Origin of the sequence: Paracidovorax anthurii (assembly GCF_003269065.1) — a bacterium.
Classification (GTDB): Bacteria; Pseudomonadota; Gammaproteobacteria; order Burkholderiales; family Burkholderiaceae_C; genus Paracidovorax; species Paracidovorax anthurii.
The window spans coordinates 55,449-109,109 of the sequence record NZ_QLTA01000008.1 but is presented as its reverse complement, the minus strand read 5'-3'; the positions used below and the strand labels follow the sequence as shown (position 1 = coordinate 109,109).

Below are 53,661 nucleotides of genomic sequence, written 5' to 3'. Positions count from 1 at the left end.
GACAAGATCTACCAAGGGCACTGCAAGCTCTGGATTCTCAGAAAACCACAGCATGAGCCGAAACGGGTCTCTCAACGACGCCTTCATAGCTTCCGAGGCTTCGTCTTGAGTCGCTTCACCCAAGGCGTAGCACCTGAATACGTCTGCGTGCGCTCGGTCCATTGGCCACTTAGCCAGAATCGCATCCACATAATTCTGCCCCGCGGCAGAGTAGATCGCATCACGAACCTCTGGCCGCAGACCACCCTTCTTAAATAGCTTGCGCTCTGCCTCACGGCGTTGGGGCCTGGTCATTGCCTGAAACATGGGATCCGAATGAAAGCACTGTCTTAACGATTCAGACAACGGAGTAGGCTCATCGAATTCGAACGAGGGAAACCAGTCCTGAGTTTCAGCCACAACCGCAGCAGACAGGAGCGAAAGACTAGCAAGCGCTCGCGCCTCAAGTTCCAAAAGTTGAAAGGGATACACCAACGCGTTACGTCGGCATAACTGAGTGAGCAAATCACCTCGCTCTATCGCGTACTGCACCGCATGCGGCCCCGTCGGGGCTACCTCACAGACAATGATGCTCGAAAAGACAAAACGGACGTGTCCAGACTCCGCAAAACCGAGGAGCGTGTTCTTAACCCGGGCCAATTCAGGCGTGAGAGCCTTTCCCGAAAGAACGGAATAGTCTTGACTGTCCAGATAGACCTTGAGCATGCTGCCTCCCTCTGCAGCAATGCTACGACAGCTCATCACGAATAGGCTCCCGCAGGGACACGGAGGCAAGCCTCATAGATCAGGAGTCACGACTGCACATGATCGCCGCCCTGCTGCTTCCGCACAGCCTGGGCTGCGCGCAACGCTCTTTCCAAGTCGCTGATGCGGTCCGATAGCTGGCGGTTCCGGACGTAAGCCTCCGTGACGACTGCCCCCACCTGATGCTGATTGCCCAGGGCAACATAGCGCATGGCGCCGCCCTGCAGGAGCCGGCCAAGCGTGTCCATCTCCTCCACCGTACCCCGCAACTCCTCATCCCCCATCTCGACGACGTGCGTTCCATTGGGCAACACAGTGACGGATATAGAGCGAGGCTCACCGACGGCCTCTGGTAATTCATAAACGCCATCAGAAATCCGCCGCAGGCGCCCGTTGTCGATCCAGCGAGATGTGTGGTCGTCCACGATTGTGTAGGGCAGTCCGGTGAGTTCCCCGAGCACCTTGCGTGTGATCGACTGGCGGTTTTCCCGCAGTTTCTCCATGGTGCGCCAGATGAGGTTACCGTTGGCGCCAGGGTTCTTTTTGGTCTCGTTTGACGTTTTCATTCAGTGGACTCCTTGGCTTCGTCGATGGTGGGGATGAGGTAGGCCGACTGGAAATGCTCGATCAGCTCGGCTCGCTGGTGCGGAGACACGGCCCGGCACTCCTGCTCCATGGCCTGGAGAGCAGCCGGTCTGTCTTTCCAGTGCTCGCACGCCAGCTTGGCAGCGTCGAAGAGGTCGCGCAGGGATGCGTCTTGTTGGTCGGGTAGTGCTGCCATGGCGTGCTCCTCTTACGGCAAGGCCGCGTATGGAAGCGCGTGCGGATTGCCACTGCTGGCCGCGTCGAAGCGTTGCGCCACGATCGGGCGGATGCTCTCCGCGGTGCGCTCCACCATGTCCTCGCTGCCGATCACCAGGGGGATGTACTGGCACGCAATGGCATTGCGGAAGCATTTGGCGTTCTTGGCCAGCATTTCCGCCAGGGTCTCGATGTGCAGCATGCCTTGCTGCTGGCTCCAGAGGAGCACCCACGTCTTCGAGGCGTCGAGGGGGCGCACGTCTGCAGACGGGTTGAACGTGGGGTCAGCCATGGGGAGTCTCCTCAATGGAAAACGGGACGAAGGAAAGGGGGAACCGGCGGTGCTGCGTCCGGTACTGCATGGATTCCTTGTGGAACCACAGGGCCTGCGTGTAGTCCTGGAAGTCACCATGGCGGTACTTCGACAGGATCAGCCGGCCATCGGGCTCGCCCTGCTGGGCGGTCCACTTCGCCATGGCGGCCTCGTCGGAAGCATCTGGCGGGGATTCGTCTTTGCGGTTGCGCCACACGGTGAACACGTTGTCGGCCGCGTTGATGATGTCGAGGCTGCCCGCCACGTCCATCTTGGTAGGGGGGAGGTTCTCATCCCGGCCCTTGCGCGGGTGCGCAACCAGATGAACATGCACCCCGTAGGCCCGGGCGAACGCGCAGATCTTCTGCACGGCGATCTTCTGCGCCGATAGAGCACCAGGACCATCGACAGGCACGTCGAGCATCATCAGGCTGTCCACCACGAAGTGCTTGGCTCCATACCGGCGGGCCGAGTAGCCGAACACCTCCAGCAACCTGTCCAACTTCGCATTGCCGACCACATCGAACATCCAGAGCTTGTCGCGCAGCCACGCGCCAATGGCGCGCAGGTAGGCCGGCGTCGGTCGGTCCAGGCCCGCGGCTTGCTTGTGGATGCGCTTAAGGTGTCGCACCGCCGTCAGCTCGCCAGAGAACACCACCACGCGCTGCCCCTGGTGCATCAGGCCCAGCAGCACCTGGTCCAGGAACAAGCTCTTGCCGTGCCCGTTCCAGCCGGTCCACGCCGTGTACTCGCCTTCGTGGAACTCGAACCAGTCGAGGTGCTTGTCCACGTAGAGCGACGGGTAGCGCCTTCCGTCGGCACTCGGGTAGAACTCCGCGATCACCGCCTCGGTCCGGTCGTCAGCGCTGACCAGTTCCTCGGGGTCCATCGACTTCGCTTCGTTGATGGCAGTCCGGAAGTCGTAGGCTTCCGCGCCGTACTGCAGCCAGGCGTTCGGGTCTTTCTCGGGCAGCATCACCCGCCTGCAGCGCTCGATGCCAAGGCGGCGCATCACCTCCGGCGCGCCCTTGTCGCCGGCCTCGTCGTGGTCGAAGCAGATGGTGATGTCGCTGAACCGCTCCAGCCGGTCCCAGTCGCTCTCGATCCACTGGTGGTTCCCCGCACCCTGGTTGATGGAAAGCGCAGGGATGCCCATCTGGTGGAGCGTCATTGCGTCGATCTCGCCCTCGCAGATCGTGACAGCCCGGGCCTTCGGGTCGATGAGGTGCCAGCCGAACAGGCAAGGCATGGCGCCCTTTTCCTGCCGCATATCGGCCTTCGCGTCCGGGTTGCGGTACTTCACGTTCAGCAGCCGCTCGCCCGTCTCGTCGAAGTACGGGAACACTGCAAAGGTCTTTCCGTTCTCCACCTGCTCGCCGATCTTGAACGCCTTGAGCGTTTCCGCCGTCAGGCAGCGGCCGTCCGGCGCCGGGCCGGTGAGCCAGTCGTGCACGCGGTCCTTCGGCGTCCTGCATCGCGGTTTCTCGGGCGTGCGGTAGGTGCGTTCCGGCGGCTTCGGGGCTACCTCGCGGATGCCCAGGTAGTCCTTGGCCTCCCGCATTGCCTCGGTAAGCGCCAGGCCTCGGCACGCCATCCACAGGTCCAGGAGGTCGCCCCCCTCGTCGGATGCGAAGTCCTTCCAGACCCCGGCCCTCGCGCCGCCGATGCACACGGACAGGCTGTTCCCGGCCTCACCGCTCACGTTACCGGCTTTCCACTCCTTGCCAGCACGCTTTCCGCCCGGCAACAGGTACTGCGCCACATCGCCCGCACGCTGCGCCAGGTGGTCCTTGATCTCTGCCACGTTCACGCCGGCACCCCCTTCTTCGGCACGATGCGTTCACGGTCACGGAACTCGGTGTAGTTCATCCAGTGGCACCCCGACCCGTTGGCGTCGTACTTCGTCTCGAAGCCGGCCAACTCGAACCAGTTGGCAGGCAAAGCGGCGAGCTGGGCTTTGATGGCGGCGGACTCCGGGTTTGCGTGGTTCAGAGACTTCCCTTCTTTCGCACCAGCCCTCGTGCTTCCGTTTGCACCGGCATACAGCCCCTGCCACCCTCGCTCGATCGCGTTCTCGATCACCAACACCGGGTCCTCCCCTGCGTCTCGCAGCTTGGTCAGCGAACGCAACTGCAATGCCACTCCTGCCGCGGTTACGGGTTTTCTCCGATCCGCACGGTCTCTGACCCACATGGTCCAGGCTTCAGCCGGCAGCCATTCCGGCAGCTCGACGGTCAGCGCATCGAAGCTCGACCTCTTGCGCGCTACCTTCATCACTGGTTCTATTACTGGTTCCGTACCCCAAATTTGGGGGTCTTTCACCGGAAATTTGGGGGTCTTTCACCGGAAATTCGGGGGTGTTATCCCGGAAATTTGGGGGTGTTTCGGGCTTGACCAACGACCCCAAATTTGGGGGTCTTTCACCGGAAATTTGGGGGTCTTTCAAACTGGCTACAGCTTCCGAAACAGCACCTATTTCGGGGGTATTTAGGCGGTACACAATCACTTGGCCGGTCTGCCCCCTGCGCTCTCCGGTGTCGGTGATGAACCCAGATTCCCGGAGCCGTTGGATGTTGGCTTGAACAGTTTTTTCATCCTGCGCGGTTCGCCGGGCCAGATGTGCAAGCGATGGGAAGCACACCATGTCGGCCACTCCTTCGCCGTTTACGCAGTCGGCCATCGCCACCAGCACGAACTTGGCAGATGACGGACGAACCGGCTGCTCTAGCGCCCAGGCAATTGCGTCAAAGCTCATGGATCACCAAGCTCTCTGCCCGGCCCAGTGCGGCGGCCTGGGCCCATGCCGCAAGCGCGGCGGTCTCGGCAGGCGTCATACCCACCATCGTTTCGATCGGTGCTTCTTCGTTCCCATCTATGGCCAGATGGCAATGCCATCCCCGACGGCCCCGGTAGTCCCGCAGAAGGGTCTTCAGGCGCACATCTCCATAGCTGGTCCGATGCGAACCATCCAGGCGCCAGAACACTACGCGCCGAGCCCCGGGATCTCCCGTCAGGTAGGCGAGGAACTGAGCGCCGCCGGAGCTGAACTGGTATCCCTCGCTGGTGCCGGCGCTGTGCTCCAACTCTCCGTAGTGCATGAAGAGCTCAGGGGCGCGGCCGGCCAGTTGCTCCAGCAAGGCTCGGTCGAATGCGTACACGGGGGTGATGCCAGGCGCGCCGCCATACAAGGGCGTGCACGTGCTTGCGCGCCTGCGCCGTGGAAAGGGACGCGAGCTCGGCGATGAGTGCCATCGAGGCAGTGATCTCTCCTGCAGAGGTGTCGTGCAGTTCGGCCAGCGCGACAGCCACTCTGCACCGCCCTCTCGGCGCGAGCCTGGAGGCAATGACTAGCGGCTTGATCAGATCCATCTCTGGCCTCCCCTCATGCGTTCGATCAGATCGTCGACCTCCAGCGCGCTCCGGAACTCCAGTTGCTGCGCCGCATGCTGCTCAAGCAGTTGATGGGCGTGCTGCATCTGACCGATGAAAAACGGCAGTTCATCCTTCGCGATAACGAGCTGCATCGGCGCCGGGTCTACGTCTCGCTGGAAGCTCAGAAGCAGCGTGGCAGCGTCGGTAGGCTGGAGAGCCAGCCGCAGCGTCTGGTCATCCACCACCATCCACTTTCTCTCCCTGAGGTTCTGCCATGGATCGCTCATGAGGGATTTGCCTCCTGTTCGTATTCCTGAATCCACTCGGCCTGTTCCAGCGCGGCGGCGAGCCGTTCCACCTCGGCCCGGGCGGCTGCCAGCAGTGCCCGCAGTTCTTCAACCGTGGGGCGTGTCATGCCGTCACCGTCCCGCGACCTTGAAGGATCGCTTCTGCATAGGCCAGGCGCTCGCGGAGCTTGGCTGTCTGTTCGCGCTCCAGGCGCAACGCGCGCTCGGTCTCGGTTTCCAGCTTCCGCAGCGCAGTGATGTCGTAGCCGCGGGAGTTCAGGAGCCACAGCATTGGCGCCTCGTTCCCGGCCATGTCCATGAACTTGTTCAGTTGGTCCTGCGGGAAGTTGTGCTGGCCGGAGCCCATGATTCGGGACCATTGCGCGGCGTCCTTCACCACGCCACCTGTGCCCACGAATGCCTTGTCGTCCAGGCCGCTTAGGGTCTGGCAGAGCTGCAGCGCCTTGGTCAGGGTCGGTTGCCGGGCGATCAGTGCGGGATCGACGGCGTGCATCGGTGGACGCGCACTCAACTCAAATTGGTTCATCGGTTCAAGCCTCCGCAAATCATTTGCGCCGTCATGTCTCGTTGATCGGGGCAAAAAAAAGGACAGTTCATTTCCATGAACACCTCACGCAACCCCTCCTCCGCCCTGGTCGTCGGCCAGCCCTTCCACACCAGCACTCGCACCGTGCTGTCGCAGAACACAGACTTGGACACAGGCCGGCGCACGCAGGTGCTGTCGACCAGCCGGCTGCTGATGGGGTGGGTGGGTGGGGAACTGTGCGTGCGCTGCCATAGCAGCCGCGTGGAGATGGCGGGCGATCGAGCGGCACGCCGCGGGCGAGGTGCGTTGTGATGGAGATGGGCGCCCGCCCTCTCCCGGGCTACGATGGAAGTTCCTACACAACCATCACCGGGAGGGGCCGGCAAAAATGCTTTCAGAGCTGTCACAACTCATTCCCATCGGCGGAACGATCAAGAACATCGCGGCCGCTCTTGTCCAAGAACGCGACCGCGAGAAACTTGCGGCCCTCAAGATCGAACTCACGGACAAAATCCTCGACCTCCAGACCAAGCTGCTGGAGGTACAGAGCGCCGTCGTCCTCGAACGTGAAGCCTTTCGGGCAGCGCAGGATCGCGTCCGCGAACTGGAAAGCGACGAGCGGGAGAAAGCCCGTTACGAGCTTGCAAAACTTGGCACTGCCGGGGATGTCTTCGCGTATCGCCTTCGTGCGCAAAGCGAATTGCTGGAGCGTCAGGGCGAGCCCCCGCATTTCCTCTGTCAGCCTTGCTTCGATGTCCGCAAGCAGAAGGCTGTCCTTCTCATCAACACAGGGGAGGCTTACTGCCCTGCTTGTCATCTGCGTGTCGCCCTGCAAGCCGGCAAAGGTCGCCAGCGCCTCAGCGCGGGTATCGACTGACCGGTCGTGCTGCTCAGCCATGGCTCACCTCGGAAGTTGGGGCAGGAGGTGCAAGCGCTGCGACACCGTTTGTTGGCTGAGTCAGAAGGTCGGAGGTCGAAGGCGTGCGATCCTGGACAAGAGACTCCACGGTGACTTCGCCCCCAGTGAAGTCACGGACCGAAAGCATGTACTTGGGAGGCACACCAGAGTCGGCCATTTGGCTAACTCGGCCTTTGCTGACGCCCAGATGCCGGGACAGCGCGACCGTACGGCCTCGCCCAGCCAAAAGCCAAGTCTTGAGTTTCATAGACAGCAGTTTAGACCAATCTAACCATATTGACTAGACTTTCGTAAACCACCGTCGCTATCCTTGTAAACCATGGACTCTCTTACGAAGCACCGCAAGGAGCGCCTTCGCGCACTCATCGATGGACCACCGTTCTCCGGCAACCAGGCTGAGTTCGCCCGACATGCTGGATTGTCCAAAGGGCGGATCAACCAACTGCTCGACGAGCAACATGCCTTCGGTGAGCGTTCGGCCACCAACCTAGCCCTGAAGCTGGATCTCTCGCCTTACTACTTTGAGTCAGGACACGAATTCACAGCGATGCACAATTCGTCGCGGGACATCCTCGCTGGCATGGCTGGCACTAGGCCAATTCCCCTCATCAGCGCGTCCCAAGCATCCCGGTGGTCTGAGTTAGTAGACGCCTTCGAGCCCCACGAGAACATGACTTTCCTTCTGACCGAGCAGGCACTGTCCTCTGTTGCGTTTGCCATGGAGGTCCGCGACAACTCGATGCTCAACGAGTTCAGGCCATCCGATCAGGTCATCATCGACCCCGCAGTGATTCCGGCGCCAGGGGACTACGTTGCGGCCGCCAACGGACCAGATCCAGCCATCCTCAGGAAATACAGGCCTCGCAGGCTTGATGCAGAAGGCCGGGTTGTCTACGAGTTGTCCGCTCTGAACGACGACTTTCCCATCTTGTCCTCAGACGTTCAGCCGCTCTTGTTGATCGGCACAATGGTTGAGCAGCGCCGATACAGGAAAGCGCCCTGACTCCCAGCAACGTTGAATCGCCGAAAGTTTATAAATAGATTGACGATTTTGTTTACGTAGTTATAAACTTCACTCCACCGCGCCCCAATCCATGGCGCCTAGATGGAGTGATGATGCAGACCACAGATCTTCCCGCCCTGCTTGGGGCGGAACCCGGCCAGCACACCCGCCGCTGTGCGCTGGCATTGAGCGCGATTGAATCCAGCCGCTGGCCAGCCGCCGCATGCGGGCTCCGCAGCGCAGCCGGACTCGTCGAAGAATGGGCCCGGCGCGCCCGCCAGCTCGCGAACTGGTGCGATACCCAGGCCGAGTGCGGCCGGGCCTACTCCGCTGTCCCCGTTCCGATGCCGGAAGGCTGTCAGGCGGCACTGCTGCCTGTCGGCGGGCCCACGCTCGAATCCCTCGAGGCCGGCCTGATGGCGTTGGCCCACAGCCTCGGCCGTGAACATGCCCTGCGGGTGCGCCGCGCCATGAATGGCGTGCTCTCCGCCCAGCAGCAGGACACTGCAGCATCTGCAGGAGCGGCAGCATGATCCCCAACCCGCTGTTTCCCTCCCCCTTCGCTGGAGGCAAAGACCTCTGGGCCGATGTCGATCTCGACAGCATGCCTCCAGGCACGCGAAAGATGGTCGAGCGCGCAAGGCTCGCGGACGCTGTTCATCAAGCCGATCAAGCTGCGACCATCGCCGCGCTGGCAGCGCAGTTCATCCGAGCCACGGCCATCGCCAGCGAGTTTCAGCTGAAGCTCGAGCAGAAGGGCGCTTCATGAAGCCCAGTCTGCTCGGCGCCCTCTTCCGCCTCACCGCCATGCGCCGCCGCACTGGCGCCAGCGTGCCCGCCGCCCTCGCCTGGGCTGCCGGCCTTCTCTGGCGCGACCACCAGATCACCCGCCGCCATCGCCACATTGAGCGACGCGCTGCAGTCGAGCATGCCACGCGGCAGCGGTTGTGATCATTCAACGAGGAAACACGCACATGAACTTCGAGCTCAACGGGACCGAAACAGGTGAGCAGCTCATCAAGCAGTTGGTGGCTCTGCGACACGCGGCGCGCCGCATCACCAGAGCACTTGCAGCAAGTCACCGGTCTCGTGCCCACTTAGAGCGCCGCCGAGACAATGCCGCCGACGGCGCCATGCAGGCAAGCGCGACGGCAGAGTTGGCAGATATCAACGAACGGGAGCTGTTGCTGGCGTCGGCGGAGATAGAAATCGGCCAATACCTACTTCCACTGTGCTCCGCCTTGGACCTGAAAGCGACACGCGCACAAATCTTTGACGCGATCAACACGAATTCAGCCGATCGAGACACCGACCTGGTGCGCAAGTACGGCGAGAAGAGCCACCGGCTGATCTGCGTGCTGGACCTGGAGAACTCAGCGAGCACGCGCAATGAGGATTCGACAGATCCAATGCTGCAGCCGCTGAAGTGGTGCCACACCATGGCGTTCATGCGCGAGATGACCACCAACGCCAAGTTCGACCGAGCCATCCACGATGAGGCGAACGAGTTTTTCGGTGGTGCTTTCGGCGAGTACCGCGAGCGGCCGCTGATGGAGCGCTTGGCCGGGCGAGCTGTGTGATCGACATGAGCACCGACGTGCATCAGCCAGCCGTCACGGGCGAATTCTCTGCCAGTCGGGACTGCCAACGTCTGGGATCAGTAACGATCCTGAATCCAGCTCTTCACCGTTTGCCATCTGTCGCCAGCGACTCGGAAGGACAGCACTTCTGGATGCTGTTTCTGAAGCTGGGAGTAGAACACCAGCATGTCCTGAGAGGGAGTGGTGCGCTCTCTGGCCGCCAGCCAATCCATCCACAGGCTGGTGATTTGTTGTCTCGCTTCGTCTTGGGTCATAGACGTTTCAATGGTTCAAAGCTTCGGCTTGTTCAGGACGCGTACTGCGTGATCGCTTGGATCTTCGACAGGGAGGAACTCCATGGTGTGCCCGAGCTCTCGCAACCGCTGCTCAATTTCCAACAGACGGCCATCGATACTCATGATCTCTTGCCTGAGATGTCCGGCTTTCAGCCTCGCCGTCTTTTCGGCCTTCTTCGCTTCTTCAATTTCACGAGGATCAGGATTGGCCTCGCGATAAGCGCGCTCTTTCTTCGCATCGTCGCTGGCAGAAAAGAAAACGCGACTGGCATCAGCCTGAACCTGCGAACGGCGCAGCAAGAGCTGTGTGCGTCGCATCTCCAGCATCAATGCCTCGGCAGAGGCTTGTTCAGCGGTCTCGAAGGAGCTCTGGATGCGCTCTACCAATTCAGCGTTGTAGCTGCGCCCATTCTTCTGTGCCGACTCGTGCACAGCTGCATGCAATTCGGGCGGCAGCCGGAGCGCCGTTTTGACGAAGTTCTTTTGGTCGATGCTGGTAGCCATGCCTCCATGATAGTCCCTATCACAAGTCGGCTATTGCCTCCATCATGGAAATATGCCTCTATCATCACTTCATGCCTCCATCAAGGAAGCACAAATGACAATAAAGAAACCCAGCCAGAAGGACTACGTGAAAACCGCTTTGCGTCTGCCGCCCGACCTTCACGCCGCCTTGCACGAAGCGGCCGCAGAGGGTGAGCGGACCTACAACGGGGAGATCCTGGCGCGCCTGCGCGCATCCTTCAAGGGGAGGCGCAGCCAGCAATCCCAGCAGAAAGGACCGTAGCAATGACTGCGCATTTCACACACATGGGTGAGGACCCCTTCGATCCTCACATGAGAGGCCCCGCCGACCGGGGCAAAGTGAACTCCAGAAAAGCAAAAGGCCAGCAGCGCCAACTGCCAGCCTTTGCCCGAAGAACGATCGGCGCCAACCGATCAAGCCTCTTAGCTCGAAACCCTTCTCACAAGGAAACGAACCATGACCGCGATTATCTCGCGCTCCCCGGAGAGCGCAACCCAAGCCACGCCCGCGGCACGGAAAAGCAAGGCCGAGAAGCCGGCAGTCGGTGTGCCGCCCACGACGCAGGCGCCCATCTCTCCTGCGGCGGGGGCAGCAGATTGGCAGCGCCCGGTCCGCACAGCATTGACCCAGATCGCCGGCCTCCTGGACCAACTCGAGGAACCGGCTCCCGGCTGGGGAGCCACCGACACGCCGACAGAGCTGATCAGCCATGCGGCGCGCCGGGTGAACAACATACTCCGGCAGGAGGACGGCGAGGATGCGTGGGCGAGCTCGATCACGATGTGGGACGCGATCCTCTGGCCGTTCGAGAGCCTGCGTGCCGCGGTAGAACTGGGCGCATTGCGGGGATGGGCGGCGAGCACGTCCGAGGCCTTCGGCCTGCTCACGGCGGCCAATGACCAGCTCACCGCGCTCCAGAAGTACGTGGCAGCTCAGCCGGCGGCGATCCCCAAGCCCTTCCAGGAAAAGCCCCGGCCACCGATCCGGCGCGAGCCGGAAGCGGCGCGGCACTCTGTGAATGACACCCAGAGGGTGTTCTCCGAACTCGCAAACCAAGCATCCACGCTCCGCGACTTCCTGCTGGGAGCCCGACACGATGTGGAGCGCACTGGCAACCACCTGAAAGCCTGCAATGACTTTTTGATGGCGGAATACCTGTGCGCCTTCATCGGTTCGGTGTGTGACCAGATGGTGAACTATGACGTGGCAGGCGGCCCGGCCGAGTGGGCGATCGACAGCAGCCTCCAGACCGACGGGGGTGCAGCATGAGCGCCGTAGCTACTCCCACCAGCCGCGATGCAAAAGCTGCTCGCCCCACCTCACCGGCATCGGCACCTGCCGTCCCCGCCACCACGACCCGGCAACAAGACCGTGCGTGGCTGGCAGATCTGGCGAAGGCACTCAATGCCGCAGCTAATGCTGATTGCCCCCACCTTTACTCTGGAGAAAGCGACCGACTCCTGGGAGTGGCATATGAGATTTCCGCGCGCCTGGCCACCAGTTCCGATGCCGAACTGGATGGGCCAGCGGGGGACGAATCCTTCACGATTGCATCACTGGTAAAGGCCGCACTGCAAGTGCCGGGGGATTGCCTTACCGCCGAGCGTCTGGCCTTCATTGAGCAGGCTCGCGCGCCGTTGGTCGGGCTGACCGACTGCGCCACGGTTCTGGACGGCTGGGAAACCTACCCGCGCACAGCAGCCGCCGCGGCAGAGCCGGAGCCGGAGCCTGCACGGCCACGGGACTGGCTCTCTGACGCTCTGTCCAAGGTGGGAGAGGCCAGGGCGGTGCTGCGGATGCTCGCAGAAGGCTCCGGCACTGATCCGATCTGGGGATTGGTGCGGCTTGCAGACTGGCTGGCCGATGAGATGCAGGCCTGCGCAGACGCGGAGAAAGCCAAAAAAACTGCGTGCACAGACAGCGCTGCAAACATCGCGTGCGTGCTGTCGATCCTGTACCTCGTCGCCGAACACGATGACCATGTGCTGATCCATGCCGCAGCCTCGCTCCTCGAGATGGCCGCTTCCTACTGCGAATCCGCCCAGGAGGCCGGCCATGCCTAACCAGCCCAAACCCAGAAGCCTGGTGGCTGCCATGCTCGCGGACGAAGCAGCGAAGCGGCGGGCCCGTCCTGCAGCCGATGCCCTGGCTGACGTGCCCGAGATCGTGGATGTTGCGGCCTGGTACTCGCAGCATACCGCCCTGCTACACCAGTTCCTGCACCATGCCATCAAGCGTGTGGCCGCCGCGCCCGTGAGCAAGCAGACCCAGCGCGTGATCCATTCGCTGGGCCAGACGCATGCAGACCTGATGGCGCACACGGTCAAGATCGCGGGCCCGTCTGTGCCGCGTGTGCTCGCCCGCGACGGAAAGCACTCCATTCCCTACGAGCGCTTGGCGGAAGCACGGGCCAAGGTCCAGGTGCTCACCGAAGAACTGGCATACCTCCAGGCGCTGGAAGAATGGCACCCGCGGTTCGAAGCCATGTCGGCGAAGCAGGAGGCTCTGGCCGCTCAGTTTGCCAATGAGATCGCCGCACAGGCGGAAGGGGATCATATCGGCCCTGGCCCCACACGCCTTCTGGAGATGGCCCGCCAACTGTACGAAGCCGAGCGGGAGGAACTGGCGCCATGACCTACCGCCCCGCCCCTTCCTCCCTGGCGGCTCGCGTGATCGACTACCTCACGCGCAACCCGGAAGCATCACTCACAGTAAGCGAGATCGTCTCGCGCTTCGTCGGTTTCGCCGACATGCGCAACGTTCACGATCAACTCGTCACGGCCTGCGACTTCGACTATCTCGAGTGGCATCCGCGCAAAGACACCGGCGGCACCTATTGTCTAGGGCCGGAGCGTCCCCCGCCTCTCCCCGAGGACCGGCCACTTCCGCCGCGTCGCAGCCACGCGCCCTCCCCTGGAGTGGTAGAGCTGTGCAGCGTGCTGCCGTTCGGCAACCGAATGGGCTACGGCGCACCGGCGTTCTGCAGGGTGCCGGCTGATGACACGGAAGGAGGCGCGCTTTGACCAGCACCCCATTTCTCGCCGCGGCCGACACCGTAGCCCTTTGGCACGCCGTGGAATGGATGGCCACCGTGGTGCGCGAGATGAGCCGCGAAGGCTTCAAGGATGACGAGGAGCGCGCCCAGTACGAGGCTGAGAGAGTGCGCCTCCTCGCCGCGAGACGCGCGCTTCGCAAGGTCAACGCGATTCGCAGGGCGCAATCCCGCAGGCTGCATAGCCCGGGGCCCTCACCTCTGGAAGCAGTATGACCCCCGACCTCTCCGACGAAGAGATCGACCGCATCTGCGCCGGGTTGACCCAGAGCGCGGCAAAAGTGCGCTATCTGCGCAGCCTGGGCCTGCGCGTGGACCGTCGCCCCAACGGCCGACCGCTGGTCGCTCGTGCTGAGTGGGAGCGCCACTACGCCACCCGCCAAGCGCCGCAGGCTTTGGCCACCAGCGCGCAGCCCAGCAACGGGCCGCGCTGGAAGACAGCAGCGGCTGGGTAACGCAGCATGGGAAGAACACGCGACCGCGCCAGCGCCGCTGGCCTCTTGCCCCGTATGGAAGCGCGCTTGTGGGCGGACGGCAAGACCGTCACCTACCGCTACCACCCGGTGGGCAAAAGGCCGGTGAACCTGGGCACGGACAAGGCCGCCGCACTGCGCAAGGTGCTGGACATGAACGGCCAGCCAGGCGGCCCCGATCCCGTGGGAACGCTGCGCTGGGTGTGGGAGAGCTTCAAGACCAGCAGCCCAAGGTGGAAGAAATACGCCCAGACCACCCGGGACGACTACGAGAGCGCATGGAAGCAGTTGGATGATCGGCTGGGCCATATGCACGTCGGCGAGATCACTACGGCCATCGTCGCCCGCTACATCCACGTGGAGCGGGCCGACTCGCCGCGGCGGGCCGATATTGAGAAGAGCCTGCTGTCTCGGCTCTTCGGCCACGCCATCATCCTCGGCGTCTGCTCAGTGAACCCCACCACAGGCGTGGAGCCCCACGGAAGCGAATCTCGCACGGTGGCGGTCAATCCGGCCGTGCTTGGCCGCTATCTGGCGTGGCTGGAGAAGCAGACGCCTCAGCGACGAATCATCGGCATGGCCGCCGAGTACGCGAGCTTGGCCGGCAACCGGAAAGTGGAGTTCCTGGACCTGTGCTGGACACAGGTCGATGAGGGCTCTGGCGAGGTTCGGACGAAGCGCGCCAAGCAGCGCGGGAAGATGCGCGGTGAGGTGATCGAGGTCATCAAGTTCACGCCGAACCTTCAGAGGCTTATCGACCGCCTGAAGGCGCTGCGTGCTCAACGGGGACTGGACTGCCTCTATGTGTTTCCTACCAGGGACAACAACGCCTACACGGCCCGCGGCTTCAAGACCCTGTGGCAACGGTGCGTTCTTCTGGCGATCGAGGAAAAGGTGCTCACCAAGGAGGACCGGTTCACCTTCCACGACCTCCGCGCCTACTACGCCACGATGCACAAGAAGGACCGCGGTCACCTGCCCGACATGCACAAAAATGCAGCAGTCACAGCCCAGGTGTACGACCGCTCAAGGGAGATCCCGCGCGAGGCCCTTTGAGCGAATATTCCCACGGTGGGAATAAAATAAGAAAGCCGCTACAACTTTCATAGCTGTAGCGGCTTTATCTATCTGGGGTGGCTGATGGGACTCGAACCCACGACGACAGGAATCACAATCCTGGACTCTACCAACTGAGCTACAGCCACCGTAGCCTCAAATTATAACCAGAGAAAAGCCCTTTCGAGGGCCTTCCCCTTAATTTTCCGGCGCAGCATTGGCCGCCGGACGGGGCACCTTGAACTGGACCTTGAAGCGATCCTTCAACAGTTCATAGTACGCCATGGCTTCCGCGGCAGCGGCCACCTCGGCATATTGCTGGTGCTGCTGGCGCGCGACGGTGGGGTCGGCTTCTTCGCGCGCGACGATGCGGTTGACCTTGATCACGGCATAGCCCTGCGGCCCCAGGCCCACGCCGACCAGGGTCGGCAGTGCGTCGGCATTCGCCTGCAGTGCGGCATCGATGATCTGGCGCGGCAGATTCTGCGGCTTGTCGCGCGAGATGGTGACGGCGGCGGTCAGCCCGGAGGCGCTGGCCGGTGCGCTCTTCCATGCGTTCAACTTGGACTCGCCTTCCTTGCGGGCCAGTTCGGTGGCTTGCTCTGCCACGTAGAGCTCGCGCACGCGTGCCTTCACCTGCTCGAAAGGCAGGGTCTGTGCGGGCGTGTGGGCCGTCACGCGGCCAGCGACGAGCGTGCTCGGCGCCGTTTCGATGGCTTCCGTATTGCGCTTGTGCTCCAGGGAGTCGGATGCGAACAGGGCTTCGAGGAAACGCGCATTCGCGAGAGGGCCCTTGGCATCCGCACGCGGCGTGCGGGTGACGCCGGTGGCGGTCTGCACCTTCAGCTTCAGCTTGGCAGCCACCGGCTGCAGGCTGTCCGACTGCTCATACACGCCATTGGTGAAGACCTCGGCGAATTCGGCGAACTTGCGCTGCGCCTGCTGCTGCCGGGCCTCGGCTTCCAGCTTGGGGCGCAGTTCTTCGAAAGAAGGCTGCTTGGGCGTCTTGATGTCGTTGAGCTGGATGATGTGGTAGCCGAAATCGCTTTCCACCACGTCGCTGATGTCGCCCTTCTTCATCGAGAACACGGCATCTTCGAACGGCTTGACCATCGCACCGCGGGCAAAGAAGCCCAGGTCGCCACCGGACGGCGCCGAGCCGGTGTCCTGCGAGGACTTGCGCGCCACGTCGGCGAACGTGCCAGGCGCCTTGCGCACCTGCTCCAGCAATTCAGTGGCGCGGGCCTTGGCCTTCTCGCGCTCCGCGGCAGGCGCGTCCTTGGTGGCGTTGATCAGGATGTGGCTGGCACGGCGCTCTTCCTTGCCGGCGAGGCGCTCCAGGTTTTCCTTGTAGTAGGTCTTCAGGTCGTCGTCGCTCAAGGTGATGCCCGCACGCACGGCATCGAGATCCAGCACCACGTACTCGACGCTGGCCTGCTCGGACTGCCTGAACTGCGACTCGTGGCCCTTGTAGTAGGCCTCGAGATCGGCATCGGAGGGCGTGACCTTGGCCGTGAAGTCGCCGGCATTGAAGCGGGCGACCTGGATCTCGCGGCGCTGGTAGAGCGCGTCCAGTGCGAGCCGGGACTGCGACTGGCCGGCGAACGCGGACCCCATGACGCCCCCGATCACCTGATTGATCGAAAGCTGGCGGCGCACGTTGGCCTCGAAGCCTTCGGGCGTGAGCCCCTGCGCAGCCACGAGGGCGCGGTATGCATCGGCATCGAGGGAGCCGTCCGGCCGCTTGAGCGCGGCGATGGCGGGAATGTCCTGCAGCGTGCGGGCCAGTTGCGCATCGCTGGCGGTGAGGTGCATCTTGGCGGCGGCAGCCTGCAGCACCCGGTCACGCACCAGACGCTCCAGCGTTGCGTAGCGCGCGCTGGCCGAATCCAGCAGCTTCGGATCCACCGATGGCGACTGGGCGCGGATGCGGTCCGTCTCCATCCGATGGGCGTTGTCCCACTCGTCCTGCTTGATGTCGTGACCATCGACGCGTGCCACGACCGGGCTCTTGTCGGAGAAATAGCTGCGGTCGATGCCCACCAGCACAAACGACGGAATGATCAGCAAGAACAACGCGACCATGACGATCTTGGAGTGCTTGCGGATGGATTCGAACATGGTCAATCTTTCAATGGCGACAAAAGAAAAGGCGAACTCTCGTTCGCCTTTTGATCGGTGGTGGGTGCTGACGGGGTCGAACCGCCGACCTACGCCTTGTAAGGGCGCCGCTCTACCAACTGAGCTAAGCACCCCACCTTGAACCTCGAGCCTCAGTTCAGGGCATCTTTCAATGCCTTGCCAGGACGGAACTTCGGAACTTTAGCAGCCTTGATCTTAATCGTATCACCGGTGCGGGGATTGCGGCCCGTGCGCGCAGCGCGCTTGCCCACCGCGAAGGTACCAAAACCGACGAGAGACACCGTACCGCCTTTTTTCAAGGTCTTCTTCACTGCCTCGATCGTGGACTCCAGCGCGCGAGCGGCTGCGGCCTTGGAGATATCGGCATTGTTAGCAATGTGCTCAATCAGTTCGGTTTTATTCACAAGGAGCCTCTTGGGAAAAGAGTGGATGGAATGTCTTTTGCAAATCTGGCGGCCTTCACACGCGCCAAGCCAGCCGCTTGATGCGGGGCACAAAATGGGGCGGGGGAAGGGCTGGCACGGGGGCAGAATCTGCTGTGCCAGATTAAAGCCATCGACTTTCCGGGTGTCAATACAACGGGCCGTTTTGCGACGGCGCGATGGCGGATTTTAGCCTTAATTTACGGGTGTTTCAGAGACCCCGAGGGGTTTTGGACAGCGGGTCCGTGGCGTCTAGCGCAAGCCCCGATTGACACCTCCTGCCACGCACCGGGCAGGTGCGCGGATGGCGTCATTTCTTGACCCGTGCCCGGATCTCCGGAAGCGCCTTGCGCAGGTAGTAGACCATGGACCACGCGGTGAGCACCGCAGCAAGCCAGATCAGCCACGTGCCCCACACACCCGTGTCGATCACGCCGGCGATCCGGCCGTCGTAGAGCAGGAACGGGATGGCGACCATCTGCACCGTGGTCTTGACCTTGCCGATCATGTGCACCGCCACGCTCCGCGAGGCACCGATCTGCGCCATCCATTCGCGCAGCGCGGAGATGGCGATCTCGCGGCCGATGATGATGAGGGCCACGAAGACATCGGCGCGCTGCAGGTGCACCAGCACCAGCAGCGATGCGCAGACCAGGAACTTGTCGGCCACGGGGTCGAGAAAGGCGCCGAAGGACGAGGTCTGGTTGAGCCGGCGCGCCAGGTAGCCGTCGAGCCAGTCCGTGGCGGCGAAGGCGATGAACATCACCGTCGCGATGAGGTTGCGCGTGGCGGGTTCGAGCGGCGCATAGAACACTCCCACGATCAAGGGTATCGCGACGATGCGCGTCCAGGTCATGATGGTGGGGATGGTCAGGAACATGGAGGCGATTGTGTCATGCCCTCGTGGCCGTTTCCGCCGGGCGGCACGAACCGGGCTCCGCACCGCCCTGCTCCGCCGTCAGCGCAGCGCCCGGTAGATCTCCTGCGCCAACTCCAGCGAGATGCCGTCCACCGTGGCCAGATCCTCGACGCTGGCGGCCGCCACGCCGCGCACGCCGCCGAAGCGCTGCAGCAGGCGCGCACGCTTCTTGGGCCCCACGCCGGCAATCTCCTCCAGCTGGCCGCCGCCCACCCGCACCCGGGCACGGGCCGCGCGCATGCCGGTGATCGCGAAGCGGTGCGCCTCATCGCGGATCTGGGCCACGAGCATCAGCGCCGCGGAGTCGCGGCCCAGATAGACCTTCTCGCGGCCGTCCGCGAAGACGAGTTCTTCCAGCCCGACCTTGCGGCCCTCGCCTTTCTCGACGCCGACGATGCGCGAGAGATCCAGCCCCAGCTCGGTGAACACCTCCCGCGCCATGCTCACCTGCCCCTTGCCGCCGTCGATCAGCACCAGGTCGGGCAGGCGCGCCTGCCCGGGCGCGGGCTCGGCCCCTCCGGCCTCGCGCTGCGCTTCCACCACCTTGCTGTAGCGGCGCGTGAGCACCTGCCGCATGGCGGCATAGTCGTCGCCGCCGGTGATGCCTTCGATCTTGTAGCGGCGGTATTCGCTGCTCTGCATCTTGTGGTGGTGGAAGACGACGCAGGACGCCTGCGTGGCCTCGCCCGCCGTGTGCGAGATGTCGAAGCACTCGATGGCGAGGGCGTCGAGATCGTCCATGGGCAGGTCGAGGGCCTCGGCCAGGGCCCGCGTGCGGGCCTGCTGGGAGCCTTCCTCGGACAGCAGCCGGGCGAGCTGGATGTCGGCGTTCTTTTGCGCCATCTCCAGCCAGACGCGGCGCTGCTCGCGCGGCTGGTGCACGGCGTTCACCCGCACGCCGGCCTGCTGGGAGAGCGCCTCCATCAGCGCGCGGTCCACCGGCTCGCTGGCGATGAGCGTCGGCGGCACGGGCACGCCGATGTAGTGCTGGGCGATGAAGGCCTCCAGCACCTGGACCTCGACCGTGCGCGGCAATGCCGGCGCGGACGCGCCTTCCGCGCCCTCCCCCTCCGCCGGCTCCTCGGCCCGGAAGACCGCCGTGGCGTCCTCGACGTGCACCGGGAAGTACGCCCGGTCGCCCAGATGGCGGCCGCCCCGCACCATCGCGAGGTTCACGCAGGCGCGCCCGCCCTGCACCTTCACGGCCAGGATGTCCACGTCCTTGTCGGATGCGGTCTCGATCGCCTGCTGGTGCAGCACGCGCGCGAGCGCGGTGATCTGGTTGCGGATCTCCGCGGCCTGCTCGAATTCGAGCCGGTCGGAATGCGCCATCATGCGCGCCTCCAGCGCCTCCAGCAGTTCGCTGGTTTCGCCGCGCAGCATGGCCTCCGCGTTCGCCACGTCGTGGGCATAGGCCTCGGGCGAGATGAGGTCCACGCAGGGCCCGGTGCAGCGCTTGATCTGGTAGAGCAGGCATGGGCGCGTGCGGTTGGCGAAGACCGTGTCCTCACAGGTGCGCAGGCGGAACACCTTCTGCAAGAGCAGGATGGTTTCCTTCACGGCCCACGCGCCCGGATACGGGCCCAGATAGCGGTGGCGCCGGTCGATCGCGCCGCGGTAGTAGGCGATGCGCGGGAAGCGCTGCCCCGGCGCCTCTCCCGTGCCGTCGCGGGAGGCCACGCCCGTGATCTTGAGGTAGGGGTAGCTCTTGTCGTCGCGAAAGAGGATGTTGTAGCGCGGGTTCAGCGACTTGATGAGGTTGTTTTCCAGCAGCAGCGCCTCGGCCTCGGAGCGCACCACCGTGGTCTCCAGCCGCGCGATCTTGCCCACCATGTGGCCGATGCGCGTGCCGCCATGGGTCTTGGTGAAATAGCTGGAGACCCGCTTCTTCAGGTTGCGCGCCTTGCCCACGTAGAGCAGGCCATCCTGGGCATCGAAGTAGCGGTAGACGCCCGGCAGCGGCGGCAGCGAGGCCACCTGGGCGAGCAGTTCATCGGAGTGCGCATCGGACATGGGCCGTATTGTGGCCGCCACGCCGACGGCCAGGCGCCGGCGCGCTATCCGCGATTCATCCGTAGGCCCGGTTGGCGAGGGCCACGGCCAGGATGTCCGAGGGGTCGATCAGGGTCCAGTCGCGGGCCTCGGGCGCATCGGGCAGTGCAAGGGGGATCTCGGTGCAGGCCATGACCAGCGCCACGTCGCCGTGCGCCTCGCGCACCTGCTGGCCGGCCTGGGCGAAACGGCGGCGCGCGAGCGCCATGTCACCGGCCTTGACGCCGTCGTAGATACCCTGCATCAGCCAGCCGCGGGCAGCCTCGGACGGCAGCACGCACTGGATGCCGTGGGCCGCGAAGGCGCGATCGTACAGGCCCATGCGGTAGGTGCCCTGCGTGGCCAGCAGGGCCGCGCGGCCGATGCCGCGGCGCCCCAGCTCGGCGGCGGTTTCGTCGGCGATGTGCAGCAGCTCCACCGAGGCCACGCGCTCCTGCAAGGCGGCATGCCATGCATGCGCGGTGTTGCACGACATGGCCACCGCGCGCGCGCCCAGCGCCGCGAGCCGCTGCAGCGCCAGCGCCAGGCCGTCCAGCGGCTGCGGCGCCTGCGGATCATGCAGCGCCCGCGTGCGGTCTACCACCGGCACCTGCGCGATCCAGTGCTCGGGGAACGACTGGTCCAGCACGGGCCGGCCATGCGAGCGCAGCCAGTTCTCCGACGCACGCACGAAGAGGCGCGCGAAATCCACCCCCGCCGCGGGGCCCATGCCCGCCAGGATGCCCACGGTGAGCGGTGCGGCCGGCGGCGGCGCGAGGCCATCCAGCGCGCTCATCGCAGCATGCTCGACATGGCCGAGAGGCTGTTGACCATGCGCACGGCCGATTCGATGTCGGGCGCGGTGAAGCGCAGTGCGTCGGAGGCCATGCGCTCCAGCGACGGCCACTGGCAGAACAGGTCGGCCAGCGCGGTCGTCTGCGCCACCAGCTCGACGGTGACGGGCCCCTCGATGCAGAACGGCCGGGCGGTGCGCGCATGGGCCATGGCCTGCGCGACGCCTTCGCGGATCGCGGCGCAGGCGCGCTCGGGCGAGAGGCTGATGCCGCTGTTGGCGCCCGTGGCGCGCTTGGTCTGCACGAAGCGGGCCTGCGGGAACAGGTCGCGGTTCTCGCCGATGAACACGTCGTCGCCCGACGCGGCGATGACGGGCGCGCCATACGCCCCGGCCAGCGCGCCGTAGATGCCGGCCTCGCCCAGCTCGCGCCCGTTGAGCGCGATGCTGGCGAATGCGAAGCTGTTGATGGTGTGGGCCAGGATGCCGCGCCCCTGCGCGCGCGAGTGGTAACCGATGAGGCAGACGCCGTCCATGCCCAGCTCGACGCCGGACACCATGCTGAGGTAGCGCGGCTTGCCCTGGATGGCCTGGGCACGCGCGTCCAGCAGGTCGGGCGGCATGTTGCGGAACCCGCCGTGCGAGTCGTTCACATAGACCTCCGAGGCACCGCCATCGAAGGCGCCGGCGATGGCGGCATTGGCTTCGGCGGCCATCAGGCGCCGCGCCCGTTCGTATTCGGGATTGCCGGCCCGCACTTGCTCGGGGTGGTAGACGCCGGCCACGCCTTCGATATCGACGGAGATGAGGATTTTCATGGAACGCTGCGTGGAATCGGATGGATGGAAAAGAAAGGTCGCGCCGCAGAGGGGCGCTCAGCGCGCGCAGGCGAGCAGATCGCGCAGCGCGCGGCGGTGGTGCCCGTCCCTGCCGGTGACGGGCTCGGCATGCCAGAGCGCATGGACGATCGCCTGCTCCACGCTGTCGGCGGCGGCCTGGAAGAGGCCGTCCAGCAACGACTCGTGCACCGTCGGCACGGCCGGCATGGGCTCGTCGGGCAGGTGCGGCAGCGTGCAGGCCGTGGAGAACGCAATCGCGATGTCGCCGCTGCCGTGGCCGTAGACGGAGCCCGTGCGCGCCAGGCCCGCCGCGGCCCTCAAAGCGAGGCGGCCGAGCTGGCGCGCATCCAGCGCGGCATCGGTGGCCAGCACCATGATGATCGAGCCCTTCTCCGGACCGGCCTGTGCGCGGGTTTCGTCGTCCAGCGCGGTGGCGACGGCCTCGCCGATCGGCGCGCCGCCCCACACGAGGTTGGGCAGCAGGCCGTAGTTGGCGAGCACCAGCGCGCCCACGGTGCAGGTGCTGCCGTGGCGCATCGGCACGCGGCGCGATGCGGTGCCGATGCCCCCTTTGAGCTGGAAGCTCGACATGCCCCGCCCCGCGCCCACCGAGCCCTGCTCCACCTGCAGCCCAGCGCTGTCGCAGGCGCTGCGGTAGTGGCTGTCGCCGACGGCCATGGCCTGGATGTCGTTCAGGAAACCGTCGTTGCATTCCAGCACCAGCGGATTCACCGTGGGCCAGGCGCGCCCCGTTTCGGGGTTGGCCCGCACGCAGTCGCGGATCTGCGCCTGCGCCACCGCGCCCACCGAGAAGGTGTTGGTGAGCGCGATCGGCGTCTCGATCTGGCCCAGCTCCGCGAGCTGCACCAGCCCCACGCTCTTGCCGAAACCGTTGATCACGGCCGCGCCGGCCGGCACCTTGTGGCGGTAGGGATCGAGGGCGTGCGGGTGGATGACGGTCACGCCGGTCTGCACCGGCCCCTCGTCCAGGGTCGCGTGGCCCACGGTGACGCCCGGCACGTCGGTGATCGCATCGAGCGCGCCGCTGGCGAGCAGGCCGATGCGCGGCGGCGCGCTGGGCATGGCGTCGCGCGGGCTCATGACTGCCGGTCGATCTTGGGATCGAGCGCGTCGCGCAGGCCGTCGCCCAGCAGGTTGAAGGCCAGCACCGTGAGGAAGATCGCCAGACTCGGGAACAGCGCCACGTGCGGCGCGTTCACCATGTCGGCGCGCGCCTCGTTGAGCATGGCGCCCCACTCGGGCGTGGGCGGCTGCGCGCCCATGCCGAGGAACGAGAGGCTCGCAGCCGTGATGATGGAGGTGCCCACGCGCATCGTGAAATACACCACGATGGAGGAGATGGTGCCCGGCAGGATGTGCCGCACGATGATGGTCCAGTCGGATGCGCCGATGCTGCGCGCGGACTCGATGTAGGTCATCTGCTTGAGCACCAGCGTGTTGCCGCGCACCAGCCGCGCGAAGGCCGGCACGCTGAACACGGCCACGGCCACGATCACGTTGGTCATGCTGCTGCCCAGGATGGCGACCACGCCCAGCGCCAGCAGGATGCCGGGGAAGGCGAACAGCACGTCGGAGATGCGCATCACGATGCGGTCCCACCAGCCCTCGTAGTAGCCCGCCAGCAGGCCCAGCGTGGTGCCAATCAGGCAGCCGATGAGCACCGACAGGAAGCCCGCCGCGAGCGAGATGCGCGCGCCCATGAGGATGCGGCTGAAGATGTCTCGGCCCAGCGGATCGACGCCGAACCAGTGCACGGCCGAGGGGCCTTCGTTGATGCGGTCGTAGTCGAAGAAGGCTTCGGCATCGTAGGGCACGATGTGCGGAGCCAGCACCGCGACCAGCACGAGCAGCACCACGAAGGCCAGCGCGGCCACGGCCACGTGCTGCTTCTTGAACTTGCGCCAAAACTCGCGCCAGGGCGTGCGCACCGTGGTGGCGCCGGCGGCGGGCGCCACCGATGCGGCCGCGAGCTGCGCGGCGTCGGGCGGCGTGGGGATGGAGGGCGTGGTCATGTCGAGTCTTCGTCGGGAAAGGGATGCCGGGCCGCCCGCGTCACTTGTAGCGGATGGTCGGGTTGATGAAGCCGTAGAGCATGTCCACCACCAGGTTGATGAGGATGAACTCCAGCGAGAAAAGCAGCACCAGCGTCTGGATGACGGGGTAGTCGCGCATGGTCACGGCGTCCACCAGCAGGCGGCCGAGGCCGGGCCAGTTGAAGACGGCCTCCACCACGATGGAGCCGCCCAGCAGGAAGCCGAACTGCAGGCCCATCATGGTGATGACGGGGATGAGCGCATTGCGCAGGCAGTGCTTGAGGACCACGGTGCGCTCGTTCAGGCCCTTGGCGCGCGCGGTGCGCACGAAGTCTTCCTGCACCACCTCGACGAACGAGGCGCGCGTGAAACGTGCCATCACGGCGGCCACCGCCGCGCCCAGCGTGATGGAGGGCAGGATGTAGTGCCGCCAGCTGTCCGCACCCACGGTGGGCAGCCATCCGAGCTGCACCGAGAACACCTGCATGAGCGTCATGCCGAGCGCGAACGACGGAAACGAGATGCCCGAGACGGCCAGCGTCATCCCGAGCCGGTCGGGCCAGCGGTTGCGGTACACGGCCGAGAGGATGCCGATGCCCATGCCGAACACCACCGACCAGGCCATGCTGGAAATCGTGAGCAGCAGCGTGGGCAGGAAGCGCTCGCCGATCTCGGCGGCCACCGGCCGGCGCGTGCGGATGGAGGTGCCGAAATCCCCCTGCACCATGCGCGAGAAGAAATGCACGAACTGCTCGGGCAGCGGCTTGTCCAGGCCCAGTTCCTGGCGCACGAGCTGCACGGTGGCCTCATCGGCGTCCTGGCCTGCGGCCAGGCGCGCGGGGTCGCCAGGCAGCATGTGGACGAACAGGAACACCAGTACCGCCACGATCAGCAGCGTGGGCAGGAGCCCCAGCAGTCGTTTGAGGAAGTAGTTCAGCATGGATGCGGCGCTGCGGTACGCAGCGATGTGGGGAAACGGGGGAAAAGCCCCCCCGCGGCGCGCGGGGGGCTGGGTCTTACTTCAGCGAGATTTCGTCGCTGTTGATGTTGCCGTCGGGCATCACGTACACGCCCGACAGGCGCTTGGAGTGGGCGTAAAGCACTTCTTCCGTCACCAGCGGGATGCGCGGCAGGTCCTTGGCGAGCTGCTCCTGCGCGGTCTTGTAGAGCGCGGCCCGCTCGGAGCTGTCGGTGGTGACCAGCGCCTTGGCGATGGATTCATCCACCACGGGGTTGCTGTAGAAGGCGTAGTTCGCCAGCTTCGGCGCCCAGGACTCGGTGGCGAACAGCGGACGCATTGCCCAGTCGGCCTCGCCGGTGGACGACGACCAGCCGATGTAGTACAGGCGCACCTTGGCGGTCTTGGGATCGGGCCAGGCATCGACCATTTCCGCACGCTTGCCGGGCTCCAGTGCCTCCACCGACACCTTGATGCCCACCTGCTGCAGCTGCTGCTGCAGGAACTGGATCACCTTCTGGCTGGTGGTGTTGTTGTAGCCGCTCCAGAGCACCGTCTCGAAGCCGTTGGCGTAGCCGGCTTCCTTCAGCAATTCCTTGGCCTTGGCCACGTTGTAGGGAATGGGCTGCATCTTCACCGCGTATTCCACGCCCTGCGGCACGAAGCCCTGGGCCGCGAAGGCATAGCCGTTGAAGGCCACCTTGGCGAGCGCTTCCTTGTTGATGGCGTAGCCGATGGCTTCGCGCACCTTCGGGTTGTCGAAGGGCTTCTGCAGCATGTTGAACGTCAGGAAGCGCTGGATGATGGAGGGCGCGGTCACGACCTCCACCTTGTCGCTCTTCTTGAGCGTGGCGATCTGCTCATAGGGCAGCGTGAAGGCGAAGTCGGCCTCGCCCGTCTGCAGCATGGCGGCGCGGGTGTTGTTCTCGGTCACGGGCTTCCAGGTGACCTGATCGACCTTGGGATAGCCCTTCTTCCAGTAGCCCGCGAACTTCTTGCCCACGATGGCCTCGGTCTGCTTCCATTCGACGAACTCGAACGGGCCCGTGCCCACGGGGTGGAAGGCGATGTCCTTGCTGCCCCATTTCGCGATCGCGGCGGGCGAGATCATCGCGGCGGAGGCGTGGGCCAGCGCGTTGATGAAGGGGCCGAAGGGCTCCTTGAGCGTGATGCGCAGGGTCTGGGGATTCACGGCCTCGACCTTGGCCACGCGGTTGAACTGGTTGGCGCGCAGCAGGCGGTTGGCGGGGTCCATCACGCGGTCCAGGTTGGCCTTGGCCGCGGCGGCGTTGAAGTCGGTGCCGTCGTGGAACTTCACGCCCGCGCGCAGCTTGAAGGTGTACACGAGGCCGTCCTTGGAAACCTCGTAGCCCTCGGCCAGCACGTTCTTGACCTTCATGTCCTTGTCGAACGAGAACAGGCCTTCGTAGAAGGTCTTGGTCACGGCCGTGGTGATGGTCGTGTTGGTGTTGTAGGGGTCCAGCGTCTCGGGCTGCTGGTAGATGGCGAGCACGGCATTGCCGGCGGCCAGCACGGAGCCGGACGCGGCCAGGGCCGCGAGGGCCAGCAGGCTCTCGGCGAAGCGGCGGGAGGGAGAGGACTTCTTCATGGTGGACTCCGGTTTGAGGGAAGGAAGGGAGCGGGACGGATTCAGTACAGGTTGGCGATGGAATGGCGCGCCACGAAGTGGCCCTGCCCCACTTCCACGAGCGGCTGCACCGCGGGCTCGTCGCCCAGCGCGCGGATGGGGCTGGGGATCTCGCCCTCCAGCAGGCCGCGCTTGAGGTGCCGGCGCGCCGGGTCGGCGATGGGCACGGCGGCCATGAGCTTCTTGGTGTAGGGGTGCTGCGGGTTCTCGAAGATCGCGCGGCGCGGCCCGATCTCCACGATCTGCCCCAGGAACATCACGGCCACGCGGTGGCTGATGCGCTCGACCACCGCCATGTCGTGCGAGATGAAGAGGAACGCCACGCCCAGCTCGCGCTGCAGGTCGAGCATCAGGTTCACGATCTGCGCCTGGATGGAGACGTCCAGCGCCGAGACGGATTCGTCGGCCACCACCACCTTGGGATTGAGCGCCAGGGCCCGCGCGATGGCGATGCGCTGGCGCTGCCCGCCCGAGAATTCGTGCGGATAGCGCTGCGCGTGCTCGGGCGGCAGGCCCACTTTTTCCAGCAGCCAGTCCACGCGGGTCTGGGCCTGCTGGCGCGAGCAGGTCTTGTGCACCAGCAGCGGCTCCATGATCGAGAAGCCCACCGTGAGGCGCGGATCGAGCGAGGCGAACGGGTCCTGGAAGATGAACTGGATGTCGCGGCGCAGGGCCTGCACCTCGGAGGTGGGCAGGTCCAGGATGTTGCGGCCGCCGAATTCGATGGCGCCGCTCTGGCTCTCGACCAGGCGCAGCAGCGAGCGGCCGGTGGTGGACTTGCCGCAGCCCGATTCGCCGACCAGCGCCAGCGTCTCGCCCGGGTAGAGGTCGAAGCTCACCTTCTCCACCGCGTGCACGCGGCGCTTGACGCGGTTGAGCAGGCCCGCGCGCAAGTCGAAGCGCGTGACGAGGTCCTTCACGCGCAGGATGGGCTGCGCGCCTGCGGGCCGCGTATCGGGCGGCGTGGATTCGAGGGGAGACGGGGCGGCGGCGCCATCGGCGCGCAGCAGCTCGAACTGGCGCGGCAGATCGGTGCCCTGCATCGCGCCGAGCTTGGGCACGGCCGAGAGCAGCGCGCGCGTGTAGGCGTGCTGCGGCGCGGCGAAGATGCGCTCGGAGGCGCCCTCTTCCACCTTGTCGCCGCGGTACATGACCAGCACGCGGTCGGCCACCTCGGCCACCACGCCCATGTCGTGGGTGATGAAGATCACGCCCATGTGCATCTCGTCCTGCAGTTGGCGGATGAGCTGCAGGATCTGCGCCTGGATGGTCACGTCCAGCGCGGTGGTGGGCTCGTCGGCGATCAGCAGCTGGGGCTTGCACGACAGCGCCATGGCGATCATCACGCGCTGGCGCATGCCGCCCGAGAGCTGGTGCGGGAAGCGGTCGAGCACGTTGCGCGCCTCGGGGATGCGCACCAGCTCCAGCATGCGCAGCGCCTCGGCGCGCGCGGCGGCGCGGTCCCTGCCCTGGTGCACGCGGATGGATTCGGCGATCTGCTCGCCGGCGGTGAACACCGGGTTGAGCGAGGTCATCGGCTCCTGGAAGATCATGGCCACGTCGGCGCCGCGCACCTCGCGCATCGCCGCGTTGCCGGCGCGCGCCACGTCCAGCACCTGGCCGTTGCGGCGGCGCAGCGCCACCGAGCCGCCGATGATCTTCCCGCCGCCATGCTCCACCAGGCGCATGAGGGCCAGCGAGGTGACCGATTTGCCCGAGCCCGATTCGCCCACGATGGCCAGGGTCTCGCCCCGGTCCACGTGGAAGGACAGGTGCTTCACGGCATCCACCGTGCGCTCGGAGTTCGCGAAGCGGATGGTCAGGTCGTCCACGGCCAGCACGCGCTGCTCGGGCAGGGCGAGGGGCGAGGAAGAGATCGGAGCGGTGGGTTTCATGGCGGGGCCGGGCAAAGGATTCGGTCGTGGGCGGCGGAGGGCAGGCAGCGCGCCGTCAGCGGTAGATGAAGGACTCGGGCGCCTGGCCCGCGCGGGCCACGCCGCGGTACATGCCCTCGGTGTTGAAGGGCAGGTGGACGTTGCCGTGGCGGTCCACCGCGATGAGGCCGCCCGTGCCGCCGATGGCCGGCAGCGCGCCGTGCACCACGGCGTCGGCGGCCTCGGCGAGCGCGAGGCCGCCATAGGCCATGCGCGCGCAGACGTCGTGCGCGGCCGCCACGCGGATGAAGCTCTCGCCATGCCCCGTGCACGAGACGGCCGCCGTGCGGTCGTCGGCGTAGGTGCCCGCGCCGATGAGCGGGCTGTCGCCCACGCGGCCAGGGCGCTTGTTGGTCATGCCGCCGGTGGAGGTGGCCGCGGCGAGGTGGCCGAGCGCATCGAGCGCCACGGCGCCGACGGTGCCCATCTTGCGGTCCTCGTCGAGCGCGCGGCCGGCCAGCGCGGCGGCGCCGTCGTGGTCCAGCACGGCACCGGCCTGCCGGGCGCGCGCGGCTTCGAGCTGCTCGCGCCGCGCGGCGGTGGAGAAATACGCGGGCTCCACCATCGCCAGGCCCGCGCCGCGCGCCAGCCGCTCGGCGCCCTCGCCCGCCATGAGCACGTGCTGCCCCTGCGCCATCACGGCGCGCGCGGCCAGCACCGGGTTGCGCACGCGGGCCACGCCCGCCACCGCGCCGGCCGCCAGCGTGGCGCCATCCATCAGGGCCGCGTCCAGCTCGTGCGTGGCATCGGCGGTGAACACCGATCCGTGGCCGGCGTTAAAGAGCGGGCAATCCTCCAGCAGGCGCACGGCCTCGCACACGGCCTCCAGGGCCGATCCGCCCCGCTCCAGCACGGCCTGGCCCGCGCGCAGCACTTCCTGCAGGGCCGCGTGGTATTCGCGCTCCTGCGCAGCGCTGATGTGCGCGCGGCTGAGCGTGCCCGCGCCGCCATGGATGGCGATCACGGGGGTGGCGGAAGGGGCAAGGATGGCGGCGGTCATTCAGGCAGGCGGAGAAGGCACGGGCCCGGCGGCGGAGCGTGTGGGATGGAAAAAAAAGGAACGGATGGCAAGGGCGGCGGCCGCCCTCAGCGCGGGCGGTTGCGGGCGCGGTCGGAGCGGGCCTCCGCCTTGCGGCCGCCGGACTCGGCGGAGCGCGGCGCGAGGCGGCTTTGCGCGCTGTCGTGCAGCCAGGGCAGCACGGCTTCGGTCATGCGGGCGGCGGTCTTCACCGATTCCTTGGCCTGGTGGGCGACGGCGCTGGTCAGCGCCTCGATCAGCGCCAGCGCCGACGATTCGGAGTTGGCCGCGTACTGGTTCTCGGTCTGCGCGAAGAGGCACCCGTGGGCGAAGGGCACCAGGGGCGATTGCGGGCCGTCGGTCAGCGCCAGCACGGGCACGCCGCGCTCGTGGGCGCCCTGCGCCAGCACCACGGTGTCGGTGAGGTAGCGCGGGTAGCTGATGGCGATCAGCAGGTCGTCCGCGCCCATGCGCGGCAGCATGCGCGCGCCATACGACGCGCCGCCCACGCCGGCGAGCAGGTGCACGTTGTCGCAGTGGGCATCCAGGCCGCGCTGCAGCAGCCCGGCCAGCCAGCCGCTCGCGCCGAAGCCCGCCAGGTAGATGCGCCGCGCGCCCAGGATGGCCTGCACCGCGGCCTCGCAGGCGGCCGGGTCCAGCGCCTCGCGCGTGGCGGCGATGTTGCGCTGGCTCTCTTCGAGCGCCGCGGCGAACACGTCGCGGATGGAGGTGGGCTTCTCCAGCTTGATGCGCATCTTCTCGATCGGCGCGAGCATGGCCTCGAAACCCTTGACCAGCTCCGCGCGAAGCATGGGATAGCCCTCCAGACCGATGGCACGCGCGAAGCGGTTGGCCGTGGCGATGGACACGCCCACCGCCGCCGCCAGCTCGTCGATGGGCATGGTGGCGGCCTGCAGCGGATGCGCGAGCACGTAGTCCGCCATCTGCTGGTGCGAGCGCGTGAGCAGGGGCCGGGCGCGGCCGATGCGGATGGCGATCGAGACCGTGTCGCCGGAGGCTTCTGGAAGGTCGGACATGGGCAGCGAAAGAAGCGGTGTCCGGCGCCCGGGGCGTCGAACGATATTTGATAAGAAATTTACAACATCGTCATATTAAAGAAAAAAATCAATCATTCAAAGCGTTTTCGCGAGGCACGAAGATGGTGCGGCGCAGCAAAAAAAAGCCCCCGTGTGGTGCACGGGGGCTGAACATGCGGCACGCCTGCCGCGCTGGGGAAAACCCTTAAAAAACCAGCCACGCACGCGGTGCGCGGCCCGACGATTCGACCTGGGTGCCGGTAGCCTGCCCCCCGGGCCTGGATGCCCAGGCCAGGCAGGCATTCCGTGCCCATCACCCCCATACGCGCAGACTTCCGGTCTGGATTCAGGGCCTGAAAAAAAAGGCACGGTGCCGCGCGAAAAGTGCCGGCGGCGGGGGAGGCATCGCGGTGGCATGGCAGTGCCGGGATGCGCCACGCCCACCTCAATCGACGGTGGCGCCCGTTTCTTTCACCACGCGCGCCCACTGCGGCAGCTCGGCGCGCACCAGCGCGCCCAGTTGCGCGGACGTGCCCAGGAACGGCTCGCAACCCACGCCGGCCAGCTTCTCGGCCACGTCCTTCTGGCCCAGCGCGCGCGCCACCTCGGTCTGCAGGCGGAGCACGATGGGCGCGGGCGTGCCGGCCGGCGCGAAGAGCGCATACCACGGCGACTGGCCGAAGCCCGGCAGCGTCTCGCCGATGGTCGGCACCCCGGGCAGCGCGGCCACGCGCCGGTCGTTGACCACGCCCAGCACCTTGAGCTTGCCGGCCCGGATGAAGGCGATGCAGGACGGCAGGCTCTGCACCGACAGCGGCACCTGCCCGCCCGCCACGTCGGTCGCGGCCGCCGCCGAGCCCTTGTAGGGCACGTGCTGCAGCCGGATGCCGGCGGCCTTTTGCAGCATCTCGCCGATGAGGTGGTTGAGCGTGCCGTTGCCGGCCGAGGCGATGGCGTACTGCCCCGGCCGGGCCTTGGCGAGCGCGATGAGCCCGGCCACGTCATTCGCGGGGAACGAGGGATGCGCGACCAGCACGTAGCCCGCCGTGGCCACGGGCGCCACGGGCTCGAAGTCCTTCACCGGATCGAAGCCGGGGTTCTTGTAGAGCGCCGGGCCGATCACGTGCGCGCTGTCGGCCGTGAGCAGCAGCGTGTAGCCGTCGGGCCTGGCGCGCGCGATGGCCGCCGTGGCCAGCGTGCCGCCCGCGCCGGCGCGGTTGTCCACCACCACGCTCTGGCCCATCTGCTCCGACAGGCGCTGCGCGACCACCCGCGCGATGGCGTCGTTGGCGCCGCCGGCGGCCTGCGGCACCACGAGGGTGACGGGCCGGGAGGGGTAGCGGTCCTCGGCGAGCGCGCCCAGCGCGGGGGCGCACAGCCCGGCGGCGAGGGCCTGCGCGGCGCGGCGCCGGGAGAGGGAGATGGCATCGGGGGGAAAGGGCATCGGCATGGCGTGTGTCTCCTGGGTGTTTTTTTCTGCTCGTTTTCGCGCGGGCCGGCTACCTCGCCAGTGCCCGCGCCCGGATGGCCTCGAAGTCGCCGGGCACCGGGTGCAAATCCAGCCGCGCGCCGGCCTGGGCGATCTGGCTCGGGATGCCGTGGCCAATGAGCGCCGGCAGGCGCCGCGCCGCCGCGACCAGCGCGGACAGATCCACGCCCGTGTCGTAGCCCATGAGCTGCAGCGCATGCACGATCTCCTCGCTGCACACGTTGCCCGAGGCGCCCGGCGCGTAGGGGCAGCCGCCCAGGCCGCCCAGCGAGGCATCGAAGCGGTCGGCGCCCGCGTCGATCGCGGCGAGCACGTTCGCGAGGCCCATGCCGCGCGTGTTGTGGAAGTGCAGCGTGAACGCCATGCCCGGCCAGCGCGCGCGCGCCGCGGCCACGAGGCGCGCCACCTGCGTGGGGTAGGCCATGCCCGTGGTGTCGCACAGCGTGATGCCGCCCACGCCCAGGTCCGCGAAGCGCTGCACCAGGCCGAACACCTCGGCCTCGGCCACGTCGCCCTCCATGGGGCAGCCGAACGCGCACGAGAGCGACACGTTCACCACCACGCCCGCGCCCCGCGCCGTGGCCACCACCTGCGCGAGCGAGGCGAACGACTGCGCGCGCGCCATGCGCAGGTTGGCCAGGTTGTGCGTCTCGCTGGCGGACATGACCAGGTTCAGCCCGTCGGCGCGCGACTCGATGGCGCGCTCGGCGCCGCGCACGTTGGGCACCAGCGCCGTGTAGAGCACGCCGGGTCGGCGCGCGATCTCGCGCATCACCACCTCGGCGTCGCGCAGCGCGGGAATGGCGGCGGGCGAGACGAAGGCCGTGACCTCGATGCCGGGCAGGCCCGTGGCCGAGAGCGCATCCACCAGCGCGATCTTCTCCGCCGTGGGCACGAAGGCCGGCTCCATCTGCAGCCCGTCGCGCGGGCCCACCTCCTGCAGGTGGATGCGGCGCCCCGCGCCGTGCCACGCCACCGCGCCCACGCTCATTGCACCACCCCCTTCTCGCGCAGCAGCGCGATCTGCGCGGCGGTGAGGCCCGCCTCGCGCAGCACCGCGTCGGTGTCGTCGCCCAGACGCGGCGCGCTGGAGCGGATCGAGCCCGGCGTGGCCGAGAGCTTGGGGCAGATGCCCGGCACCTCCAGCGTGTGGCCGTCGCGCGTTTCCTGGGCCAGCAGCATGCCGCGCGCGCGGTAGTGCGGGTCCTGCGCGATGTCCCGCGCCGTGTAGACCTTGCCGGCCGGCACGCGCGCGGCGGCGAGCGTCTCCATCACCTCGCCCACCGGGCGCGCCGCCGTCCAGGCGCCGATGGCCGCGTCGATCTCGTCCACGCGCGCCACGCGGCCCGCGTTGCCGGCGAGGTCGGGCGCATCGGCCAGATCCTGCCGGCCGATGGCCGCCATCAGCCGCTTGAAGATGCTGTCGCCGTTGCCCGCCACCAGCACCCAGCCGTCCGTGCACGGGTAGGCGTTGGAGGGCGCGATGCCCGGCAGCGCGCTGCCCGCGGCCTCGCGCACCGCGCCGAAAGCGCTGTATTCGGGGATCAGGCTCTCCATCACGTTGAACACCGCCTCGTGCAGCGCCACGTCGATCACCTGCCCCTGCCCGCCGTTCGCCTTGCGGTGGTAGAGCGCGGTGAGCACGCCGATGGCGCCGTGCAGCGCGGCCAGCGTGTCGCCGATCGACACGCCCACGCGCACCGGCACGCGGCCCGGCTCGCCCGTCAGGTGCCGCAGCCCGCCCATGGCCTCGCCGATCACGCCGAAGCCCGGCAGGTCGCGGTAGGGCCCGGTCTGCCCGTAGCCCGAGATGCGCAGGATCACCAGCCCCGGGTTGAGCGCGTGCAGCGCCTCGGGCGACATGCCCCAGCCCTCCAGCGTGCCGGGGCGGAAGTTCTCGATCAGCACGTCGGCCTCGGCGATGAGCCGGCGCGCGATGTCCTGCCCCTCGGGCTGGCGCAGGTCCAGCGCCACCGAGCGCTTGTTGCGCGACTGCACCTGCCACCACACCGAGGTGCCGTCCTGCAGCATGCGCCAGCCGCGCAGCGGATCGCCGGTGCCGGTGGCCTCGATCTTGACCACCTCGGCGCCGAACTCGCCCAGGGTCTTGCCGCAGAACGGGCCGGCGATCAACTGGCCCATCTCGATCACCCGCACGCCCGCCAGCGCGGCGGGTGTGGCGGGTGTGGCGGGGGCCTCGGGCATGGGTGCCGTGGCCGCTTGCGTCGCTGTCATCCGTGTCGTCTCCTGTGTTGCGGGGATCATGCCCGGCGCCCAGGCGGCCGCAAAACGCCCATGCGCGACGGTGCCATCGCAAACCGGCATGGCTGGCGCACGGCGCGCTACCATCGCGCCCCATGAAGCTCGACCCCGTGTCTCTGCGGCTCTTCGTGGCCGTGATGGAGGAAAACGCCATCGCCCGCGCCGCGGCCCGCGAGCACATCGCCGCCTCGGCCGCCAGCCGGCGGCTGGCCGAGCTGGAGGACGCGCTCGGCGTCGCCCTGTTCGCGCGCAGCAACCGCGGCAGCGAGCCCACGGCTGCCGCCTACGCGCTGCGGGACATGGCGCGCGGCGTGCTCGACGACCTGGACGGCATCGCCGTGCAAATGCGCGACTACCGCGCCGGCGTGCGCGGCCACGTGCGCGTGGTGGCCAACATCTCGGCCATCACCCAGTTCCTGCCCTCGGACCTGCAGCGCTTCATGGCCGCGCACCCGCAGGTGCAGGTGCGGCTGCAGGAGCAGATCAGCAGCGCCATCGCGCAGTCGGTGGCCGAGAACGCGGCCGACGTCGGCATCCTCCACCACGGCGACTACGGCGACCGCGTCACCCTGCTGCCCTACCGCGAGGACGAACTGGTGCTGGTGGCGCCGCGCGGCCACCCGCTCGCGCGGCGGCGCAGCGTGCGGCTGGCCGAGGCCCTGCCCTGCGACCTCGTGGGCCTGCACCCGGGCAGCGCCATCAACAACCTGCTCATCCGCGCGGCCGCCGAGGCGCAGATGCCGCTGCGGCTGCGCATGCAGGTGACCAGCTACGACGCGCTGTGCCTCATGGTGTCTGCCGGCCTCGGCGTGGGCGTGCTGCCGCGCGGCAGCGCGCGGCTCTACCAGGGCAGCCTGCCGCTGCGCACCGTGTCGCTCGCCGAGCCCTGGGCGCGGCGGCGGCTGGCGCTGTGCGTGCGCTCGGTGGAGGCGCTCTCCAGCGTGGCGCGGCTGCTCGTGGACCACCTGCGCCCCGCCCCGCCGCCGGAGGCCGCGCCATGACCGCGCCCACCCGCCCCCTGCTCTGGGACATCTTCTGCCAGGTCATCGACAACTTCGGCGACATCGGCGTGTGCTGGCGGCTCTCGGCCCAGCTCGGCGCGCTCGGCCACCGCGTGCGGCTGTGGACCGACGACGCCTCGGCCCTCGCCTGGATGGCGCCCGGCGGCGCGCCCGGCGTCGAGGTGCTGCCCTGGCCCCGCACCGCACCGCCGGGCGGCCCGGGCGACGTGCTCATCGAGGCCTTCGGCTGCGAGATTGCTCCTGAATTCATAGCTAACAACGTAGCAAATACGGCGACACCGGCGCCAAAACCCTTGTGGATCAACCTGGAATACCTCTCCGCCGAGGGCTACGTGGAGCGCAGCCACCGCCTGCCCTCCCCCATCTTCTCGGGCCCGGCGGCGGGCCGCACCCGCTGGTTCTTCTACCCCGGCTTCACCCCGCGCACCGGCGGCCTGCTGCGCGAGCCCGGCCTGCCCGATCCCGCCAGCCACGAGGCGCAGGCCGGGCGCGCGGACTGGCGCGCGCGCCACGGCGTGGGGCCGGAGGATCTGGCCGTGTCGCTCTTTTGCTACGAGCCCGCCGGCCTGCCCGGCCTGCTGGCCCAGCTCGCGCGGCGGCCCGGCGCGCGCCTGCTCGCCACCCCCGGGCGCGCCACGGCGGCCGTCCGGGCGGCCCTGGAGGCGCCTCCGGGCAGTTTTGCAGGCGATTCAGCCCCCACGTCGCCGTCTTTCCTCAATAGTTTGCTATCAATTTCATACCTGCAGCCCTGCCCCCAGCCCGGCTTCGACGCCATGCTGCGGGCCTGCGACTTCAACGGCGTGCGCGGCGAGGACTCGCTGGTGCGCGCCCTCTGGGCCGGCCAGCCCTTCGTGTGGCACATCTATCCGCAGGACGACGGCGCCCACCACGCCAAGCTCGATGCCTTCCTCGGCTGGCTGCAGGCGCCGCCGTCGCTGCGGCGCTTTCACCACGTGTGGAACGGCATCGAAGCCGCGGCGCCCCTGCCCGCGCTGACCGCCGCCACCCTGGGCGAATGGCGCGAATGCATCCTGGCCGCCCGGGCCCGGCTGCTCGCGCAGGACGACCTCGTGACGCAGTTGCTCGGGTTCGTGCGCGAAAAAAGCTAAAATCCGGGGCTTTGCGCCAAACAAGGCCGCACGCCCTTGCCGTGCCGGCCGGCGCATCCCCCCGCCGCGGAACATGCGCCGGCGCCCACCACTTGCCGCACGCACCGTGCGGCACCAGGCGCTCCGGTGCGTTGAGCGGCCTCAACCCAGGCAAACCTGCTATGAAAATCGCTCAAGAAATCCGCGCCGGCAACGTCATCATGCACGGCAAGGACCCGATGGTCGTCCTGAAGACCGAATACGCCCGCGGTGGCCGCGGCGCCGCCACGGTCCGCATGAAGCTCAAGAGCCTGATCGGCAACTTCGGCACCGAAAACGTGTTCAAGGCCGACGACAAGATCGACAACGTGATCCTCGACAAGAAGGAGTGCACCTACTCCTACTTCGCCGACCCGATGTACATCTGCATGGACACGGAATACAACCAGTACGAAGTCGAAGCCGAGAACATGGGCGACGCGCTGAACTACCTCGAAGACGGCATGGCCCTCGAAGTGGTGTTCTACGACGGCAAGGCCATCTCGGTCGAGCTGCCCACCAGCGTCGATCGCGAGATCACCTGGACGGAACCCGCCGTCAAGGGCGACACGTCCGGCAAGGTGCTCAAGCCCGCCAAGATCGCCACCGGCTTCGAAGTGGCCGTGCCGCTGTTCGTCTCGCAAGGCGACAAGATCGAAATCGACACCCGCACGGGCGAATACCGCAAGCGCGTCTGATCGGCGGCAGACCGATCACCGAAAAGGGCTCCCGCTGGACGGGAGCTTTTTTTTGTCTTTTTTTCTTTCAACGCTTCATGGCACTGAGCGCGAACTACTGTCTTGCGCTCCGGCGGTACAGACGCAGCGTGGCCAGCAGCCCGCAGGCGGCGGCCGCCGTCATCCACCAGCCCGGCGCGGCCTTGTCGCCCGACCATTCGATGAGGCCGGTGGCCACCGCCGGCGTGAAGCCGCCGAACACCGCCGTGGCGAGGCTGTAGGCAAGCGAGAAGCCTACCGTGCGCACGTCCACCGGCATCACCTCGGTCAGGGCCACCACCATCGCGCCGTTGTAGCTCGCATAGAGGAAGGACAGCCACAGCTCCACCTCCAGCATGCGGGCGAAGTCCGGCGAGGCCACCAGCCACTTCAGCGCCGGGTAGGCCGTGAAGATGGTCAGCACCGTGAAGGCCACCAGCAGCGGCTTGCGGCCCACGCGGTCGGACAGCGCGCCCATCACCGGCAGCCAGAAGAAGTTGGAAAGCGCCACGCACAGCGTGACGACGAGGGCATCGGTGGTGCTCAGGTGCAGCACGCTCTTGCCGAAGGTCGGCGTGTACACGGTGATGAGGTAGAACGACACCGTGGTCATCGACACCATCATCATCCCCGCGATCACCAGGCCCCAGTTGGACAGGATGGAGCGGAAGATCTCGCGCACCGTGGGGCGGTGCCTGCGGGCCTTGAACTCCTCGGTTTCCTGGAGCGAGCGGCGAATGATGAACAGCACCGGCACGATCAAGCAACCCACGAAGAACGGCACGCGCCAGTAGAAATCCGCGATCTCCTGCGGCACGAACGTGACGTTGAGCCAATAGCCCAGCGCGGCCGCGACGATGATCGCCACCTGCTGGCTGGCCGACTGCCAGCTCACGTAAAAGCCCTTGCGGCCCGGCGTCGCCATTTCAGCAAGGTACACCGACACCCCGCCCAGCTCCACGCCGGCCGAAAACCCCTGCAGCAGCCGCCCGGTCAGCACCAGCAGCGGCGCCGCCAAGCCTATGGTGGCGTAGCCCGGCACGCAGGCGATGAGCAGCGTGCCCACCGCCATCAGCGCCAGCGTGACGATCAGCCCCTTGCGGCGACCCACACGGTCCACGTAGGCGCCCAGGAAGACGGCGCCCAGCGGCCGCATCAGAAAGCCCGCGCCGAACGTCATGAAGGTGAGCATCAGCGACGCGAACTCGTTGCCCGAAGGAAAGAAGGCCTTGGAAATCTGCGTGGCATAGAAGCCGAACAGGAAAAAGTCGAACATCTCCATGAAGTTGCCGCCCGTCACGCGCAGGACGGTGGCCGCCTTCGACGGCGCAGGCGCGGCGGGAGCGGCTTCGTCGCCGGAAGCCGCCATGGAGGGATGGGAGGAGGAAGTCATCGGGGACAAGGATGCCGCGGTGGAAAAAACGCAGCGCGTCCAGAAGTGGATACCCTGAAATTAAAGCCCAGCCATTCGCCAAAGCCGTCCGTGGAATTGCGTATGCATGCGACGCCCACCCGCCCCGCCCCCCCCACGGCGCGGGAACACATCAGCCCGTGAGCACCACCCCCACCAGCCAGACGTTGGCCGCCGGGATCACCCCGAACAGCGTCCGGGCGAGCCACCGCACGCCGCCCCCATTGGCGAAGCGGCCCATCACCGCGCGCTCGCTCGTGAAGCGGATCAGCGGCCACATCGCGAAGGGCGGCTGGAAGCTCGGCACCACCTGGCTCATCACCAGCCAGGGCGACACGTCCGGCAAGGTGCTCAAGCCCGCCAGGATCTTCAGTTCTTTTCAGGACGATTCAGTCGATCTCCAGCGCTCCGCGCCACCGGCATCCACAGAATGGCAGCGGAGTTTTTACAGAGGGAGACCAACACCATGCATACCGCCAAAGCCATTCCCGCCATCGCGGCGCTCGTCGTCGCAGCCGGCTTTTCATCCAGCGTCCACGCCGTGGAGTGCCGGGCCATCGCCTCCGTGCAGCAAAGCGCGATCTCGGGCAACAACAACGCCGCCGGTGGCCACCTCAACCAGCACATCTACGGTGCCACGCCGCCGGCAGGGCTGAGCCAGTCCGGCAAGACCCTGTTCACCAGCGTCGAGGAATACACCGGTTTCTGGAACAACTACCAGGACCCGCAGAAATACAAGGGCAACGCCGTCGATTGCTCGGGCAACCATGCCCGCCAGAAGGTCACCGTCTACAGCGTGCTGAAGAAAGACCTGATCGGCGGCTACAACTGCACCGCGGCCGGCGCCAACGGCCAGTGCACCACCCAGACAAGATCGCAGTACACCAACATCCAGCTCGATTTCGAAGTGGTCAACGGCCAATGGATCCTGCTCACGGCCTACCCGACCAACTGAAGTACAACCCCCTGGGGCCGAGCGAAGCTCGCTCCACGGCGTTGGCTGGCGTGGCCTGCATCGCGGCCATCGGACGGGGGACGCAGCGCCGGTTTCATGCGCCCTCGGGTGGCGCTCGGCGCCGTGGATCTCAGGCGATGACCGCCGCCAGCAGCCACGCGTTGGCCGCCGAGATCACCCCGAACAGCCCCCAGGCCAGCCCCTTCAGGGCCCATCCGTTCGCGAAGCCGCCCATCACCGAGCGGTCGCTGGTGAAGCGGATCAGGGGCCACATCGCGAACGGCAGCTGAAAGCTCAGCACCACCTGGCTGAGCACCAGCATCCGGCCCACGCCCTCGTCGCCCAGCCACCACACGCCGACCCAGGCCGGCACGAGCGCCAGCGCACGGGTGATCAGGCGGCGCTGCCAGCAGGGAATCTTCAGTTCCAGGAAGCCTTCCATCACGATCTGCCCGGCGATGGTGCCCGTGAACGTGGAGCTTTGCCCCGAGGCCAGCAGCGCGATGCCGAACAGCGCGGCGGCCAGGGCGCTGCCCACCAACGGCTCGATGAGCCGGTAGGCGTCCGCGATGTCGGCCACGTCCCGGTGGCCGTTGTGGTGAAAGGCGCTGGCGGCCAGCACCATGATGGCCGCATTCACCAGCAGCGCGAGCGAAAGGCAGAGCACCGCATCCAGCGTGCAGAAGCGGATCGCCTCGCGGCGGCCGGCATCGGTGTCGTCCACCCGCCGGGTCTGCACCACCGAGGAATGCAGGTACAGGTTGTGCGGCATCACCGTGGCGCCCACGATGCCGATCGCCAGATACAGCGCGCCGGGCTGCTGCAGGCGCTCCAGGCTGGGCACGAAGCCGATGGCCACCTCCGACCACAGCGGCCAGGCAAACGCCAGCTCCACCGCGAAGCACGCGGCGATGGTGCCCGCCAGCCCGAGCACGATCGCCTCCACGCGGCGGAAGCCCGCGCCCTGCAGGCCCAGCACCAGCAGCGTGTCGAACGCGGTGATGCCGATCCCGACGGGAATCGACGCCCCCAGCAGCAGGTGCAGCGCCAGCGCCCCGCCCAGCACCTCGGCCAGATCACAGGCGATGATCGCCAGCTCGGCCCCCAGCCACAGGAAGCGGTTGACGGCGGGGGAATAGCGCTCGCGGCAAAGCTGGGCCAGATCCCGCCGCGCCACGAGCCCCAGGCGCACGCACAGCGCCTGCAGCAGCATCGCCGCCAGGCTGGCCAGCAGCACCACGAACAGCAGCCCGTAGCCGAAGCGCGAACCCGCCTCGATGTCGGTGGCCCAGTTGCCCGGGTCCATGTAGCCCACCGACACCAGCAGCCCGGGGCCCGCGTAGCGCAGTAGTTTCTTGTGCAGGGGCAGGCCGGGATCGATCCGGACGCTGCCCTTCACCTCCGAGGGGCAGAACGGTGCGGTGGCGGTGCGGGGCAGCGAAAAGGGCGGCATGCCTGCCATCCTAGAAAACCCGGCGCCCCGTGTCTGCCGGATGCGGCTATGGCGCGCATAGGCGCCACGGCCTTGCCAAGCCACGGCCGGCGCGGCACGCGGCGGCGGTCAGGTCAGATCGGCCGCGCGACCAGATCGTGGCCCTGCACCCCGACGATGTGCGCCCGGGTGAATTCGCCCACCTTGAGCTGCTTGCTGATCTTCTCGGGCGGCAGCAGGTGCACCACGCCGTCGATCTCGGGGGCATCGGCATAGCTGCGGCCGGTGCCGCCCTTGCGGCCCAGGGCGGGCGCGTGGTCCACCAGCACCTGCATGGTGGCGCCCACGCGGCGCTGCAGCTTCGCGACGGAGACCTCTTCGGCCACGGCCATGAAGCGCGCGCGGCGCTCCTCGCGCACCTCCATGGGCAGCATGCCGGGCAGCTCGTTGGCCGCCGCGCCGTTCACGTCGCTGTAGGCGAAGCAGCCGGCACGGTCGATCTGGGCCTCGCGCACGAAGTCGAGCAGGTGCTGGAACTCCTCTTCCGTCTCGCCGGGAAAGCCCGCGATGAAGGTGCTGCGGATCACCAGCTCGGGGCAGGCCTCGCGCCAGCGCTGGATGCGCTCCAGGTTGCGCTCGCCGCTGGCGGGGCGCTTCATGCGCCGCAGCACGTCGGGGTGGCTGTGCTGGAAGGGCACGTCGAGGTACGGCAGGATCTTGCCCGTCGCCATGAACGGAATGGCCTCGTCCACGCTCGGATAGGGGTACACATAGTGCAGGCGCACCCAGGCGCCGTAGGGCTCGGCGATCTCGCCCAGCGTCTGCACCAGCTCCAGCATGCGCGTCTTGACGGGCTTGCCGTCCCAGAAGCCGGTGCGGTATTTCACATCGACCCCATAGGCGGAGGTGTCCTGGCTGATGACCAGCAGCTCCTTCACGCCGCCCTCGAACAGCGCCTTGGCCTCCTTGAGCACGTCGCCCACGGGGCGCGAGACGAGGTCGCCGCGCATTGAGGGGATGATGCAGAAGGTGCAGCGGTGGTTGCAGCCCTCGCTGATCTTGAGGTAGGCGTAGTGCTTGGGCGTGAGCTTGAGGCCCGCCACGCCGAAGCCGCCGGGCACGAGGTCGATGAACGGGTCGTGCGGCTTGGGCAGGTTCTGGTGCACCGCATCCATCACCTCCTGGGTGGCATGCGGGCCCGTCACCGCGAGCACGCTGGGGTGCATCTGCCGCACGAGGTTGCTGCCCCCCTCGCCCGCGCGCGCGCCCAGGCAGCCCGTGACGATGACCTTGCCGTTCTCGGCCAGCGCCTCGCCGATGGTGTCCAGGCTTTCCTTCACGGCATCGTCGATGAAGCCGCAGGTGTTGACGATGACGAGATCGGCGCCCTCGAAGGTCTTGGAGGTCTGGTAGCCCTCGGCGCTCAGTTGCGTGAGGATGAGCTCGGAATCCGTGAGGGCCTTGGGGCACCCGAGCGATACCATGCCGATGCTTGGTACACGGCGCTTTGGCTCGACCGCCAAGGCGGCTTCATGGGTCGTGGACATAGTTCTTTTCTGTCAAGTGGGTTGCGGTCCCGTCGGAGGCCGCCTGCGGTTGTCGGATCTCTGCCAGGGCCTATGCTGAAATGGCGAACGCCTCGCGGCCCGCACGGCCCCTGGATCGGCGTTGGATGAGCGCCGGCGGCACGCGGAGAAGAGCTGTCCGCACGCCGCCATGGCACCCAGGGTGTTCCGGGCGGCGGCTACGGTGGGGTGCCGCCAGGAACGGTACTGGTGGCCGAGAGGCCCGGCCGATCGTTACGGGACGCGCCGATGGCCGCGCAGGCGCAAACAGCCCAGGATTGTAAGCGCTGGGCTGATTTGCCGCCGCTGCACGCGATCTCCCGGCGGGAAAAGGCCGTGCGGACGGCACCACCGAGAGCGGCCGCCCCATGACCTTGACACTCCGCACCGGCCTGGCCATCATCGGCCGCGGGAGAATCGGCTTCGTACGGGTTCGACATCGAAGAGATCACGCTGCGGCTTCGCACCGCACTCCCCCGTCGATGGCAGCCCGTGGAGATGAATCCATGGAAGGTCCGCGATGACGGCAGCACGAGCAAGCGTTCCCCCCGAAACCCCTGTCGGGCCGCGTCTCCCCCTGCATGCGCCCACGGGCGCCCTGACCCGCCCTGGTGGCAATGCCGGCCATTTGCTGCGCAGCGCGCCGCAAGCCACGGTGCGCACCGTGCTCGGCGCCGACGCGGTGCGGGCCCTCGCGCGCCTGCGGCAGCACGGCATGCCGCAGGAAGGAGGGTGCCATGCGCGCGCATGACCGCTGGTGGCCCGCCATTGCCGGGCTCGCCGCCGCGGTCCTGGGCCTGCCCGCACCGGCCCAGCAGCCCGGCATCGTCCAGGAAGGCCAGGCCATCGCCACCCAGGGCACGCCACAGGGCGTGCCCGCCTGCATCGGCTGCCACGGGGCCCAGGGTCAGGGCGCAGGCGCCTTTCCCCGCCTGGCGGGCAGCGGCCAGGCCTATCTGCAGGCGCAGCTCGACGCCTTCGCCGACGGCAGTCGGCAGAGCCCGGTCATGCAACCCTTCGCAACGAAGCTCTCGCCGCAGGAACGCCAGTCGCTGGCCCGGTACTACAGCCAACTGGCCTCGCCCTTCCAGGCCAGAGACTCCACCACGGCCACCCCGGCGGACAGCGGTGCGATGCTGGCCACCCGCGGGCGCTGGTCGGCGCAGTTGCCGGCCTGCATGCAATGCCACGGCCCCGGTGGCAATGGCACCGGCAGCCACTTCCCGCCGCTGGCGGGACTGCCCGCGGCCTACATCAGCCAGCAACTGCATGCCTGGAAATCCGGCGGCCGCCCCCCCGGGCCGCTGGGGCTGATGCGGGACATCGCCCTCAAGCTCTCCGACCAGGACATCGATGCCGTGGCCGCCTACTACGCCATGCTGCCGTCGCAGGCCGGCCTCTCCACCCAAGGACACGCGCAATGAACTCGCCGCATACCCGCAACGGCGGCGACCCGCAAGGCTTCAAGGGCCTGGCATGGTTCGCCGGCACCATGGTCACGGTGGTACTGGGCGTGGCCGTGGGGGCGAACGGATTGTTCGACCACCTGCTGCGTCGCCCCCTGGCCGAGGCCGCGCCGGCCTCGCCCACCCAGCCCGCCACCATGGCCCAGCACCCCACTGCGCCCGCACCGGCCCCCTCCCGCACGGCCTTCGCACCGCCCCCCGAAAGCGCGATGCCGGACGGCGAATACGGCAGGGTGATCCGCCTGGGCGAGAACATCTTCCGGGAGACCGGCAAATACGCCGCGCAGTACGTGGGCAACAGCCTCAGCTGCGCGAACTGTCACCTCGATGCCGGGCGCAAACCCGATTCCGCGCCGATGTGGGCCGCCTTCGCCCACTACCCGGCCTTCCGCAGCAAGACCGGCCAGGTGGACACGCTGGCCTCCCGCCTGCAGGGTTGCTTCATGTACAGCATGAACGGCAAGGCCCCGCCGCAGGACAGCGAGATCATGACCGCATTGCAAACCTATGCCTTCTGGCTCGCCCAGGGCGCGCCGGTGGGCTTGCCCATTCCGGGCAGCGGCTACCCCAAGCTCAAGCAGCCGGCGCAACCGGCCGACTATGCGCGCGGGGAGAAGGTCTATGCACAGAACTGCGCTCTGTGCCATGGCGCCGACGGCCAGGGCCAGCGCTCGGGCGATGCCCAGGTGTTTCCGCCGCTGTGGGGGGCCGAGTCTTTCAACTGGGGGGCGGGCATGCACCAGCTGGCCAATGCCGCGGGCTTCATCCAGGCCAACATGCCGCTGGGCAAGGGCGGCTCCCTCAGCACGCAGGAAGCGTGGGACGTGGCGATGTTCATGAACAGCCACGAGCGCCCCCAGGATCCGCGCTTCACCGGCTCGGTGGAGGGCACACGCCAGAAGTACCACGACTCGGGCGATTCGATGTATGGCCGCAGGGTGGGTGGCCACCTGCTGGGCAGCCCCTGACGGGCACCGGCCGCGCTCCCGGTGCGCGCCGGACCGTGCCCGGGGCCCGGCCGCCGGTGCGCCGTGCCTGCGCTGAACCCGTCAGCGCTTGATGCCGAAGGCGCCGAGCATCTGCTCGGTCTGCTTCTGCATCTGCTCCTGCATCTGCGTGAACATCGCCTGCGACTGCTCGCGGTATTTGCCCATCATGCCCTGGTAGAGCGGCGACTGGGGGCTCATGAACTGCGTCCACATCTCGGGCGTGAAGCCCTGCGACTGCTCGGCCATGCGCGCCTGGAAGTCGGAGAACATCTGCACATTCTTCTCCAGGTAGGCGCCCATGAAGCCCTGCATGGCATGCCCGTAGAAGCGGATGATGTTGGCCAGCACGGCCTCGGTGAACATCGGCGCGCCGCCGGCTTCTTCTTCCAGGATGATCTGCAGCAGGATGCTGCGGGTGAGGTCCTCGCCCGTCTTGGCGTCGCGCACGGCCACCTGCTCGCCGTCGATGACGAGCTGCTTGACCTCGGCGAGCGTGACGTAGGTGGAGGTGGAGGTGTCGTAGAGCCTGCGGTTGGGGTACTTCTTGATGATCCGCTGGTGCGTGTTGGGCGAAGGCGATTCGGATGTGGGTTCTTGCACGGCGGGCTCCTTGGACACGTGGGCCATGATGACGGCCTCTCGGGCTGCACGACATGGCAGCACGACGGATTCTAGGGAGCGGCACGTGGCCGCACCGCGAAGGATTACCCTGAGCCTTGCTCCACCATCGCCCAGGTGACGTTCCGCAAGACCGCGCAACCCCCGCATCGCCTAAGATGCTTTGCGGCCTGCCCATCGGCCGCCCCGGAGGTTCCGTGCCCATCCTTTTCCGCACAGCCATGGTCGCCGCCGCGCTGCTTGCCAGCCATGCGCAGGCGCAGCCTGCGGCCATGGTCCGGGACGGGGAATGGCTCACCATCCACGGCTTTCCGGAAGTGCCGGACGGCGATCTCGTGCAGATCAACCCCACGGTGGTGCCGTGGCGGGGCCGGGTCACCGTGGATGTCCGGGTATCGCGCGCCAGCACGCGCACCAGCTACGGCAAGACGCCCTACCGCTCTTTCAAGGGCGTGGCCGTGTTCGACTGCGAGGCGCGTGCGGGCTGGTACCTCTCCCTGCAGTATTTCCAGGAACCTTTCTGGCAAGGCCCCGTGACCGCGAGGGACGAATTCAAGGACAACGAGGCCCCGGTCGCCTTCAACGGCGTTCCCGGCCATCCCGCCGGCAAGATCCTCCGCGCGGCCTGCCAGGGACGCTGACGCGCGGAGCCGATCTGCGGGACACGCCGGCAACGGCCCCTCGCAAAGACCGGAGCGAAAGCTCAGGCAACGCTGGCGCGCAGCGCCTTGGCCGCCGAGACCATGTTGGTCAACGCCGGGATCACTTCCGCCCACTGGCGGGTCTTCAGGCCGCAGTCGGGATTGACCCAGAGGCGCCGGGCGGGAATGCGCTCGGCGGCTTTCTGCATCAGTTGCACGATGTGCTCCTGCGTCGGAATGTTGGGCGAATGGATGTCGTACACCCCCGGACCGATCTCGTTGGGGTAGTTGAAATCATCGAAGGCATCGAGCAACTCCATGTCGGAGCGCGAGGTCTCGATGGTGATCACATCGGCATCCATCGCGGCGATGGACGCGATGATGTCGTTGAACTCCGAATAGCACATGTGCGTGTGGATCTGGGTTTCGTCGCGCACGCCGTTGGCCGTGATGCGGAAGCTCTCCACGGCCCAGTCCAGGTATTCCTGCCACTGCGACTTGCGCAGCGGCAGGCCCTCGCGCAGCGCGGCCTCGTCGATCTGGATCACCTGCACCCCGGCTTTTTCCAGGTCGAGTACTTCGTCGCGGATCGCCAGCGCGAGCTGCCTGCACGAAGCCGAGCGCGCCTGGTCGTCGCGCACGAACGACCAGTTGAGGAGGGTCACGGGGCCGGTCAGCATGCCCTTCATGGGCTTGGCGGTCAGCGACTGGGCGTAGGTGATCCATTCGACCGTCATCGCCTTCGGGCGGCTGATGTCGCCGAAGAGGATCGGCGGTTTCACGCAACGCGAGCCGTAGGACTGCACCCAGCCGAACTGACTGAAGGCATAGCCTTCCAGCTGCTCGCCGAAATACTCGACCATGTCGTTGCGCTCGGCCTCGCCGTGCACCAGCACGTCGAGCCCCAGCTCTTCCTGCTCGCGCACGCTGCGCTCGATCTCGGCCCGCATCGCGGCCTGGTAGCCGGCATCGTCCAGGCGCCCGGCCTTGAATTCGCTGCGCGCATGGCGGATCTCGGCGGTCTGGGGAAAGGAGCCGATGGTCGTCGTCGGATAGGCCGGCAGCTTCAGCAGGGCCGCCTGCGTGGACGCGCGCTCGGCATAGCGGCTTTCGCGCCGGCCCAGGTGCGGGCTGATCCTGGCCACGGCCCTCTGGACTTCGGGATCGTTCACCCGGGGCGAGGCGCGGCGCGCGGCCAGCGCGGCCCGGTTGGCGGCCAGCGCGTCGGCCACCGCACCGCGGCCCTCGCGCAGGGCCCGGCCCAGCACCTGCAATTCATCGAGCTTCTGCAGCGCGAATGCCAGCCAGGACTTCACCTCGGCGTCGAGTTTGCGCTCGCTGTCCAGGTCCACCGGCACGTGCAGCAGCGAGCACGAGGGAGCGATCCACAGGCGATCGCCCAGGCGCTGCGCGAGCGGCTCCACCCAGTCGAGCACTGCCGCCAGATCGGTCTTCCAGATGTTGCGGCCATTGATGACGCCCAGCGACAGCACCTTGTGCACCGGCAGCAGGTTGAGCAGCGGCAGCACGCCCTCGCGGTCGTTGACGGCATCGATGTGCAGCCCCGCCACCGGCAGGTTGGCCACAAGGTAGGCGTTCTCCTGCAACTGGCCGAAATAGGACGCCAGCAGCAGCTTCACGCGGCTGCCCTTCAGGTGGTGATAGGCCGTGTTGAAGGCATGCTGCCATGGTGTGTCGAGTTCCGTGACGAGGATGGGCTCGTCGATCTGCACCCATTCCACGCCCTGCGCGCCCAGGGTGTCGAGCAGCTCCGCATACACCGGCAGCAGGCGCGGCAGCAGTTCGAGCTTGTCGGAGTCGTCCTTGGCCTTGCCGATGGCCAGGTAGGTCACCGGGCCGACGATCACGGGCTTGGCCTTCACGCCCTGGGCCCTGGCTTCGGCCAGTTGCTCCAGCAGGCGCGAGGCATCGAGCCTGAACTCCGTGCCGGCATGGAATTCCGGGACGATGTAGTGGTAGTTGGTGTCGAACCACTTGGTCATCTCGCCGGCGACCACGCCACCGCAGCAGCCGGCGTGCTCCTCGGCCGAGCGCGCCGAGCGGCCGCGCGCGACGCGGAAATAGTTGTCGAGCGGGTCGCCATGGAAGCCCCGCACGCGCTCGGGCAAATTGCCCAGCGTGAAGCTCATGTCGAGCACCTGGTCGTAGAACGCGAAGTCGCCCACGGGCACCAGGTCCAGGCCGGCTTGCTTCTCCCAATGGCGTTGGCGCAACTGGCCGCCCAGGGCCTTGAGTTCGTCGCGCGAGGATTCGCCCTTCCAATAAGACTCCAACGCGAACTTCAGTTCACGCTGGGCGCCGATGCGGGGAAAGCCGAGGTTGTGGATGGTCGTCATATGCCGCTCCCAGAAAACAGAAGCGACCGATCGTAGGCTTGCGATTCAATGAAGTAAAATGGTCTTATCTCACAGAATTATGAATTTCACTCATTGATCATATTGGAGCGCATGTAACTGGCCGTGGTGCTGGAGGTCGAAAGGCAAGGGGGCCCGACTTACTCGCCGCGCTCGCTGGCCAGCAGTTGCCGCAACGCCTCCGTCGCGGCCGATACGTGCTGCGGGTGCCAGGCCAGGTGCGTCGTGACCTCGGCGTAGCGCGCTGGCAAGGGCAGCACCTGCAACTGCGGCTCGGCATGCACGGCCTTCAGGATCGAGCGCGGCATGATGCCGATGCCCGTGCCGGCCGCGACGCAGGCCACGATGGCGTGGTATGACGCCAGCTCCAGGATGCGGTGCGGGGCGGCGCCGGTCCCTGCAAACCACTCTTCCAGGATGCGCCGGTACGAACAACCCGTGGGGAACGCAATGACCGAGCATCGCCGCAGGTGCTCCGGGCCCAGCACATCGGTGGCAGAGCGCGCCGCGATGAGCACCAGTTCCTCATCGAATGCCTCCTGCGTTGCCAGCTCGGGGGCCTGGAAGGGCTCGGAGATGAACGCGGCATCGATCTCGTACCGCTGCAGCATGCCCAGCAACCGCGTGGTGGACCCCGTGACCAGCTCGATGAACACGTCCGGGTAGCGCTCATGGAACCGCGACAGCACCGGCGGCAGCCGCGCGGCCGCCGTGCTCTCCAGCGTGCCCAGCCGGAGCGTTCCCTGCGGCGCGCGAAGCAGCATGGCGGACTCGGCCTCCGACGACAGGCGCAACAGCCGCTCGGCATAGCCACGCAGCAATTCGCCCTCGGCCGACAGGCTGAGCCGATTGCCTTGCCGCAAAAACAACTGCACCCCCAGGCGCTCCTCCAGATTCCGGATGCGCGTGGTGACGTTGGACTGCACCCGGTGCAGTTGCTTTGCGGCCTGGGTGACGCTGCCCGTGTCCACCACGGACTTGAAGAACGCCAGGGATTCCAGGTCTATCTTTCTCATTTCATGATTCTTTCATCATGATTATTCAGTTCTCATGATGGACTCATGTCCGTAAAGTGCGCAGCCTTGGTCAACTTTCTCCATCGTTCGTGGGCTGTCGATCTCTGCTGCGAATCCAGGCCGGCACGCCGCCTGAAGACATTCGCGCCATCGCGGGCGATCTCCCGCAATGGTTTCTCGCCACCCTCTCTCGCCTGCTGGCAGCACGGAGGCCTCGTCGTTGCCTCTCGCGCCCCCCACCTCCACGCACCACCCCAAGGAACAGCACGACCATGAAGATGAAGAAGCTCGGCCTCATTGGCGGCATCGGCCCGGAATCCACCGTGGCGTATTACCGCAAGATCATCCACGGCGTTCAGAAACAGGCGGGCAAGGAGAACCTGCCCCGCCTGTCCATCGAAAGCCTCAGCGCCTTCACGGTATTCAGCCTCTGCCGCCATCGCGAATTCGACCGGCTGGCCGACTATGTGCTCGGCGCCGTGCGCAGCCTGGCGGCGGGCGGCGCGGACATCGCGGCGCTGACCGGCAACACGCCCAACATCGTCATGGACCGTGTGCTGCCTCTGTCGCCCATCCCCATCGTGAGCGCCATCGAGGCCACATGCGATGCCGCCCGGCAGCGCGGTGCACAGAAGGTCGGGCTGCTGGGCACCGTCTTCACCATGACCCACCTGTTCTTCAAGACGCCCTTCGAAGACAGGGGCATGCGGGTCATCGTGCCCACCGACCATCAGATCGCGCGTATCCAGGCAAAAATCGAAACAGAGCTTGAACACGGCATCGTCAGAGAAGACACCCGCCAGGAGTTCGTGGCCCTCATCCAGGATCTGCAGCAACGCGAAGGCATCGACCATGTGGCACTGGCATGCACCGAACTGCCACTGATCCTGAGCGACAGCAACAGCCCGGTGCCCTGCCTCGACACCGTCGAGATCCATGTCGAGACCCTGGTCCGCGCGGTGATGTCCGACTGACCCCACCGCGCCCGCCCCTCCGTTTCGGGCTGCACCGTCTGCCATGAGGGACGGTCTCTGTCCGGCCTGGCACCCGCCCCACCAGGCCCGTCGCAGCCCCATGCAGCGCGGATCAACAGCCACCGTATCCGTGATTCACGCAGTGTTGTCCCTGCCACCCGCGCGAAGCGCTGTGGGGCGGGGGAAGGTGCGGGGCCCCGCAGGGGGGGGAACTTCAGGGACGCCACGATCTGTCGCCACAGCGGTCAAACCCCAGGTGACGCGACGGCAAAAGAAAAAGCCTTCCAGATCGTTGATCTGGAAGGCTTGGGTACCAATGGTTAGTTGGTAGGCGCGATTGGACTCGAACCAACGACCCCCACCATGTCAAGGTGGTGCTCTAACCAGCTGAGCTACGCGCCTGTGTGTATTCGAGAAGCGGGATTGTAGCAGCAAAAAAACGGGGTTCCGGCAAAACGCAGCACGCCGGCAAATATCCGGCCATCGCCGCGCTCCCTAGCGGCGGCGGGCGGAACGCACGCCCGGCACCGAGGCGACGATCCCGAGCACCTTGTTGAGGCGGCCGGAGTCCGAGACCTCCACGGTGAAGGTCATCCATGCCGTGCCCTTCACGGACTGGGTCTGCACGCCGATCACGTTGGTCTTCTCGCGCGCGAACACCTCGGAGATGTCGCGCAGCAGCCCCTGCCGGTCGGCGGCTTCCACGGCCACGTCCACGGGATACACGGCCGCCGAGGGGCCGTGCCCCGCGGGTGCCGTGGTGCCCCATTCGACGTCGATCACCCGCTCCACGCTGCGGGCCGCCATCTCGCGGAAATTACTGCAATCGGCGCGGTGCACGCTCACGCCCTTGCCGCGCGTCACGAAGCCGCGGATGGCATCGGGCGGCGCGGGCCTGCAGCACTTGGCCAGCTGGGTCATGAGCGAATCGATGCCCACCACGAGCACGCCGCCCTTGGGCGAGGAGGCCTCCGGCGCACGCGCCTTCTTGAGCAGCAGGTAGTCGTCGGGCTGCAGCACGGGCTCGGGCGGGCGCAGCAGGGTTTCGATGGTGCGCAGCGAGAACTCGTCCTTGCCCACCACCTCGAACAGGGCATCGGCCGACTTGAAGCCGAGCTGCACGGCCAGGTCGTCGAGCCTGATGGCCGTCTTGCCCTCGCGCTGCAGCAGTTTTTCCACCGCTTCGCGGCCGCGCGCGATGGTTTCGTGCGTGGCCTGCGCGTTGAACCAGGCGCGCACCTTGGCCCGGGCGCGGTGGCTCGTCAGGTAGCCCAGCTCGGGGTTGAGCCAGTCGCGGGAAGGCCGGCCTTCCTTGACGGTGGCGATCTCCACGGTCTGGCCGTTCTGCAGCAGCGTGTTGAGCGGAACCATGGCGCCATCGACGCGCGCACCCCGGCAACGGTGGCCAACGCTGGTGTGCACCGCATAGGCGAAATCCACCGGCGTGGCGCCCTGCGGCAGCTCCACCACGGCCGCATCGGGCGTGAGCACGTAGATGCGGTCCTCGAACAGGCCCCTGTGCTGCACGGCGCCCGACATGTCGCGCTCCCAGGCCAGCAACTGGCGCAGCACGGCGATCTTGGCGTCGTATTCGCCGCTGGCCGAGACACCACCGTAGCCCTTGGTGCCCGCTTCCTTGTAGGCCCAGTGCGCGGCCACGCCGTGCTCGGCATGGTCGTGCATGGCCTGGGTGCGGATCTGGATCTCGATGGCCTTGCCGGCCTCGTCGCGCACCACGGTGTGCAGCGACTGGTAGCCGTTCGGTTTCGGCTTGGCGATGTAGTCGTCGAACTCGGCATCGATGGGCTTGAAGTGCGAATGCACCCACGAGAGGGCCGCGTAGCAGTCCTTCACCGAGGGCACCACCACGCGCAGCGCGCGGATGTCGAACACCTGGTCGAAGTCGAGCGACTTGCCGCGCATCTTCTTGACGATGCTGTAGATGTGCTTGGGCCGGCCCTGCACGCTGGCGCTGATGCTGCGCGCGCGCAGCTCGGATTCAAGCCGGCCGCGCAGCTGCTCCATGTACACCTCGCGCTCGGCGCGCTTCTCGTCGAGCAGGCGCGCGATCTGCTTGTAGGTGTCGGGCTCCAGGAAGCGGAAGGAGAGGTCCTCCAGCTCCCATTTCATCTGCCAGATGCCCAGGCGGTTGGCCAGCGGCGCGAAGACCTGCAGGGCCTCGCGCGCGATGGTGGGCGACACGGGCCGCTTGGTGGCCGCATAAAAGCGCAGCGTCTGCAGCCGCGAGGCCAGGCGCAGCATCACCACGCGCAGGTCGCGCGAGAACGCGAGCAGCATCTTGCGCACGTTCTCGGTGTGCGTGGCCGGATCGTCCACCACATGCCCGGCGAGCTGCGCCTCGCGCGCCTGCTGCTGCACGCGCATGAGCTTGGTGGTCTCCACCGCCAGGGTGGCGAAGTTCTGGCCGAAGGCCTTGGCGATGACTTCCTCCGGCCGGTTGAGGTGGGAGCTCGCATGCACGAGATAGCTCGCGGCCTGCATGGCCTCGGAGCCGCCGATGGCCTTGAGAATGGCCGCGACGGCTTCGGCATGGGCGAAGGTGTTCTCGCCGGTTTCGAGGGTCTCGCCCGACAGCAGCGGCTCGGCGAACGCCCGCGCGCGCGCGAGCGCTCCCGCCTGCTCGGGCAGGGCCAGCGAGGTCGCGGCGATGAGCTGCGGCACGGCCTCCTGGCCGGCGGGCACATGCACGGGCGCCGGGGCGATGCTCGCGATGCTCTTCACAGGCCCGCCCCCAATGGCGATGGCGATGGCGATGGCGATGGCGATGGCGATGGCGATGGCGATGGCGATGGCGATGGCGATGGCGATGGCGATGGCG

General features: G+C 67.0%; 61 protein-coding genes and 3 tRNA genes (1 of these 64 cut by a window edge). 23 read left to right on the top strand and 41 right to left on the bottom strand.

Annotation, left to right across the window (positions count from 1 at the left end; translation table 11 throughout):
• The 11 genes from AX018_RS24650 to AX018_RS06205 all read right to left on the bottom strand — a co-directional run.
• Positions 1–705, bottom strand: partial view of a hypothetical protein gene (locus AX018_RS24650; RefSeq protein ID WP_146749236.1) — the 5' portion only. 516 nt of this gene lie to the left of the window's left edge; 705 of the gene's 1,221 nt are visible here — the first part of the coding sequence; its start codon is at positions 703–705; its stop codon lies beyond the left edge, outside the window.
• An 86-nt stretch (positions 706–791) separates the two neighbouring features.
• Positions 792–1,310, bottom strand: coding sequence for a hypothetical protein (locus AX018_RS06245; protein ID WP_111876437.1), 519 nt, complete (start codon positions 1,308–1,310; stop codon positions 792–794).
• Positions 1,307–1,525: a hypothetical protein gene (locus AX018_RS06240; RefSeq protein WP_111876436.1), complete on the bottom strand. Its 219-nt coding sequence runs from the start codon at positions 1,523–1,525 to the stop codon at positions 1,307–1,309. The genes AX018_RS06245 and AX018_RS06240 overlap by 4 nt, the downstream gene beginning before the upstream one ends.
• A 12-nt stretch (positions 1,526–1,537) precedes the next feature.
• Complete coding sequence (locus tag AX018_RS06235) at positions 1,538–1,837, bottom strand: hypothetical protein (RefSeq protein WP_111876435.1); 300 nt, start codon at positions 1,835–1,837, stop codon at positions 1,538–1,540.
• Positions 1,830–3,668, bottom strand: a complete 1,839-nt coding sequence (locus AX018_RS06230; protein ID WP_111876434.1) for a toprim domain-containing protein — start codon at positions 3,666–3,668, stop codon at positions 1,830–1,832. Before AX018_RS06230 ends, AX018_RS06235 begins: the two co-directional genes overlap by 8 nt.
• Positions 3,665–4,051 (bottom strand): phage replication initiator YdaU family protein, encoded by a 387-nt coding sequence (locus AX018_RS06225; protein WP_491895536.1) that lies wholly within the window; start codon positions 4,049–4,051, stop codon positions 3,665–3,667. Before AX018_RS06225 ends, AX018_RS06230 begins: the two co-directional genes overlap by 4 nt.
• Before the next feature lie 10 nt (positions 4,052–4,061).
• Positions 4,062–4,613 (bottom strand): helix-turn-helix domain-containing protein, encoded by a 552-nt coding sequence (locus AX018_RS06220; protein ID WP_111876432.1) that lies wholly within the window; start codon positions 4,611–4,613, stop codon positions 4,062–4,064.
• Positions 4,603–5,016 carry a hypothetical protein gene (locus tag AX018_RS06215; protein ID WP_146749235.1) on the bottom strand — a complete coding sequence of 138 codons (414 nt, stop codon included), beginning with the start codon at positions 5,014–5,016 and terminating at the stop codon, positions 4,603–4,605. Before AX018_RS06215 ends, AX018_RS06220 begins: the two co-directional genes overlap by 11 nt.
• Positions 5,017–5,217: 201 nt before the next feature.
• Entirely contained in the window at positions 5,218–5,517 is a 300-nt protein-coding gene (locus AX018_RS06210; RefSeq protein WP_111876430.1) for a hypothetical protein, read from the bottom strand.
• Positions 5,514–5,645: a hypothetical protein gene (locus tag AX018_RS25895; RefSeq protein ID WP_281269537.1), complete on the bottom strand. Its 132-nt coding sequence runs from the start codon at positions 5,643–5,645 to the stop codon at positions 5,514–5,516. Before AX018_RS25895 ends, AX018_RS06210 begins: the two co-directional genes overlap by 4 nt.
• Positions 5,642–6,064, bottom strand: a complete 423-nt coding sequence (locus AX018_RS06205; RefSeq protein ID WP_146749234.1) for a hypothetical protein — start codon at positions 6,062–6,064, stop codon at positions 5,642–5,644. Before AX018_RS06205 ends, AX018_RS25895 begins: the two co-directional genes overlap by 4 nt.
• Before the next feature lie 75 nt (positions 6,065–6,139).
• Between AX018_RS06205 and AX018_RS06200 the strand changes: the two genes are divergently transcribed.
• The gene (locus tag AX018_RS06200) at positions 6,140–6,376 is read left to right on the top strand and encodes a hypothetical protein (protein ID WP_111876428.1); all 237 of its coding nucleotides are present in this window, start codon (positions 6,140–6,142) and stop codon (positions 6,374–6,376) included.
• A 91-nt stretch (positions 6,377–6,467) separates the two neighbouring features.
• On the opposite strand, the gene AX018_RS06195 is transcribed toward AX018_RS06200, so the two are convergent.
• A complete protein-coding gene (locus AX018_RS06195) occupies positions 6,468–6,962 on the bottom strand; it encodes a hypothetical protein (RefSeq protein WP_111876427.1) in 495 nt (164 codons plus the stop codon).
• A 340-nt stretch (positions 6,963–7,302) separates the two neighbouring features.
• Here AX018_RS06195 and AX018_RS06185 point away from each other — a divergent pair, with 340 nt between their 5' ends.
• From AX018_RS06185 to AX018_RS06165, 5 genes are all read left to right on the top strand, one after another.
• Positions 7,303–7,986, top strand: coding sequence for a LexA family protein (locus tag AX018_RS06185; protein ID WP_111876425.1), 684 nt, complete (start codon positions 7,303–7,305; stop codon positions 7,984–7,986).
• 110 nt (positions 7,987–8,096) lie between these two features.
• Positions 8,097–8,519, top strand: coding sequence for a hypothetical protein (locus AX018_RS06180; RefSeq protein ID WP_111876424.1), 423 nt, complete (start codon positions 8,097–8,099; stop codon positions 8,517–8,519).
• A complete protein-coding gene (locus tag AX018_RS06175; protein ID WP_111876423.1) occupies positions 8,516–8,755 on the top strand; it encodes a hypothetical protein in 240 nt (79 codons plus the stop codon). The genes AX018_RS06180 and AX018_RS06175 overlap by 4 nt, the downstream gene beginning before the upstream one ends.
• Positions 8,752–8,937: a hypothetical protein gene (locus AX018_RS06170; RefSeq protein WP_111876422.1), complete on the top strand. Its 186-nt coding sequence runs from the start codon at positions 8,752–8,754 to the stop codon at positions 8,935–8,937. Before AX018_RS06175 ends, AX018_RS06170 begins: the two co-directional genes overlap by 4 nt.
• Before the next feature lie 23 nt (positions 8,938–8,960).
• Entirely contained in the window at positions 8,961–9,566 is a 606-nt protein-coding gene (locus AX018_RS06165; RefSeq protein WP_111876421.1) for a hypothetical protein, read from the top strand.
• Positions 9,567–9,643: 77 nt separating this feature from the next.
• Here AX018_RS06165 and AX018_RS06160 read toward each other — a convergent pair whose 3' ends face one another.
• Both AX018_RS06160 and AX018_RS06155 read right to left on the bottom strand, forming a co-directional pair.
• The gene (locus AX018_RS06160) at positions 9,644–9,841 is read right to left on the bottom strand and encodes a hypothetical protein (protein ID WP_111876420.1); all 198 of its coding nucleotides are present in this window, start codon (positions 9,839–9,841) and stop codon (positions 9,644–9,646) included.
• 15 nt (positions 9,842–9,856) lie between these two features.
• Complete coding sequence (locus tag AX018_RS06155) at positions 9,857–10,366, bottom strand: Arc family DNA-binding protein (RefSeq protein WP_111876419.1); 510 nt, start codon at positions 10,364–10,366, stop codon at positions 9,857–9,859.
• Positions 10,367–10,460: 94 nt separating this feature from the next.
• Here AX018_RS06155 and AX018_RS06150 point away from each other — a divergent pair, with 94 nt between their 5' ends.
• The 8 genes from AX018_RS06150 to AX018_RS25415 all read left to right on the top strand — a co-directional run bounded on the left by AX018_RS06150 (position 10,461) and on the right by AX018_RS25415 (position 14,969).
• On the top strand, positions 10,461–10,649 hold the full coding sequence (locus AX018_RS06150) for an Arc family DNA-binding protein (RefSeq protein WP_170146189.1): 189 nt from the start codon (positions 10,461–10,463) through the stop codon (positions 10,647–10,649).
• A 195-nt stretch (positions 10,650–10,844) separates the two neighbouring features.
• A complete protein-coding gene (locus tag AX018_RS06145; RefSeq protein ID WP_146749233.1) occupies positions 10,845–11,657 on the top strand; it encodes a hypothetical protein in 813 nt (270 codons plus the stop codon).
• The gene (locus AX018_RS06140; RefSeq protein WP_146749232.1) at positions 11,654–12,451 is read left to right on the top strand and encodes a hypothetical protein; all 798 of its coding nucleotides are present in this window, start codon (positions 11,654–11,656) and stop codon (positions 12,449–12,451) included. Before AX018_RS06145 ends, AX018_RS06140 begins: the two co-directional genes overlap by 4 nt.
• Complete coding sequence (locus AX018_RS06135) at positions 12,444–13,022, top strand: hypothetical protein (RefSeq protein ID WP_146749231.1); 579 nt, start codon at positions 12,444–12,446, stop codon at positions 13,020–13,022. Before AX018_RS06140 ends, AX018_RS06135 begins: the two co-directional genes overlap by 8 nt.
• Complete coding sequence (locus AX018_RS24645) at positions 13,019–13,411, top strand: hypothetical protein (RefSeq protein ID WP_146749230.1); 393 nt, start codon at positions 13,019–13,021, stop codon at positions 13,409–13,411. Before AX018_RS06135 ends, AX018_RS24645 begins: the two co-directional genes overlap by 4 nt.
• Positions 13,408–13,656, top strand: coding sequence for a hypothetical protein (locus tag AX018_RS06130; RefSeq protein ID WP_146749229.1), 249 nt, complete (start codon positions 13,408–13,410; stop codon positions 13,654–13,656). The genes AX018_RS24645 and AX018_RS06130 overlap by 4 nt, the downstream gene beginning before the upstream one ends.
• On the top strand, positions 13,653–13,895 hold the full coding sequence (locus AX018_RS06125) for a DUF4224 domain-containing protein (RefSeq protein ID WP_111876413.1): 243 nt from the start codon (positions 13,653–13,655) through the stop codon (positions 13,893–13,895). The genes AX018_RS06130 and AX018_RS06125 overlap by 4 nt, the downstream gene beginning before the upstream one ends.
• A gap of 54 nt (positions 13,896–13,949) precedes the next feature.
• Positions 13,950–14,969 carry a tyrosine-type recombinase/integrase gene (locus tag AX018_RS25415; protein ID WP_245951456.1) on the top strand — a complete coding sequence of 340 codons (1,020 nt, stop codon included), beginning with the start codon at positions 13,950–13,952 and terminating at the stop codon, positions 14,967–14,969.
• Positions 14,970–15,042: 73 nt separating this feature from the next.
• Here AX018_RS25415 and AX018_RS06115 read toward each other — a convergent pair.
• From AX018_RS06115 to AX018_RS06030, 18 genes are all read right to left on the bottom strand, one after another.
• Positions 15,043–15,118 (bottom strand) — tRNA-His (locus tag AX018_RS06115).
• A gap of 49 nt (positions 15,119–15,167) precedes the next feature.
• Complete coding sequence (locus tag AX018_RS06110) at positions 15,168–17,090, bottom strand: SurA N-terminal domain-containing protein (protein WP_111876411.1); 1,923 nt, start codon at positions 17,088–17,090, stop codon at positions 15,168–15,170.
• Positions 17,091–17,148: 58 nt separating this feature from the next.
• Positions 17,149–17,224 (bottom strand) — tRNA-Val (locus AX018_RS06105).
• 18 nt (positions 17,225–17,242) lie between these two features.
• Complete coding sequence (locus AX018_RS06100) at positions 17,243–17,515, bottom strand: HU family DNA-binding protein (RefSeq protein WP_007858657.1); 273 nt, start codon at positions 17,513–17,515, stop codon at positions 17,243–17,245.
• Between the two features lie 328 nt (positions 17,516–17,843).
• Positions 17,844–18,413, bottom strand: a complete 570-nt coding sequence (gene pgsA / locus AX018_RS06095; protein ID WP_111876410.1) for a CDP-diacylglycerol--glycerol-3-phosphate 3-phosphatidyltransferase — start codon at positions 18,411–18,413, stop codon at positions 17,844–17,846.
• A 78-nt stretch (positions 18,414–18,491) separates the two neighbouring features.
• A complete protein-coding gene (gene uvrC / locus AX018_RS06090) occupies positions 18,492–20,465 on the bottom strand; it encodes an excinuclease ABC subunit UvrC (RefSeq protein ID WP_111876409.1) in 1,974 nt (657 codons plus the stop codon).
• A 55-nt stretch (positions 20,466–20,520) separates the two neighbouring features.
• A complete protein-coding gene (locus tag AX018_RS06085) occupies positions 20,521–21,279 on the bottom strand; it encodes an aspartate/glutamate racemase family protein (protein ID WP_111876408.1) in 759 nt (252 codons plus the stop codon).
• Positions 21,276–22,094, bottom strand: coding sequence for a M55 family metallopeptidase (locus AX018_RS06080; protein ID WP_111876407.1), 819 nt, complete (start codon positions 22,092–22,094; stop codon positions 21,276–21,278). Before AX018_RS06080 ends, AX018_RS06085 begins: the two co-directional genes overlap by 4 nt.
• 57 nt (positions 22,095–22,151) lie before the next feature.
• Entirely contained in the window at positions 22,152–23,216 is a 1,065-nt protein-coding gene (locus AX018_RS06075; RefSeq protein WP_415841999.1) for a DmpA family aminopeptidase, read from the bottom strand.
• Positions 23,213–24,148, bottom strand: a complete 936-nt coding sequence (gene gsiD, locus AX018_RS06070; protein ID WP_111876406.1) for a glutathione ABC transporter permease GsiD — start codon at positions 24,146–24,148, stop codon at positions 23,213–23,215. Before gsiD ends, AX018_RS06075 begins: the two co-directional genes overlap by 4 nt.
• A 40-nt stretch (positions 24,149–24,188) precedes the next feature.
• Positions 24,189–25,109, bottom strand: a complete 921-nt coding sequence (gene gsiC / locus AX018_RS06065; protein WP_111876405.1) for a glutathione ABC transporter permease GsiC — start codon at positions 25,107–25,109, stop codon at positions 24,189–24,191.
• A gap of 76 nt (positions 25,110–25,185) precedes the next feature.
• Complete coding sequence (gsiB, locus tag AX018_RS06060; RefSeq protein WP_111876404.1) at positions 25,186–26,736, bottom strand: glutathione ABC transporter substrate-binding protein GsiB; 1,551 nt, start codon at positions 26,734–26,736, stop codon at positions 25,186–25,188.
• Positions 26,737–26,777: 41 nt separating this feature from the next.
• On the bottom strand, positions 26,778–28,670 hold the full coding sequence (locus AX018_RS06055) for a dipeptide ABC transporter ATP-binding protein (RefSeq protein WP_111876403.1): 1,893 nt from the start codon (positions 28,668–28,670) through the stop codon (positions 26,778–26,780).
• Between the two features lie 55 nt (positions 28,671–28,725).
• Positions 28,726–29,709, bottom strand: a complete 984-nt coding sequence (locus tag AX018_RS06050) for an isoaspartyl peptidase/L-asparaginase family protein (RefSeq protein WP_111876402.1) — start codon at positions 29,707–29,709, stop codon at positions 28,726–28,728.
• 86 nt (positions 29,710–29,795) lie between these two features.
• Positions 29,796–30,764, bottom strand: a complete 969-nt coding sequence (locus AX018_RS06045; protein ID WP_111876401.1) for a MurR/RpiR family transcriptional regulator — start codon at positions 30,762–30,764, stop codon at positions 29,796–29,798.
• Positions 30,765–31,209: 445 nt separating this feature from the next.
• On the bottom strand, positions 31,210–32,214 hold the full coding sequence (locus AX018_RS06040; RefSeq protein WP_415841998.1) for a tripartite tricarboxylate transporter substrate binding protein: 1,005 nt from the start codon (positions 32,212–32,214) through the stop codon (positions 31,210–31,212).
• 49 nt (positions 32,215–32,263) lie between these two features.
• Entirely contained in the window at positions 32,264–33,244 is a 981-nt protein-coding gene (locus AX018_RS06035; RefSeq protein WP_111876399.1) for a hydroxymethylglutaryl-CoA lyase, read from the bottom strand.
• Positions 33,241–34,488, bottom strand: coding sequence for a CaiB/BaiF CoA transferase family protein (locus AX018_RS06030; protein WP_211322381.1), 1,248 nt, complete (start codon positions 34,486–34,488; stop codon positions 33,241–33,243). The genes AX018_RS06035 and AX018_RS06030 overlap by 4 nt, the downstream gene beginning before the upstream one ends.
• A 122-nt stretch (positions 34,489–34,610) precedes the next feature.
• On the opposite strand from AX018_RS06030, the gene AX018_RS06025 reads away from it, so the two are divergent.
• From AX018_RS06025 to efp, 3 genes are all read left to right on the top strand, one after another.
• Positions 34,611–35,516 (top strand): LysR family transcriptional regulator, encoded by a 906-nt coding sequence (locus AX018_RS06025; RefSeq protein ID WP_111876398.1) that lies wholly within the window; start codon positions 34,611–34,613, stop codon positions 35,514–35,516.
• Positions 35,513–36,646, top strand: a complete 1,134-nt coding sequence (gene earP / locus AX018_RS06020; protein WP_111876397.1) for an elongation factor P maturation arginine rhamnosyltransferase EarP — start codon at positions 35,513–35,515, stop codon at positions 36,644–36,646. The genes AX018_RS06025 and earP overlap by 4 nt, the downstream gene beginning before the upstream one ends.
• 161 nt (positions 36,647–36,807) lie before the next feature.
• Positions 36,808–37,362 carry an elongation factor P gene (gene efp, locus AX018_RS06015; protein ID WP_111876396.1) on the top strand — a complete coding sequence of 185 codons (555 nt, stop codon included), beginning with the start codon at positions 36,808–36,810 and terminating at the stop codon, positions 37,360–37,362.
• Between the two features lie 94 nt (positions 37,363–37,456).
• Here efp and AX018_RS06010 read toward each other — a convergent pair whose 3' ends face one another.
• The gene (locus tag AX018_RS06010; RefSeq protein ID WP_111876395.1) at positions 37,457–38,749 is read right to left on the bottom strand and encodes an MFS transporter; all 1,293 of its coding nucleotides are present in this window, start codon (positions 38,747–38,749) and stop codon (positions 37,457–37,459) included.
• 175 nt (positions 38,750–38,924) lie between these two features.
• Positions 38,925–39,146, bottom strand: a complete 222-nt coding sequence (locus AX018_RS06005; protein ID WP_415842340.1) for a divalent metal cation transporter — start codon at positions 39,144–39,146, stop codon at positions 38,925–38,927.
• A 111-nt stretch (positions 39,147–39,257) separates the two neighbouring features.
• Between AX018_RS06005 and AX018_RS06000 the strand changes: the two genes are divergently transcribed.
• Positions 39,258–39,746: a hypothetical protein gene (locus tag AX018_RS06000; protein WP_245951455.1), complete on the top strand. Its 489-nt coding sequence runs from the start codon at positions 39,258–39,260 to the stop codon at positions 39,744–39,746.
• A 130-nt stretch (positions 39,747–39,876) separates the two neighbouring features.
• Here the strand turns inward: AX018_RS06000 and AX018_RS05995 are convergent, their stop codons facing one another.
• Entirely contained in the window at positions 39,877–41,199 is a 1,323-nt protein-coding gene (locus AX018_RS05995; protein WP_111876459.1) for an Nramp family divalent metal transporter, read from the bottom strand.
• A gap of 113 nt (positions 41,200–41,312) precedes the next feature.
• Positions 41,313–42,725 carry a 30S ribosomal protein S12 methylthiotransferase RimO gene (rimO, locus tag AX018_RS05990; protein WP_111876393.1) on the bottom strand — a complete coding sequence of 471 codons (1,413 nt, stop codon included), beginning with the start codon at positions 42,723–42,725 and terminating at the stop codon, positions 41,313–41,315.
• A 538-nt stretch (positions 42,726–43,263) separates the two neighbouring features.
• Here rimO and AX018_RS24640 point away from each other — a divergent pair.
• The 3 genes from AX018_RS24640 (at position 43,264) to AX018_RS05980 (ending at position 45,177) form a co-directional block, all read left to right on the top strand.
• Positions 43,264–43,494, top strand: coding sequence for a hypothetical protein (locus tag AX018_RS24640; RefSeq protein ID WP_146749228.1), 231 nt, complete (start codon positions 43,264–43,266; stop codon positions 43,492–43,494).
• Positions 43,481–44,167: a c-type cytochrome gene (locus tag AX018_RS05985; RefSeq protein ID WP_111876392.1), complete on the top strand. Its 687-nt coding sequence runs from the start codon at positions 43,481–43,483 to the stop codon at positions 44,165–44,167. The genes AX018_RS24640 and AX018_RS05985 overlap by 14 nt, the downstream gene beginning before the upstream one ends.
• A gap of 179 nt (positions 44,168–44,346) precedes the next feature.
• On the top strand, positions 44,347–45,177 hold the full coding sequence (locus AX018_RS05980) for a c-type cytochrome (RefSeq protein WP_111876458.1): 831 nt from the start codon (positions 44,347–44,349) through the stop codon (positions 45,175–45,177).
• Positions 45,178–45,258: 81 nt separating this feature from the next.
• Here AX018_RS05980 and phaR read toward each other — a convergent pair whose 3' ends face one another.
• Positions 45,259–45,825 carry a polyhydroxyalkanoate synthesis repressor PhaR gene (gene phaR / locus AX018_RS05975; RefSeq protein WP_415842314.1) on the bottom strand — a complete coding sequence of 189 codons (567 nt, stop codon included), beginning with the start codon at positions 45,823–45,825 and terminating at the stop codon, positions 45,259–45,261.
• A 188-nt stretch (positions 45,826–46,013) separates the two neighbouring features.
• On the opposite strand from phaR, the gene AX018_RS05970 reads away from it, so the two are divergent.
• Positions 46,014–46,457: a surface-adhesin E family protein gene (locus tag AX018_RS05970; RefSeq protein ID WP_245951454.1), complete on the top strand. Its 444-nt coding sequence runs from the start codon at positions 46,014–46,016 to the stop codon at positions 46,455–46,457.
• A 62-nt stretch (positions 46,458–46,519) separates the two neighbouring features.
• Here the strand turns inward: AX018_RS05970 and metE are convergent, their stop codons facing one another.
• A complete protein-coding gene (gene metE, locus AX018_RS05965; RefSeq protein WP_111876390.1) occupies positions 46,520–48,814 on the bottom strand; it encodes a 5-methyltetrahydropteroyltriglutamate--homocysteine S-methyltransferase in 2,295 nt (764 codons plus the stop codon).
• 158 nt (positions 48,815–48,972) lie between these two features.
• Positions 48,973–49,848, bottom strand: a complete 876-nt coding sequence (locus AX018_RS05960) for a LysR family transcriptional regulator (protein ID WP_111876389.1) — start codon at positions 49,846–49,848, stop codon at positions 48,973–48,975.
• A 272-nt stretch (positions 49,849–50,120) separates the two neighbouring features.
• Between AX018_RS05960 and AX018_RS05955 the strand changes: the two genes are divergently transcribed.
• Positions 50,121–50,822: an aspartate/glutamate racemase family protein gene (locus tag AX018_RS05955; RefSeq protein WP_245951453.1), complete on the top strand. Its 702-nt coding sequence runs from the start codon at positions 50,121–50,123 to the stop codon at positions 50,820–50,822.
• 325 nt (positions 50,823–51,147) lie between these two features.
• Here the strand turns inward: AX018_RS05955 and AX018_RS05950 are convergent.
• Positions 51,148–51,224: transfer RNA gene (locus AX018_RS05950), tRNA-Val, on the bottom strand.
• Positions 51,225–51,317: 93 nt separating this feature from the next.
• The gene (locus AX018_RS05945; protein ID WP_170146192.1) at positions 51,318–53,564 is read right to left on the bottom strand and encodes a RelA/SpoT family protein; all 2,247 of its coding nucleotides are present in this window, start codon (positions 53,562–53,564) and stop codon (positions 51,318–51,320) included.
• Positions 53,565–53,661: the final 97 nt, after the last annotated feature.

Excerpts from the sequence above, each read along its gene's own strand:
- AX018_RS06245 (WP_111876437.1), bottom strand. The coding sequence starts at position 1,310 with ATGAAAACGTCAAACGAGACCAAAAAGAACCCTGGCGCCAACGGTAAC.
- AX018_RS06240 (WP_111876436.1), bottom strand. The coding sequence starts at position 1,525 with ATGGCAGCACTACCCGACCAACAAGACGCATCCCTGCGCGACCTCTTC.
- AX018_RS06235 (WP_111876435.1), bottom strand. The coding sequence starts at position 1,837 with ATGGCTGACCCCACGTTCAACCCGTCTGCAGACGTGCGCCCCCTCGAC.
- AX018_RS06225 (WP_491895536.1), bottom strand. The coding sequence starts at position 4,051 with ATGTGGGTCAGAGACCGTGCGGATCGGAGAAAACCCGTAACCGCGGCA.
- AX018_RS06220 (WP_111876432.1), bottom strand. The coding sequence starts at position 4,613 with ATGAGCTTTGACGCAATTGCCTGGGCGCTAGAGCAGCCGGTTCGTCCG.
- AX018_RS06210 (WP_111876430.1), bottom strand. The coding sequence starts at position 5,517 with ATGAGCGATCCATGGCAGAACCTCAGGGAGAGAAAGTGGATGGTGGTG.
- AX018_RS25895 (WP_281269537.1), bottom strand. The coding sequence starts at position 5,645 with ATGACACGCCCCACGGTTGAAGAACTGCGGGCACTGCTGGCAGCCGCC.
- AX018_RS06205 (WP_146749234.1), bottom strand. The coding sequence starts at position 6,064 with ATGAACCAATTTGAGTTGAGTGCGCGTCCACCGATGCACGCCGTCGAT.
- AX018_RS06200 (WP_111876428.1), top strand. The coding sequence starts at position 6,140 with ATGAACACCTCACGCAACCCCTCCTCCGCCCTGGTCGTCGGCCAGCCC.
- AX018_RS06195 (WP_111876427.1), bottom strand. The coding sequence starts at position 6,962 with ATGGCTGAGCAGCACGACCGGTCAGTCGATACCCGCGCTGAGGCGCTG.
- AX018_RS06185 (WP_111876425.1), top strand. The coding sequence starts at position 7,303 with ATGGACTCTCTTACGAAGCACCGCAAGGAGCGCCTTCGCGCACTCATC.
- AX018_RS06180 (WP_111876424.1), top strand. The coding sequence starts at position 8,097 with ATGATGCAGACCACAGATCTTCCCGCCCTGCTTGGGGCGGAACCCGGC.
- AX018_RS06175 (WP_111876423.1), top strand. The coding sequence starts at position 8,516 with ATGATCCCCAACCCGCTGTTTCCCTCCCCCTTCGCTGGAGGCAAAGAC.
- AX018_RS06170 (WP_111876422.1), top strand. The coding sequence starts at position 8,752 with ATGAAGCCCAGTCTGCTCGGCGCCCTCTTCCGCCTCACCGCCATGCGC.
- AX018_RS06165 (WP_111876421.1), top strand. The coding sequence starts at position 8,961 with ATGAACTTCGAGCTCAACGGGACCGAAACAGGTGAGCAGCTCATCAAG.
- AX018_RS06160 (WP_111876420.1), bottom strand. The coding sequence starts at position 9,841 with ATGACCCAAGACGAAGCGAGACAACAAATCACCAGCCTGTGGATGGAT.
- AX018_RS06155 (WP_111876419.1), bottom strand. The coding sequence starts at position 10,366 with ATGGCTACCAGCATCGACCAAAAGAACTTCGTCAAAACGGCGCTCCGG.
- AX018_RS06150 (WP_170146189.1), top strand. The coding sequence starts at position 10,461 with ATGACAATAAAGAAACCCAGCCAGAAGGACTACGTGAAAACCGCTTTG.
- AX018_RS06145 (WP_146749233.1), top strand. The coding sequence starts at position 10,845 with ATGACCGCGATTATCTCGCGCTCCCCGGAGAGCGCAACCCAAGCCACG.
- AX018_RS06140 (WP_146749232.1), top strand. The coding sequence starts at position 11,654 with ATGAGCGCCGTAGCTACTCCCACCAGCCGCGATGCAAAAGCTGCTCGC.
- AX018_RS06135 (WP_146749231.1), top strand. The coding sequence starts at position 12,444 with ATGCCTAACCAGCCCAAACCCAGAAGCCTGGTGGCTGCCATGCTCGCG.
- AX018_RS24645 (WP_146749230.1), top strand. The coding sequence starts at position 13,019 with ATGACCTACCGCCCCGCCCCTTCCTCCCTGGCGGCTCGCGTGATCGAC.
- AX018_RS06125 (WP_111876413.1), top strand. The coding sequence starts at position 13,653 with ATGACCCCCGACCTCTCCGACGAAGAGATCGACCGCATCTGCGCCGGG.
- AX018_RS25415 (WP_245951456.1), top strand. The coding sequence starts at position 13,950 with ATGGAAGCGCGCTTGTGGGCGGACGGCAAGACCGTCACCTACCGCTAC.
- AX018_RS06110 (WP_111876411.1), bottom strand. The coding sequence starts at position 17,090 with ATGTTCGAATCCATCCGCAAGCACTCCAAGATCGTCATGGTCGCGTTG.
- pgsA (WP_111876410.1), bottom strand. The coding sequence starts at position 18,413 with ATGTTCCTGACCATCCCCACCATCATGACCTGGACGCGCATCGTCGCG.
- uvrC (WP_111876409.1), bottom strand. The coding sequence starts at position 20,465 with ATGTCCGATGCGCACTCCGATGAACTGCTCGCCCAGGTGGCCTCGCTG.
- AX018_RS06085 (WP_111876408.1), bottom strand. The coding sequence starts at position 21,279 with ATGAGCGCGCTGGATGGCCTCGCGCCGCCGCCGGCCGCACCGCTCACC.
- AX018_RS06080 (WP_111876407.1), bottom strand. The coding sequence starts at position 22,094 with ATGAAAATCCTCATCTCCGTCGATATCGAAGGCGTGGCCGGCGTCTAC.
- AX018_RS06075 (WP_415841999.1), bottom strand. The coding sequence starts at position 23,216 with ATGAGCCCGCGCGACGCCATGCCCAGCGCGCCGCCGCGCATCGGCCTG.
- gsiD (WP_111876406.1), bottom strand. The coding sequence starts at position 24,148 with ATGACCACGCCCTCCATCCCCACGCCGCCCGACGCCGCGCAGCTCGCG.
- gsiC (WP_111876405.1), bottom strand. The coding sequence starts at position 25,109 with ATGCTGAACTACTTCCTCAAACGACTGCTGGGGCTCCTGCCCACGCTG.
- gsiB (WP_111876404.1), bottom strand. The coding sequence starts at position 26,736 with ATGAAGAAGTCCTCTCCCTCCCGCCGCTTCGCCGAGAGCCTGCTGGCC.
- AX018_RS06055 (WP_111876403.1), bottom strand. The coding sequence starts at position 28,670 with ATGAAACCCACCGCTCCGATCTCTTCCTCGCCCCTCGCCCTGCCCGAG.
- AX018_RS06050 (WP_111876402.1), bottom strand. The coding sequence starts at position 29,709 with ATGACCGCCGCCATCCTTGCCCCTTCCGCCACCCCCGTGATCGCCATC.
- AX018_RS06045 (WP_111876401.1), bottom strand. The coding sequence starts at position 30,764 with ATGTCCGACCTTCCAGAAGCCTCCGGCGACACGGTCTCGATCGCCATC.
- AX018_RS06040 (WP_415841998.1), bottom strand. The coding sequence starts at position 32,214 with ATGCCGATGCCCTTTCCCCCCGATGCCATCTCCCTCTCCCGGCGCCGC.
- AX018_RS06035 (WP_111876399.1), bottom strand. The coding sequence starts at position 33,244 with ATGAGCGTGGGCGCGGTGGCGTGGCACGGCGCGGGGCGCCGCATCCAC.
- AX018_RS06030 (WP_211322381.1), bottom strand. The coding sequence starts at position 34,488 with ATGACAGCGACGCAAGCGGCCACGGCACCCATGCCCGAGGCCCCCGCC.
- AX018_RS06025 (WP_111876398.1), top strand. The coding sequence starts at position 34,611 with ATGAAGCTCGACCCCGTGTCTCTGCGGCTCTTCGTGGCCGTGATGGAG.
- earP (WP_111876397.1), top strand. The coding sequence starts at position 35,513 with ATGACCGCGCCCACCCGCCCCCTGCTCTGGGACATCTTCTGCCAGGTC.
- efp (WP_111876396.1), top strand. The coding sequence starts at position 36,808 with ATGAAAATCGCTCAAGAAATCCGCGCCGGCAACGTCATCATGCACGGC.
- AX018_RS06010 (WP_111876395.1), bottom strand. The coding sequence starts at position 38,749 with ATGGCGGCTTCCGGCGACGAAGCCGCTCCCGCCGCGCCTGCGCCGTCG.
- AX018_RS06000 (WP_245951455.1), top strand. The coding sequence starts at position 39,258 with ATGCATACCGCCAAAGCCATTCCCGCCATCGCGGCGCTCGTCGTCGCA.
- AX018_RS05995 (WP_111876459.1), bottom strand. The coding sequence starts at position 41,199 with ATGCCGCCCTTTTCGCTGCCCCGCACCGCCACCGCACCGTTCTGCCCC.
- rimO (WP_111876393.1), bottom strand. The coding sequence starts at position 42,725 with ATGTCCACGACCCATGAAGCCGCCTTGGCGGTCGAGCCAAAGCGCCGT.
- AX018_RS24640 (WP_146749228.1), top strand. The coding sequence starts at position 43,264 with ATGACGGCAGCACGAGCAAGCGTTCCCCCCGAAACCCCTGTCGGGCCG.
- AX018_RS05985 (WP_111876392.1), top strand. The coding sequence starts at position 43,481 with ATGCGCGCGCATGACCGCTGGTGGCCCGCCATTGCCGGGCTCGCCGCC.
- AX018_RS05980 (WP_111876458.1), top strand. The coding sequence starts at position 44,347 with ATGGCCCAGCACCCCACTGCGCCCGCACCGGCCCCCTCCCGCACGGCC.
- phaR (WP_415842314.1), bottom strand. The coding sequence starts at position 45,825 with ATGGCCCACGTGTCCAAGGAGCCCGCCGTGCAAGAACCCACATCCGAA.
- metE (WP_111876390.1), bottom strand. The coding sequence starts at position 48,814 with ATGACGACCATCCACAACCTCGGCTTTCCCCGCATCGGCGCCCAGCGT.
- AX018_RS05960 (WP_111876389.1), bottom strand. The coding sequence starts at position 49,848 with ATGAGAAAGATAGACCTGGAATCCCTGGCGTTCTTCAAGTCCGTGGTG.
- AX018_RS05955 (WP_245951453.1), top strand. The coding sequence starts at position 50,121 with ATGAAGATGAAGAAGCTCGGCCTCATTGGCGGCATCGGCCCGGAATCC.